The organism is bacterium (assembly GCA_022763185.1).
In the GTDB taxonomy this organism is placed as follows: Bacteria; Bdellovibrionota_G; JALEGL01; order JALEGL01; family JALEGL01; genus JALEGL01.
This window is the reverse complement of record JALEGL010000004.1, coordinates 1-57,671: the sequence shown is the minus strand read 5'-3', so window position 1 is coordinate 57,671 and position 57,671 is coordinate 1. Positions and strand designations below refer to the sequence as shown.

At 38.8% G+C, this 57,671-nt stretch carries 48 protein-coding genes and 2 tRNA genes (1 of these 50 running past the window's edge); 20 read left to right on the top strand and 30 right to left on the bottom strand.

From position 1 onward, the window contains the following. On the bottom strand, positions 1–1,016 hold the 5' portion of the coding sequence (locus MRY82_01490) for a rod shape-determining protein (protein ID MCI5071600.1). 31 nt of this gene lie to the left of the window's left edge; only the first 1,016 of its 1,047 coding nucleotides appear in the window; the start codon lies at positions 1,014–1,016; the stop codon falls past the left edge of the window. A 173-nt stretch (positions 1,017–1,189) separates the two neighbouring features. Here MRY82_01490 and MRY82_01485 point away from each other — a divergent pair, with 173 nt between their 5' ends. Both MRY82_01485 and MRY82_01480 read left to right on the top strand, forming a co-directional pair. After that, entirely contained in the window at positions 1,190–2,110 is a 921-nt protein-coding gene (locus tag MRY82_01485; GenBank protein MCI5071599.1) for a hypothetical protein, read from the top strand. Positions 2,111–2,214: 104 nt separating this feature from the next. Continuing rightward, on the top strand, positions 2,215–2,385 hold the full coding sequence (locus MRY82_01480; protein ID MCI5071598.1) for a hypothetical protein: 171 nt from the start codon (positions 2,215–2,217) through the stop codon (positions 2,383–2,385). Between the two features lie 242 nt (positions 2,386–2,627). On the opposite strand, the gene MRY82_01475 is transcribed toward MRY82_01480, so the two are convergent. Then, positions 2,628–5,372 (bottom strand): S41 family peptidase, encoded by a 2,745-nt coding sequence (locus tag MRY82_01475; GenBank protein ID MCI5071597.1) that lies wholly within the window; start codon positions 5,370–5,372, stop codon positions 2,628–2,630. A gap of 121 nt (positions 5,373–5,493) precedes the next feature. On the opposite strand from MRY82_01475, the gene MRY82_01470 reads away from it, so the two are divergent. Continuing rightward, positions 5,494–5,568: transfer RNA gene (locus tag MRY82_01470), tRNA-Gly, on the top strand. 102 nt (positions 5,569–5,670) lie between these two features. Here the strand turns inward: MRY82_01470 and MRY82_01465 are convergent. Both MRY82_01465 and MRY82_01460 read right to left on the bottom strand, forming a co-directional pair. Beyond that, positions 5,671–6,132 carry a hypothetical protein gene (locus tag MRY82_01465; protein ID MCI5071596.1) on the bottom strand — a complete coding sequence of 154 codons (462 nt, stop codon included), beginning with the start codon at positions 6,130–6,132 and terminating at the stop codon, positions 5,671–5,673. A gap of 130 nt (positions 6,133–6,262) precedes the next feature. Further along, the gene (locus MRY82_01460; protein MCI5071595.1) at positions 6,263–7,231 is read right to left on the bottom strand and encodes a calcium/sodium antiporter; all 969 of its coding nucleotides are present in this window, start codon (positions 7,229–7,231) and stop codon (positions 6,263–6,265) included. An 82-nt stretch (positions 7,232–7,313) separates the two neighbouring features. Here MRY82_01460 and MRY82_01455 point away from each other — a divergent pair. The 4 genes from MRY82_01455 (at position 7,314) to MRY82_01440 (ending at position 9,625) form a co-directional block, all read left to right on the top strand. Further along, a tRNA-Cys gene (locus MRY82_01455) sits at positions 7,314–7,388 on the top strand. 420 nt (positions 7,389–7,808) lie between these two features. Continuing rightward, positions 7,809–8,672, top strand: coding sequence for a pirin family protein (locus tag MRY82_01450; protein ID MCI5071594.1), 864 nt, complete (start codon positions 7,809–7,811; stop codon positions 8,670–8,672). Between the two features lie 110 nt (positions 8,673–8,782). Next, positions 8,783–9,172, top strand: coding sequence for a hypothetical protein (locus MRY82_01445; GenBank protein MCI5071593.1), 390 nt, complete (start codon positions 8,783–8,785; stop codon positions 9,170–9,172). Positions 9,173–9,259: 87 nt separating this feature from the next. Then, positions 9,260–9,625, top strand: coding sequence for a hypothetical protein (locus MRY82_01440; protein ID MCI5071592.1), 366 nt, complete (start codon positions 9,260–9,262; stop codon positions 9,623–9,625). Between the two features lie 15 nt (positions 9,626–9,640). Here MRY82_01440 and MRY82_01435 read toward each other — a convergent pair whose 3' ends face one another. Beyond that, positions 9,641–11,113, bottom strand: a complete 1,473-nt coding sequence (locus tag MRY82_01435; GenBank protein MCI5071591.1) for a tetratricopeptide repeat protein — start codon at positions 11,111–11,113, stop codon at positions 9,641–9,643. Between the two features lie 185 nt (positions 11,114–11,298). Here MRY82_01435 and MRY82_01430 point away from each other — a divergent pair, with 185 nt between their 5' ends. Beyond that, entirely contained in the window at positions 11,299–12,915 is a 1,617-nt protein-coding gene (locus tag MRY82_01430) for an OmpA family protein (GenBank protein MCI5071590.1), read from the top strand. Positions 12,916–12,947: 32 nt separating this feature from the next. Here the strand turns inward: MRY82_01430 and MRY82_01425 are convergent, their stop codons facing one another. From MRY82_01425 to MRY82_01355, 15 genes are all read right to left on the bottom strand, one after another. Continuing rightward, positions 12,948–13,790, bottom strand: coding sequence for a fibronectin type III domain-containing protein (locus tag MRY82_01425; GenBank protein MCI5071589.1), 843 nt, complete (start codon positions 13,788–13,790; stop codon positions 12,948–12,950). Between the two features lie 142 nt (positions 13,791–13,932). After that, positions 13,933–15,633 carry a TIGR02266 family protein gene (locus MRY82_01420; protein MCI5071588.1) on the bottom strand — a complete coding sequence of 567 codons (1,701 nt, stop codon included), beginning with the start codon at positions 15,631–15,633 and terminating at the stop codon, positions 13,933–13,935. An 82-nt stretch (positions 15,634–15,715) separates the two neighbouring features. After that, positions 15,716–16,498 carry a hypothetical protein gene (locus MRY82_01415; protein MCI5071587.1) on the bottom strand — a complete coding sequence of 261 codons (783 nt, stop codon included), beginning with the start codon at positions 16,496–16,498 and terminating at the stop codon, positions 15,716–15,718. A gap of 76 nt (positions 16,499–16,574) precedes the next feature. Continuing rightward, complete coding sequence (gene gspN / locus MRY82_01410; protein MCI5071586.1) at positions 16,575–17,501, bottom strand: type II secretion system protein GspN; 927 nt, start codon at positions 17,499–17,501, stop codon at positions 16,575–16,577. After that, positions 17,498–18,094, bottom strand: coding sequence for a type II secretion system protein GspM (gene gspM / locus MRY82_01405; protein MCI5071585.1), 597 nt, complete (start codon positions 18,092–18,094; stop codon positions 17,498–17,500). The genes gspN and gspM overlap by 4 nt, the downstream gene beginning before the upstream one ends. Next, positions 18,091–19,770 (bottom strand): pilus assembly protein PilM, encoded by a 1,680-nt coding sequence (gene pilM / locus MRY82_01400; protein MCI5071584.1) that lies wholly within the window; start codon positions 19,768–19,770, stop codon positions 18,091–18,093. Before pilM ends, gspM begins: the two co-directional genes overlap by 4 nt. A gap of 4 nt (positions 19,771–19,774) precedes the next feature. Then, positions 19,775–21,160 carry a general secretion pathway protein GspK gene (locus tag MRY82_01395; GenBank protein ID MCI5071583.1) on the bottom strand — a complete coding sequence of 462 codons (1,386 nt, stop codon included), beginning with the start codon at positions 21,158–21,160 and terminating at the stop codon, positions 19,775–19,777. After that, a complete protein-coding gene (locus tag MRY82_01390; GenBank protein ID MCI5071582.1) occupies positions 21,061–21,810 on the bottom strand; it encodes a hypothetical protein in 750 nt (249 codons plus the stop codon). Before MRY82_01390 ends, MRY82_01395 begins: the two co-directional genes overlap by 100 nt. Then, positions 21,807–22,544 carry a type II secretion system GspH family protein gene (locus MRY82_01385; GenBank protein MCI5071581.1) on the bottom strand — a complete coding sequence of 246 codons (738 nt, stop codon included), beginning with the start codon at positions 22,542–22,544 and terminating at the stop codon, positions 21,807–21,809. Before MRY82_01385 ends, MRY82_01390 begins: the two co-directional genes overlap by 4 nt. A gap of 43 nt (positions 22,545–22,587) precedes the next feature. Continuing rightward, complete coding sequence (locus MRY82_01380) at positions 22,588–23,241, bottom strand: hypothetical protein (protein MCI5071580.1); 654 nt, start codon at positions 23,239–23,241, stop codon at positions 22,588–22,590. Positions 23,242–23,301: 60 nt separating this feature from the next. Next, entirely contained in the window at positions 23,302–23,751 is a 450-nt protein-coding gene (locus MRY82_01375; protein ID MCI5071579.1) for a type II secretion system protein GspG, read from the bottom strand. Positions 23,752–23,787: 36 nt separating this feature from the next. Continuing rightward, positions 23,788–25,017, bottom strand: a complete 1,230-nt coding sequence (gene gspF, locus MRY82_01370; GenBank protein MCI5071578.1) for a type II secretion system inner membrane protein GspF — start codon at positions 25,015–25,017, stop codon at positions 23,788–23,790. Further along, positions 25,017–26,873 (bottom strand): type II secretion system ATPase GspE, encoded by a 1,857-nt coding sequence (gene gspE / locus MRY82_01365; GenBank protein MCI5071577.1) that lies wholly within the window; start codon positions 26,871–26,873, stop codon positions 25,017–25,019. Before gspE ends, gspF begins: the two co-directional genes overlap by 1 nt. Continuing rightward, entirely contained in the window at positions 26,870–29,233 is a 2,364-nt protein-coding gene (gspD, locus tag MRY82_01360; GenBank protein MCI5071576.1) for a type II secretion system secretin GspD, read from the bottom strand. The genes gspE and gspD overlap by 4 nt, the downstream gene beginning before the upstream one ends. Before the next feature lie 25 nt (positions 29,234–29,258). Next, a complete protein-coding gene (locus MRY82_01355; protein ID MCI5071575.1) occupies positions 29,259–30,176 on the bottom strand; it encodes a PDZ domain-containing protein in 918 nt (305 codons plus the stop codon). 265 nt (positions 30,177–30,441) lie between these two features. Between MRY82_01355 and MRY82_01350 the strand changes: the two genes are divergently transcribed. Then, positions 30,442–31,323: a hypothetical protein gene (locus tag MRY82_01350; protein ID MCI5071574.1), complete on the top strand. Its 882-nt coding sequence runs from the start codon at positions 30,442–30,444 to the stop codon at positions 31,321–31,323. Between the two features lie 81 nt (positions 31,324–31,404). On the opposite strand, the gene MRY82_01345 is transcribed toward MRY82_01350, so the two are convergent. Beyond that, positions 31,405–32,004 (bottom strand): response regulator, encoded by a 600-nt coding sequence (locus MRY82_01345; protein MCI5071573.1) that lies wholly within the window; start codon positions 32,002–32,004, stop codon positions 31,405–31,407. Between the two features lie 87 nt (positions 32,005–32,091). Here MRY82_01345 and MRY82_01340 point away from each other — a divergent pair, with 87 nt between their 5' ends. Continuing rightward, positions 32,092–32,970, top strand: coding sequence for a DMT family transporter (locus MRY82_01340; GenBank protein MCI5071572.1), 879 nt, complete (start codon positions 32,092–32,094; stop codon positions 32,968–32,970). A 291-nt stretch (positions 32,971–33,261) separates the two neighbouring features. Here MRY82_01340 and glpK read toward each other — a convergent pair whose 3' ends face one another. Further along, the gene (gene glpK, locus MRY82_01335; protein MCI5071571.1) at positions 33,262–34,752 is read right to left on the bottom strand and encodes a glycerol kinase GlpK; all 1,491 of its coding nucleotides are present in this window, start codon (positions 34,750–34,752) and stop codon (positions 33,262–33,264) included. Positions 34,753–34,917: 165 nt separating this feature from the next. Between glpK and MRY82_01330 the strand changes: the two genes are divergently transcribed. The 3 genes from MRY82_01330 to MRY82_01320 all read left to right on the top strand — a co-directional run bounded on the left by MRY82_01330 (position 34,918) and on the right by MRY82_01320 (position 38,822). After that, complete coding sequence (locus tag MRY82_01330; protein ID MCI5071570.1) at positions 34,918–35,835, top strand: DMT family transporter; 918 nt, start codon at positions 34,918–34,920, stop codon at positions 35,833–35,835. Further along, positions 35,819–37,672: an APC family permease gene (locus MRY82_01325; GenBank protein MCI5071569.1), complete on the top strand. Its 1,854-nt coding sequence runs from the start codon at positions 35,819–35,821 to the stop codon at positions 37,670–37,672. Before MRY82_01330 ends, MRY82_01325 begins: the two co-directional genes overlap by 17 nt. A 133-nt stretch (positions 37,673–37,805) precedes the next feature. Beyond that, positions 37,806–38,822 (top strand): potassium channel protein, encoded by a 1,017-nt coding sequence (locus MRY82_01320; GenBank protein ID MCI5071568.1) that lies wholly within the window; start codon positions 37,806–37,808, stop codon positions 38,820–38,822. Here MRY82_01320 and rsgA read toward each other — a convergent pair. The 6 genes from rsgA to MRY82_01290 all read right to left on the bottom strand — a co-directional run bounded on the left by rsgA (position 38,819) and on the right by MRY82_01290 (position 45,858). Next, positions 38,819–39,883, bottom strand: a complete 1,065-nt coding sequence (rsgA, locus tag MRY82_01315; protein ID MCI5071567.1) for a ribosome small subunit-dependent GTPase A — start codon at positions 39,881–39,883, stop codon at positions 38,819–38,821. The genes MRY82_01320 and rsgA overlap by 4 nt on opposite strands. A gap of 244 nt (positions 39,884–40,127) precedes the next feature. Continuing rightward, entirely contained in the window at positions 40,128–40,964 is an 837-nt protein-coding gene (locus MRY82_01310) for a S1-like domain-containing RNA-binding protein (GenBank protein ID MCI5071566.1), read from the bottom strand. A 5-nt stretch (positions 40,965–40,969) separates the two neighbouring features. Next, a complete protein-coding gene (locus tag MRY82_01305; protein MCI5071565.1) occupies positions 40,970–41,644 on the bottom strand; it encodes a PilZ domain-containing protein in 675 nt (224 codons plus the stop codon). Positions 41,645–41,777: 133 nt separating this feature from the next. Next, positions 41,778–42,872, bottom strand: coding sequence for a redox-regulated ATPase YchF (ychF, locus tag MRY82_01300; GenBank protein ID MCI5071564.1), 1,095 nt, complete (start codon positions 42,870–42,872; stop codon positions 41,778–41,780). 62 nt (positions 42,873–42,934) lie between these two features. After that, positions 42,935–43,609, bottom strand: a complete 675-nt coding sequence (locus tag MRY82_01295; GenBank protein ID MCI5071563.1) for a hypothetical protein — start codon at positions 43,607–43,609, stop codon at positions 42,935–42,937. Next, positions 43,606–45,858 carry a UvrD-helicase domain-containing protein gene (locus MRY82_01290; protein ID MCI5071562.1) on the bottom strand — a complete coding sequence of 751 codons (2,253 nt, stop codon included), beginning with the start codon at positions 45,856–45,858 and terminating at the stop codon, positions 43,606–43,608. The genes MRY82_01295 and MRY82_01290 overlap by 4 nt, the downstream gene beginning before the upstream one ends. Before the next feature lie 383 nt (positions 45,859–46,241). On the opposite strand from MRY82_01290, the gene cysS reads away from it, so the two are divergent. Further along, positions 46,242–47,612, top strand: a complete 1,371-nt coding sequence (cysS, locus tag MRY82_01285) for a cysteine--tRNA ligase (GenBank protein ID MCI5071561.1) — start codon at positions 46,242–46,244, stop codon at positions 47,610–47,612. A 163-nt stretch (positions 47,613–47,775) separates the two neighbouring features. Here the strand turns inward: cysS and MRY82_01280 are convergent, their stop codons facing one another. Continuing rightward, on the bottom strand, positions 47,776–48,993 hold the full coding sequence (locus tag MRY82_01280) for a hypothetical protein (protein MCI5071560.1): 1,218 nt from the start codon (positions 48,991–48,993) through the stop codon (positions 47,776–47,778). Between the two features lie 19 nt (positions 48,994–49,012). Then, positions 49,013–49,771, bottom strand: a complete 759-nt coding sequence (locus tag MRY82_01275) for a hypothetical protein (protein MCI5071559.1) — start codon at positions 49,769–49,771, stop codon at positions 49,013–49,015. A gap of 186 nt (positions 49,772–49,957) precedes the next feature. On the opposite strand from MRY82_01275, the gene MRY82_01270 reads away from it, so the two are divergent. The 6 genes from MRY82_01270 (at position 49,958) to rplC (ending at position 57,620) form a co-directional block, all read left to right on the top strand. Beyond that, a complete protein-coding gene (locus MRY82_01270; GenBank protein MCI5071558.1) occupies positions 49,958–51,364 on the top strand; it encodes a hypothetical protein in 1,407 nt (468 codons plus the stop codon). 73 nt (positions 51,365–51,437) lie between these two features. Then, the gene (gene uvrB, locus MRY82_01265; GenBank protein ID MCI5071557.1) at positions 51,438–53,426 is read left to right on the top strand and encodes an excinuclease ABC subunit UvrB; all 1,989 of its coding nucleotides are present in this window, start codon (positions 51,438–51,440) and stop codon (positions 53,424–53,426) included. A 193-nt stretch (positions 53,427–53,619) separates the two neighbouring features. Next, on the top strand, positions 53,620–54,879 hold the full coding sequence (locus tag MRY82_01260; protein ID MCI5071556.1) for a hypothetical protein: 1,260 nt from the start codon (positions 53,620–53,622) through the stop codon (positions 54,877–54,879). A gap of 177 nt (positions 54,880–55,056) precedes the next feature. After that, positions 55,057–56,061 carry a hypothetical protein gene (locus MRY82_01255; protein MCI5071555.1) on the top strand — a complete coding sequence of 335 codons (1,005 nt, stop codon included), beginning with the start codon at positions 55,057–55,059 and terminating at the stop codon, positions 56,059–56,061. Between the two features lie 226 nt (positions 56,062–56,287). Then, the gene (locus MRY82_01250; protein MCI5071554.1) at positions 56,288–56,623 is read left to right on the top strand and encodes a hypothetical protein; all 336 of its coding nucleotides are present in this window, start codon (positions 56,288–56,290) and stop codon (positions 56,621–56,623) included. 217 nt (positions 56,624–56,840) lie between these two features. After that, positions 56,841–57,620, top strand: a complete 780-nt coding sequence (gene rplC, locus MRY82_01245; protein MCI5071553.1) for a 50S ribosomal protein L3 — start codon at positions 56,841–56,843, stop codon at positions 57,618–57,620. Positions 57,621–57,671: the final 51 nt, after the last annotated feature.

Below are 57,671 nucleotides of genomic sequence, written 5' to 3'. Positions count from 1 at the left end.
TCTTTGAGTTCATCAAAGCGTTCTAAAACTTTACCGCTGCCTAGAACTACACAAGACAAAGGATCTTGCGCAATTTTAGCAGGTAAGCCAGTCTCTTGCTCTATCAGAACATCAATGTTTTTAATCAGGGCGCCGCCGCCGGTTAAGACAATGCCTTTGTCATGAATATCAGAGGCCAGCTCAGGCGGTGTTTTTTCTAGAGCAATTTTGATGGCGTCAATGATGGAACGCACCGGCTCTTGCAAAGTTTCACGAATTTCAGTTGAAGAGAATTTTATGACTCTTGGAACACCGCGCACCAAATCACGGCCTTTGATTTCCATGTAATGTTCTTCTTCAGAAGGGGCCAATTCACCCAATTCCATTTTAATACGTTCAGCCGTACGGTCACCAATCAGCACAGAATATTTTCTTTTGGTGTAGTTGATGATGGCTTCATCCATTTTATCACCGGCAATACGTACGGATTTGGCAAATACAATTCCACTTAAAGAAATTACTGCCACTTCAGTTGTTCCACCACCAATATCCACCACCATGTTACCGGACGCTTCTTTGATGGGCATGTCTGAACCAATGGCTGCGGCAACTGGTTCTTCAATAAGATATACTTCTCTTGCTCCAGCAGAAAGGGCAGACTCTTCTACAGCTCTGCGTTCTACATCGGTCACACCAGAAGGAATGCAAATAATAATTCTGGGTCTAACCAGGCTCTTACGTTGATGGGCTTTTTCTATAAAATATTTGAGCATGGCTTCGGTGGTAGCAAAGTCAGCAATAACCCCATCTTTGATGGGCCGAATGGTTTCTATGTATTGTGGGGTTCTTCCCACCATTTCTTTGGCCTCTTGACCAACCGCAATGACCTCTTTTTGATCGGTATCGTTGTTTTTAACGGCAACAACCGAAGGTTCATTGATGATAATGCCACGGCCAGGTTGATAAACCAAAATATTGGCGGTTCCTAAATCAATGGCCAAGTCAGAAGAAAATAAACCAGCTAAACTTTTAAACACGTACACATTCCTCAATAAAGTTCATTATTTGCCTAAGCTATCACGTATTTCATTTACTGTAAAAAACAAGGCTAGACAAACTAATGCTGGTTTTTGTGCGATTATAAAATGTTTGTTTGGAGATAGATTTTTGTATTTGACACTGATGACGCTTTACATTAGTGGTTCTTTGTATGCACATATTGGGGAAATGGTGTTTGGTTTTTACTTTCATATTATCTTTGGCTAAGGCAAAGGATAATGCAGAGCTTGCAGGATATATTGGAGAAGCCACCTGTGGGATAAAAGTAGATAGGCTGTTAAATCCAGACTTGATTCCTTTCAATCAACTGCAAGAGTTGTTTGATAACAACATGAAAATAACCAATCGTCTTAGAATGATGAAGCCAAAGCCGTCATATGCTCAATGCATAGCAGCCTTACAAAGACAATGTGTGGATCTAAAAACATCACTGTACTATGTTTCTTTTAGTAGCGGTCTAATGTTAGGGGAAGCTAAGATTTTTGATTATTTTTGTTTTGAAGATGATCCTAATAATCTAGCCCCATCATTGGATCCAAGCCCATCGTATGATCCAAAGTATGATTTTGATGATTTTTACAATCCAAACTTCAGTGATGTTCCATGGACTGATCCAGTTTATACACCAAGCTATCCACGAATAAAAGTACCAGAATTAGACTGGACCATGAATTATATTAAGGAACACTGGCAAGAGTTTACCTTGGGCTTGGTTTTGGCCATTCTGGCAGCAGTGACGGTCTATTTTGGCGGCAATGCCTTTTTAGCATTTATTACCGGAGGAGCCAGTCTACCCAGTTTAGGAGCTACAGCGCCTATTTTAGCAGCTGTTTTGGTGGCGATTTTGATGAAACATGGGCATTTAAAAAACCTACCCAGTGATGTTCCTACTGCATCAGTAGACGGTTTGATATTTGAATTGGATGAAAAAAACAATCAATTGTGTTTTAGTGGCAGTGTCAATCAGCAGCAAATCAAAGCCAGTTGTGTTAATATGAATGACTTACACACACTTTATTTTGAAATTTCACAATACATGGATTTCAAACAAAATAGTATAGTGGGTGACTAGCTATTGAGAAACAGTAGCAATTGCAAAGTCTGTTCATATAAGTTGAAAAAGTTTTATGTATTTTAGGTGAGATGCAACAGCTATAAGATATCTTATGGAAACTTTTGCTTGTTTCTGTTGTAGCTGCGGTGGTATTGATGTTAACTCCGGCAAGTGCTTTGGCCGGCTTAGTGCAGTTAGCAGCAGTAGCACTATTGATTATTTCAGTGGCCGGAGCAAGCGGAATCAATTTTGATCAAAACAAATTAAATCCAAGCTTCAAAGATGGCCCATAAGCCTTTTTAGGTTTTGACTATGATGTTGATAATCAACTGATTAAAAACAATAAAGAGTAAGTTTTGGGTACAGTCAGTATAAAGTGTCAATTATAAGGTAATGGTACAGCAGTAGATCGTTATGAAATCTTTTTTAAGGCTGAGAAACAGCAAGTTATATTTAAGTTTTATAAAAACAAGAAAGCAGTAATCAGTAAGTGCTGGGCTATAAAAAGCCCAGCCAGTTAAAAAGGTATAAAGATTTATAAGGCTTCTTTACGTTGAACCAATAGTTTTTTTACGGTTTGGATATCTTGATTGTCACGGGTAACAATGCTGACATAGTTGTTACCAGGATCAAGCGGTACACTGGTTGAAAAACGGTGTTCTTTACCTGGTTTTTCAAAGCTGTCATAATGCACTTTTTTAGCATTGACCAAAATATAATAATCTTTAATGCTTTGGTCATCGTGCATTTTGCCCGATAAACTTAAAAATTTACCTTGTTTTTCTTGGTGAAACTGTTCTAGGTTGTCCAAAGTTATTGTGGGTGGAACATAAGAAGTTTTACCTTTTTTAATTTTTTGCGCATTGAAAACTACACGATCACTTCTAAAAATATTGTTTTCAAAATCATTGATGTTTAGACTCAGTTTAATTTCTTTTGCATTAAACGGTTTTTTGGCTTGAATACCTAAAGATAAGGTTTGGTTTTGTTTACCATGAAGCTGTTTAATAGAGCTATGGCCTTTATTGACTTTTAGGTCTGAGCCATCAGCAGCTTGAATGGATATAGAACTTTGCTCTGAATTTTTTTCACCCAAATTTTTTATTTTGATAAAGATATTGGCTTTTTCCTGAGCTTCCATTTTATTGTTTTTATTTTGATCAACCATCCATAACTCATAAGCAAACTTAGGAGCCGTTGGCTTTTCATTAATTTTGACAAAAAATGTCTGATCAAACAAATGTTTGTTGTCATCCAGGTTGAAAGATAAGTTAACTTTTGCAAGGCCCATAAACATGGCTTTTGGAATCTCAAGCTCAATGGTTTTGGAGACTTCTTGTCCAGCAGATATTTTACCAAACAATATTTCTTGGGCATCAAAGAAAAACTGTTCTGACTCAGTTTCTACCCAAGCACGGTGATAATCGCATTTTGATGGGTTTTTAAGGGTGACGTGTAATTTTGCTTTTTCTCCAGCATGAATAGTATTGTCTTTGGCATTAAGATAAGCATTGATTATGGGTGCGGCTTTACAGTTTTTGCTTGAACCGTTCCAATTGATATTGTTTTTAGCCAACTTGTTTTCTATCAATTGATTTTGTTTTTGATTGGCTTCTTCGGCAACATCTTTGGCCGTGTTGAGCATGGGTTTTAAGTTGCCGGAGGATGTTTTCTCAATGATTTTACGAGCCAGACTGACTTGAAAGTCTTGTAAGACTTTTTCTCTACGTTTGCTTTTACTGTCTCCCAGTGTTTGACGAGTCGCCAAGAAACCATCTTCATCTAAGCTTTCTAAATAGCGCACGTTGTACTTGGCCAAAGTCTTGTTTTTGTCACGTTTTTCAACGGAATTGGGATTGTCTAAGTGACCATCTAGGCTTGCTTCACCATAATCTTTTTGACTAGGGTAGATATTGGTAACGTCCTTGGTTAAAAAGACGCTGTGTAAGGCCACATGGGGGGTGATTCCAAGACCTTGAATTGATACTTCTCCAGGGGTTAAATACTGAGCAATGGTTAATTTTAAAGCAGAGTCTTGGGGTAAATCAAACAAACGCTGAACACTGCCTTTTCCAAAAGTTGTGTCACCAATGATTAGGGCTCTGTCTTTTAAAGCCCCTGCCACAATCTCTGAAGCGCTAGCGCTGCCCTCATCAACCAAAATAACCATAGGATAATTGTTTTCGGTATGGCGTGCTTGGGCGCGTTCTTTTTGATTAACGGTGTTGTTTAAACCAACGGTAGAAACAATAACACCAGACTTTAAAAACATGTCAGAAATTTTAACGGCTTGATCAAAAATACCGCCAGGGTTGCCGCGCAGATCCAAGATTAAACCTTTAAACTCTCCAGCTTCTTTGTGCATGGCTTTGAGTTGCTTTTTTGCACTGCTGGCAGTATCTTGTTGAAAACTTTTAATGCGCATGTAAGCCACATTGTTGGGCAGTAGATCAGACTCAACTGCTACAATAGCAATAGTATCACGTTTAAGCGTAAACTCCTTTTCCTTTTCCCATGTACTGCGAGCTACGGCAATTTTGACTTTTGTGCCTTTGGGGCCGCGCATGCGCTTGACAGCTTCATTAAGAATCATGTTCTTTGTGCTTTCATTGCCTATTTTAGTGATGTGATCGCCTGATTTTAAGCCGGCTTTACTGGCGGGACTGCCTTCAACCGGGCTGATGATGGTTAGTTTTCTGTCTCTGATGCCAATCACAATGCCTAAGCCACCAAATTCGCCAGATGTGCCTACCAACATTTCTTGATAAATATCTTTAGAAAGATACAAGCTGTGTGGATCAAGTGTGCTTAAACAAGCATTAAGAGCGATGGCTTCCAGCTGATTGGCAGTGACCGCTGTTTTCATGTTTTCATGAATAAATACGAGCACTTTAGACAGCGTTTGATGTAAAGCGTGAAAATGTTTAACTTTGGTACTGATGGTTTGGCGTTTTTTGCTGACGATCAATTCTGCTTTGTTGCTTTGCGGGAATAAAACTTGAACTTCTGGAATATTGGCACTTAAGTCTTTTAAGGCTTCTTCTAACATTTTTTGTTGTGAAACGCGTTTGGGGTCAACGTAAGCGGTATCAATATAGAAAAATGTCTTGGCGGTTTTATCCAAACTGACCAAAGGGTTGGATTGGCTAAGATGGTTAGAAATAGAGTAGCTGGCCGGAACAAATTGAATGATCCAATGTTTAAAATCCTGACTTTTTTGAATATAAATACCCAGGGCTAAAATACAGGCTGAAGCTAAAATAAGCTTGTTTTTGTGCATATAAACTTTCCTTAAAATTTTTTTGAACATATTTAGACTCTAAATTTGAGTATACCATGATATTTTAAAGAAGGAATGCTTGACAGCAATTTAACAAAAATATATGACATCAAAACCACATGCGGGAGTAGCTCAGTGGTAGAGCATCACGTTGCCAACGTGAGGGTCGAGGGTTCAAATCCCTTCTCCCGCTCCAAATTTTATGTTTATCCCGAAGGGATAAAAGTAAAATTTGTTTCAGCATAAAGAATATTGGACATAATCTCTGGTTGCTAGAATAAAAAAAGGATTGCTTTTTTTATTCTGATGCTTGTAGTTTCGCCGAGGAGGCGAAACGGAAAGTGCAAATCCCTTCTCCCGCTCCATTGTCTTTTGTCTTTACAGGAGCAAAACGCTTTACCCCTCTTGACAAAGACGCGGTCTTTGTCAATTCATAAAGCTGTACTTGTGAAGAGCAAGGTTTTACCTTGCGATGATCTAGTACTAACTTATGCTGCATCCATTGCGGCACCCATTTGCGGTCAACATCGATATAAAATCTAGTTTCCATGGCAAAAAACGAAACTTGACCCAGCAAGTTTTCTGAAGAAGCAAAGTGAGTCGCACAAATTCCTTGTTTGTTCCGCACTGCTATTTTTTTGCAGTGGGGCTCACGCCCCCCCCTCAAAAACAAAAAGCGTGGTTTTTTAGATATTCTTGTGAGGAATGAACTAGAATATCTTATGCAAAGCTGTTTTCTCACCTCCGTGCCTTCAGGCATACATCATTAAACTTAAAACTATTTGTAAAAGTTTGTCCCGTCGGGAGAAAAGAGTAAGGCTTGTTTCAAGATTAAGAAATAGTAGACATAATCTCCGGGTAAAGGTGAAGTTATCTTTAATACAACGTTTTTAGTGCAAGACACTTTTAAGCAAGTAAGAGGTGTAAAGTATATAGCAGCTTAGCAACACGAAACCTTTTGTCCGCCCAATTTTTCCATGTTTTTTAAAACCATAGCCGAATAAAAATAGGGATAAGGTTAAAGCCATCATGACACTAGCGTCACGATAAACTACAGCACTGTCTAAGTTAAAGGGATGAATGCTGCCGGCAATACCAACAACCGCCAAAGTATTAAACAAATTAGATCCCAACACGTTACCCAATACCATGTCTGGCTCGCCCTTTTTTGCAGCGGCGACCGATGCTGCCAATTCTGGTAAGGATGTCCCCATGGCCACCACAGTTAAACCAATAATGACATCGGAGACTTCAAAAAACTTAGCAATGCCTACAGCTCCCCAAACCAAAGCCCGTGAACTTAAGAGTAAAACAACAATCCCTAAAATTAAGCTTAAAACAGTTGATGATAACGGTTTATTTAAAGAGCTTAAATCGTCTTGTACGTTTTGAGCAAAGGTATCCTCTTTTGTATTTAAGCCTTGGTATAGGGTCCAGGTCATGAGAGAGGCAAAGGCTATTAAAATAATAAGGGCATCTTGACGATCAAGTGAAAAATCAGACAAAAGAAAAACCACCATAAAACTGAGCACGCTTAATATGGGCAGTTCTTTTTTTAAAATTTTGGAGTCGACCACAATAGGAGAGCAAATAGCCGTAAAGCCAATGATCAAAGCTATATTGGTAATGTTTGAGCCAAAGGCATTGCCAATGGCCAAGCCAGGATTGCCTTCTAAAGACGAGATGGCAGAAACCACCATTTCTGGAGCAGAGGTGCCAAAGCCTATGATAAGCATGCCAATCAATAAGGGTGACATACCCAGATGTTTTGAAATAAGGGATGCATCATCCACAAAGCGATCTGCGCTCCAAATGAGCAGAACCAAACCCAAAACAAGAATGGCAATATACATTGTCATGTGGGCATTCATACCGTATCAGTGTGGATTAGGGTAAATTAAATTGATTTTTTGAGCAATAAAGGTATATCAGCATGTCTGAGGCGACGTACCCAAGTGGTAAGGGACTGGTTTGCAAAACCATTATTCATCGGTTCGAATCCGATCGTCGCCTCCAAAAAAACCTTTATCCCGTCAGGGGTAAAGGTTTTTTTGTTATGTGAGAGCCGGGATTTGGACATAAGATCCGGTTAGGAGGAACAAAAAGCACTGCTTTTTGTGACGGAATGCTGGGAGCTTCGCCGAAGAGGCGAAGCGAGACAGTGCGAATCCGATCGTCCCTCCATCCTTTTGTGGGGAAAAACGCTTTTCCCCAAAGAAAATAAAAAGCGTGGTTTTTATTTTCTTTCCCCCTTTGCGCGTTTCGCTTGCATAAAGCAAGCTCACGGAATTGTCTTTTTAAATAGTAAACATTTTGTTTTATAATTAAGGGGACAACTACCTTTTTTAATTAAGGTAGCTGTCCCGGTTTTTCACAGCTATTGCTTTTATGAAAAGTGTTACTATGTTTGTTTCTTAGAAAAGGAATAATAGAGAAATGAACACAAAAAAAATAAAAATGGCGTACAGTGTTGAAGACAGGCATTGGGTGGGTGATGGCTTTTATGTCCATGGTTTATTGCGGCCTACGGCAGAATTAAACCCATGGATCAGTCCCTTTATTTTAATGGATTATGCTTCACCGCATGCTTTTCCTGCCAGCGAAACACCTAAAGGTGTTGGAGAGCATCCTCACAGAGGCTTTGAAACCGTCACTTTGGCTTATCAAGGTGAGGTGGAGCATCGAGATTCATCTGGGGGTGGGGGTGTTATTAAAGAAGGCGATGTGCAGTGGATGACAGCGGGCTCCGGTGTTGTGCATGATGAGTTTCATTCCAAAGTATTTTCAAAAAAAGGTGGCATTTTTGAAATGGTGCAACTTTGGGTGAACCTTCCCAAAAAACATAAACTGACACCGGCCAAATATCAAAACATTGTGAGTCAAAATATTCCTAGCGTGGATTTAGGAAAAGCCACGCAAGCAAGAGTAATTGCCGGTGAACTTCAAGGAAAACAAGGTCCAGCACAGACCTTTACCCCCATTCAAATGTATGACCTTAAAAGTAAAAAGGCAGAAAACATTACAATTGAGCTGGCAGATAAAACAAATACGGTTCTATTGGTGATGGATGGGCATGTAGAGTTTGATAACAAACGTTATAGCAAGCAAAATATTATTATTTTTGAACAAGAAGGTCAGGCTCTAAATTTTACGACATCAGACAACTTTAAAGGTTTATTACTTAATGGTCAGCCTATTGATGAACCTGTGGTTGCGCATGGGCCTTTTGTGATGAATACAAAAGAAGAAATTTACCAAGCAATAGAAGACTATCAAAACGGAAAAATGGGGCAACTTTAATTTTTTTACAAGACTCAAGCATAAACTTGCCTGTGTAACTAGGGGCTTACAATGGTCAAAACATCGTTTGCTAATTGACAGACAAATTTTTATTAAATACAATAGTAGACATGATGGCTAAAAAAAATACATTTAACTTGCTTTTATCAATACTTATAATGTTAACTCTTGTTTACTGTGGAGGAAGTGATGATTCAGGCGGAGGTAGCTTTGGAAAGCCAGCGCAACCGGTTTTGAACCCATCTGGAGGTCAATTTTCAAACCCCATAGATGATAATGACCGCCTTTTTGTGACCATTACCAGTCAAAACGATGTTAGATATACGTCTTCTTTAAGTGGAGTACCTGAAGATCCAGAATGTGGTTCGGTAGGTATTGAATATGCAGGGCCTTTTCAGATTGGTGGGCCCAATGAAACAGTTCGTATTAAAGCAATTGCCTGTGAACAAGACAATTCCTCAGTTGTAACTTCTTCTGAGGAGTATGTTTTTGGTCCTTAAATATAAATTTTAGCTTGCAGAAAAAAATTGATTGGTGATAGTGAAAAATTCACGGTTGATTTGAAATAATATAAGGGGGAAAACATTATGTATAAAAGTAAGAATATAAAGAATTATGGTTTTTTAGCCGTATTGTTATTGGCTATGGTTTCATGTGGAGAAGGTGAGCCTGTTGCGGATCCTATTTTACATCCAAGGAGCATGGCACAAAACCCTTTTGTAGAAAGTCTGAACTTTAGAATTGTCAGTGGCTACAGCAAGGTGTTTTATACCTTTTCCATGGATGGACCAGCAGAAGAACCCAACTGTACAGACAGTGGTTTTGATTACGAGGGACCGTTTTTAATTGGCGGCCCAAATGAAACGGTCAGTATTAGAGCGATTGCCTGTGATGGAGATGACTCTTCTGAAGTTGTTGACCGGACCTATATTTTTGGTGAGCGTGATCAGTAATAATCTTTTTTTAAGCTAAGGCTTTAAATGAAACGAATGGCTTCTGTTGTTATAGGCAGAAGCCTTTTTTTTTGCTCTTTGGGTATGTTTTCTGTTCAAGGCAGGGTGTTGCATTTCTCTGAAACACGCGGCCATATTTAACTCATAGGCAAAATTTTTAGGATCTAGCTCGATCGCTTTTTTAAAGTAAGCTAAGGCTTGTTTATAATCACTCTGGCGTGCGTGCCATACGCCAATATTATTGTAAGCATCGCTGGAGTAGGGGTATTTTTTTGTGACTTGTTGCCAGGTAAAGATAGGATTGCGATAGATCTTATTTTGTTGATAGATGCTTAAGAACTGTGCGGTGGCATAAACAATAAGGACTGTATACAATAAAATGTGTTTAAGATTTTTGGGTTGTGAAAAACGACTTATTTTGGAATACATAAAATCTAAGCCGTATCCCCATAAAAGAGACAGAAAAATTAAGCTGGGATAAAGTCGCCACTCTCGGATTACTTCATTTTTTGGAATAATACTATTGGTAGGAAGAATCATTAGGATGAAACAAAACAATAACCAACCCAATAAAGACGAGCGTTTTTGGATGATCAAGAACAGCCAAAGAATTAAAAGGAAAATACCAAGCATGACTTGAGGATAGAAAGCTGAAGCATAAAAATAAAGGTCATGCACTAAGGCTGTTTGAAAAGGTAAAATATAAAATTTGATTAGAGTGTTAACATTGCCTAGTTGAGACAGTGCATAAACTTTTGGACCAACAACGGCTTTGGAAATATTGGGAATAATGTCCAAATAAAAAATGCCAACTAAAAAACATGTACAAAAAACAATCAGCGGCACAAAAAGGTAGAGTTTTTTATTAGAGGAGCTGTTGTAAAGATGAAACATAATGAGTACTGGAAAAACAATAAAGCTTTGTTTGCTTAAAAACATACACACAAACAAAACAAGAATACTCCAATAAACAAGGGTTGGCCGTATTGGATGTGTTTTTGTTCGACTCTGATAGGCATTGAAGAAATAGAGATTTAAAGCCAAAAGCATAAAAAGACTCCCCAAGGCATAAGGTCTACCATGAATTTGACTGACACATGCCGTGCTTAGAGGATGTAATGCAAAAAAAAGAGCGCTCCAAATAAAGTGTTTGATTCGAAGTTGTTGGGCCAGTAAAAACAGCAAAACAACATTGCAGGCATGGATAAAAAAATTACTCCAATGAAAACAAAAAGATGAGGGCCCACATAACATATGATTAAAATGGTAAGTGAGAAGGCTTAAAGGTTTGTAAAAAAGACTTTTAAAATTAAAATAAGACTGCCAAAAAAGAGAGGGATGAATTAGTTTAGGATTTTGTTCGATACTTGCGGGCTCATAGTATAAAAAAGGAATTTCACCGACCAAGATATAGGCTAAAAAACTTATTGCAATGATAAGAAAAAGATAGACCGTGTTTTTGCATATGTACTTCAACAGCCAAATCATGCCACTTTTTATCGTTTTGGAAAACTTTTAGTCGCTTTAAAAACAGATCTTATTGATTTCTAATAATCCTTGATGTTCACTTGCCAGATAGTACCTTGCTTAGTATAGTTCTCATCGGCATTGAGTCATAGAGCAATATATTTTATGTTAGAGCAGGCAATCCGTTTTTTAGTAAGGAACATTGTATGAGATTAGTTAAAAACATTTTATTGATCGTAAGTTTTACTTGGGGTTCTTTGGCGTTTGCATTGAATACACATCTCTTAAGACCAACTGGTGATCAGTATGGAGCTTTTTCTCTACATGGAACCCAAACCCCTAAGGCAGGAACCTTTGAAGTAGGCAGTGTTTATCAATATGTTAGCAATCCCATTGATTTTGAACGATTTAATATTACCAACCAGGATGCAGTAAAAAACTTTGGCGTCATTGATAGTTATTTTAATTTAGGTTTCTTTGATTGGTTATCCTTTGGTGTTGTCTTGCCCATTAATGTTGCAGGTGAAGTGAATGATTTTAATAATCTTAGTAAAGATACTGGACCATCTTTGGGGGATTTGTATCTGCATGCAACGCTTCGTTTTTTAGAAAAACAAAATGGGGTAGGTCTTGCGCTGGTTCCTTTTCTTACCTTACCCCTGGATGTCAATCGTTTAGATCAGTTTAATGATGCTGCACCCACCTTGGGAGCTTACCTAGCAGTAGATAAAGAAATTCAGGATCGACATTACCTTGGTCTTAATTTGGGTGGACAGTATCGTTTTGATGATGAATCTATTTTAGGCAGTTCTCTGACTGTCAGTCATGCATTGTTGTACGCTTTGGCTTATACCTATCATCTAGATCAAGCAAAAAGTATGGATATTTTTGTTGAAGCAAGGGGCGCGAGCAATATGAATGAACTTTTTTCTCAACAAGAAATCATGCCTTTAGAAGCCTTGACAGGACTGCGTATTCGTTTGTTTAAGCAAAAACTCTCTTTGGTTTTTGGCGGCGGCAAAGGCCTAAGTCAAGCATATGCAAGCCCAGATTACAGGGCCTTTGCAGGCATTTCTTATTTGGGTGATCGCGAAGTGCAGCAAAAACAACCCAAGCTTGAAACCCCCTCGCCCCAAAAGCCAGTTGAACCTACACCGGTGCCAAAAAAACCAAAGCTTAAGGCGCCTGAACAAATTTCACAACTGTATGTTGTGGTTAGAGATCAAGATAAAAAATTAGCCATGGTTGATATGGACTTGGTGAATGAACAAGGTGAAGTGGTTCAAAAATATTCAGGAACAAGTTGGAGAAAAAATACTGCTCCAGGCTTTTATACCTTAAGGGTGTATAAAAAAGGTTATGAACCCATAGAAAAAAAGCTGCAATTAAAATTACGCAAGCGGCACAGTCATACCTTAACCCTAAAAAAAGAAAACGATACTCCGCCACCGATGCTGGGCAATAAGATTGATTTTCTGGGCAGGATACAATTCAATTCCGGTAAGGCAACCATCAGGCCCATCTCTTATAAGGCCTTGAATGAAGTTGCAGGAATCATGAAAAAGTATCCACAAATTAGGCTTTTACGTATAGAAGCTCATACCGATAGCGTGGGCTCAGACGCTTTAAACTTAAAACTTTCTCAGCAACGGGCCATGAGTGTTCAATCTTTTTTGCTGGCTGCCGGTATTGAAGCCAGCCGTCTTACCGCCATTGGTTTAGGAGAAACCCAGCCGATAGAAACCAATACAACAGCTGAAGGAAGAGCAAAGAACAGACGTGTAGAGTTTACCGTGGTTAAATCTGATCCAGCTAAAGATTAAAAGAAGTAACCACAGTATGAATAAACTATTGCTTATTGGCAAGAGCCATTTTCAACTCTTAATGTAGGACTGGTATCGGAGCATCCGTCACTGTTGCAAGCTGCAATTTCCATGGTAATGATGTTGCTGATATCTTCATTAACAACAAGCGGAATGTTTCCAATAAATGTGTATGATCGCCAGCCTGTACTTGTCATTTCTTGTGCATTGGTTTGATAGGTTTCCCAGATCTCATCGCTGTAATTGATAGCGCTCATGGTTAAAACAGAACCAAACAATGCAAAAGCGAGCTCATCATCAGAGTTATCGTACCAGTGAAAACGTGGGTAACATTCATCACCAACATAAATAAAATCAACAGATAGATTGCTTGGGGTTTGAGGTGTAAACAGTAAATCGCCACTGTTGCTAACCTCAAATTCTACACGGTTTGAAAGTCTGAAATTACCTTCACGATGCACTTCAATTCTATAGGTATAGCTTTGCCCTGGAACAAGGTTATAATCGGTAAATTCATGGGTCTGACCATCAAACTCTCCAACCACAGCATAACTGTTGTCATTGATTTTACGTTTTAAAATGTAGCTCACATTAGAATTATTATTTGTCCAAGTTAAAAGAATGGATTGAAGGCTAGACTGTTCTTCAACGATGCTGAGCAATGGATCACTTAATTCAGCTGCAGGTGTGCAGGCATCTCCCAAGCCATCGTAATTGGAGTCTACTTGGTTGGGATTGTATACGGTGGGACAATTGTCTTCTAGGTCAGCAATGTTATCCAAATCAAGGTCAGCACCATTTTGGCTGTGTATATCAAAAGGCGTACCTGAATAAGTCAACTCTCGCCCACAACTTTGAACAAGTAAAAGTCCCATGATGCTCATGCCAGATAATAGAAAAAACGAAATATTTATTTTTGTTTTTAACATACCAATATATATAACAAAAAGCATGCCAAAAAAAACAAGCATAAGCTATTGAAAATAAAGTATAAAGTAGCTATTCTGGGCTGCCGTTTTATGGCTCAGTGGGGACACCAAAGAATATTTTAACAATATTGCCCAATGCTTGGGTTTTTTTCATCTTGATTTCAGGATTAAGAATATCAATAACAATATGCAGTTGGGCAGGGTCTTTATCTGCATGGTACCCCGTTCTAATCCGATAAACACCGGTTTGTTCAACCGGTATAGTACGATTAGAAAAACTTTTTTGCATACCTTTTAAAATAATCAATTCTCTAGCAGGCCCATTTCTCAGTGAGCTATGAACAATGTTGCTTTTGTCCATATTTTTATCCGTTTCAACAACCAGAACCCAGTCGTCTTTATCAACCGTCCAAGTTAAATTTTTTACTTTAAGCAAGTTTGAATCAAGGTTTGATTGTTTTGCTTGAGCGGAAGCTAAAGAAGATGATGCAGAGGTTGTTTTTTGGCTTTCTGAAGAGAGGGTTGTTTCTGATTGAGAAAGTTTAGTAGCGCTTGTTTTTTGCCTAGTTGGCGTTGTTTGCTTAGGAGTATTGTTCATCGGTGAATTTTTTGCCTGTTTGGTCTCATCGATCTGATTTTTTTCAGTGTTTGCCTCAGCTTGTTTAGAGTCACCTTCTTGACTGGATGCATTTGACTGACTGACAGCCGTTGAATTGTCACTGGGATTGATTTCTTCAACCGGGGTTTCATTTTTGGTAAGGGCTTGAATTTTTTCTTCTACAGAAGGTGTCTGTACAGAAATAGGGGTTTTTGATTCAGGCGCAGGCAAAAATTGGGCAATAAAAGGAACGTTTTGTAAAGTGGGTAAATACAAGTCTTTGAGCAAATAAGCACTGGCCAGCAGTGAAACAAAAATTAAACTCAAAAAAACTTTAACACCAAAGCTAGAAGAATTTTTTTCAGATTTAGATGGCTTGGCCGTGTTATCAGCGTTATCTAGATCTGGGTCATTCATTTCTTCATCCAAAGAAAGCTCAAAGCTGTCGCTGAGTCCTGAGCCGCTATCAGACAAAACAGAGTCTTGCATACTTGCAAAGGTATGTTCATCGTCAGGACTGGTTAAAGGATCTTCTTCTAAATCATTTAGGTTTAAATTTTGATCTTGGCTATCAAACAATGCGGTATGTGTTGCTTGTGATGGGTCAAGCTCATTATTATTGGTATTCAAGTGTGGGTTGGACACGGTATTATCAATAAGGTGTGCATCTAAATTATCAATTGCATTGCGGGTATTGTTGGGTTGAGCTTGTGTTGTATCACTTGAAGAGGGTACTGAACTTAAAGCATCTTTTAAAGGTTCTGAACCATAGACTTCTTTGGCATCTTGTGCAGAGATTGTTGATGTAACGGCATCGGGTTGATCGTCAATGTCAAAGGGTTTATCGCCCTGACTCTTAGTCTGGGTAACAATAGCCTTAATTAAATCACGGCTGCGATCGGAAATTTCTCTAAAGCGTACACCCATGCCTGCAGGTTCATCAGGAGAAATCATATTGGAACGAATCCAAGTCACTTCACCCAAGCCTTGAATCAGTTGAAAAGAATCTTTCAGTTTAAATTCAAAGCTGACAATGCTTCCTATAGGAAGGGGGTTGGGGGTTTTGATAAACATTCCTCCAGGAGAAATATTGTGTGAAAACTCAGAAACAAATCCACTAAACTTTTCAAACTCCAAGTGAACTTTGGTATTTAAAGGAACTCTATTGGAAGATCTTTTATCAGCACTCATACGGCCATTAGCATAAGATAAAACCAAAAAAAGCGCAATATTATAAAGGACTTGTCTGTATTAATTAAAAAAAATTAAGAAGTTATGCTCGGGGACCTAAAACACATCGATAGTTTTCATATTGTGGATCAATCCATTTTGCCATGATTCCAAGGTAAAAAGGCCTATCATCTGGAGCTACACTCTCATGCGCACCATATTTATTGCTGATATTTTTATTGTTTGAAAGGCTAGTGAACTTACCCCCTGCTTTTTGGCATATATTCTCGTAGGTGCTGTAGAGGTTATCCAAAGTATTAATCAATAAATTAAGATTTTGATCATGCTTCTTACACCGCGGGATAAGATTTTTTGATAGTTCAAATAAAACTGTATTTTCAAGAGTGATAAGATCCTCTGTGGGGGTTATTTTTTTTAAAGTTCCCAATTCATATTTTCCAAATCTATTTAAGGTATAACATGGAGGCAAGGGCGTTTTATTGAATAAAAATGTCGTGTTGGGTAACCTGTAATCAGAATAATCAGAAGAGATATAAGCCTCAAAGGAAGAGAACGTTATTGAAAAAGGTTTGACCCCAGATTTAAGTGCCTGATGCGCAGGAAGGAAAATGAATGGTGATGGTTTCAATTTTTTCAGATTGGAAAATTCAAAAGCTGAATCTGAATAAAAAATTTCGGTAAATGCTTGTCTTACTAAGGAATACTTTTCTATAGAAATTTCACTGGGGACTTTACATGAAAAGGATGCTGCGACAACATCGGTACAGTAGAATTCAGTGATTAAGCGCTCTTGAGCTTTTGCAACGCTATAAATGCATAGAAATACAATAAAAAAACGGGTAAAAATAAATCTTTTTTTAAACATTAGGCTATAAAACAGCAAAAATAATGCCAATATTATTTTTGTAGTGATGCAGACGTCGATAGAGGCCAAAAATCATTCAATAACTTTTAACAATGATAGCATTGAGGGGCCCATTAATTTTAAAAGCCCCTTTGCCAGAAGCATCAAACTTTATGCCAGCAATTTGTAACATGCTTTTTAAAGATTGACCTTCCTTACCAATTTGTATTTTTCCATCAAGGTTGGTGATGCTGCGGTCTATAACTGGCCGTAAGTCAACATAACCATTGATAGATCCTGATATCATGGGGCCATCCATTTTTATAGATTTTATGACGGCTTTTGATTTTTCAGTAGCAGTATCCAATTTCACTTGATCAAATTTAATAGGACTCATCAAGGGGGGACTGATGGTGGCTTGTTTAAGGGTAGTTTTAAGTGTTCCTTCTAAAGATGAGAAATCATTTTTTTGGAGGGCGGCAATATTACTTAAAAAGTTAAACTCTGTTGCAAGTTGGCCTTGGATGGCCATTTTTGCACCGGCACTGGGGATAAATAAATCATGATCCATTTGTAAGCCTCTGGCACTGCCTTTGGCTTTAACAATATCTTTGTTTGCACTCAACTTGGTTTTAAAAGACATTCTTTTTTGTTTGCCATAAACACTGACTGAGCCAGATTTTTTTAAAGGGTATGTTATGAGGCTTAAAGGAGAGATTTTAATAGAAAGTGTTTCAAGTTTAACCCCAGTTTGTGCAAGTGCAGGCACTGGGATATTGGTCACATGCACATTTTTTGCTTTTACACCAATAGGAAAAGCCAAACTTAAGTCATCCGCTTGAATAGAGACACCGGTTTGTTTTTCTACAGTTTTAATGAGATTGTTAAGAATCCCTTGTGCTGGGAAATGCCAGATGAAACCAATACAAAAAACAATTAAACCCAATACCAGATATTGACGATTTTGCCTTAGCGCTTCCTTGCTGGGAAAAACAGAAAGCAATTGTGTTAAAAAGTTTTTCATGATGAAGCCTTAAGTTTAAAGGTTGATACCACAAAGCTTACATTAAGTTGCGAAGGTTCCTTAAAGTTGGGTTTGATTTGTAAAGAAGAGATACGGATCAATTTATTGCCATGTTCAATATCGTATAAAAAATGGATCAATGTTTTTAAATCAATGCTGCTAACTTTAATGGTAGATTGAATTTCATTGTACAAGTCATTGGGTTGTCCAGGACGATCACTGAGAGTATCAATATTAACGCCATACTTTCCAGCTATGCGTTCAAGTTCAGTGGCCAATTGAAAACCAACTTCAGTTCTTCTGATTCTTTGCTCAATATCATCAACAGCAGTTTTGGAACTCTGTAAGCGGGTTCTAAGTTCTTCTATTTGTACCAAGTTTTTTTTGTTGAGATCAATTTTACTTTGAACAGATGACACAGTGCTGGCAACCAGCATGTAAAACAAAAATAAAAATAAAATGTAACCTACCATAGCCGAGCCAAGAACAATATAACGTTCACGATCGGAAAGGCGATGATAGTAAGATTTTAAAGTTTCTATTTGTTCAATAATTTGAGAAAAAGATTCTTTAGAAAAGTTAAGCTTACTCATCTGCGTCTCCTTCGGTTAGATTTCTTGCGTTCCGAATCTGCTTTTTCTTCTTCACTTTCAATGGTTATGGTTAATGTGAAGTTGACCTTACCCGCACTGTCTTCTTTTCTGTCGCCAAGATCAATAGTGCTAAATGTTTTATGCTCTTTAAGACTGCTAACAATTTTATCCACATTCTCAAAGCTGGTTGTTAAGGCATTGAGAGTGACTTTATTGTTATCGATGGAGAGTTCTTTGACGTCAATACTAATATCAGGAGAGATAACATCTGATATGGTTTTTAAAACACTTAAAGCTGTTTCTTCTCCTAAACCAGCAGTAAGAATTTTTTGTTTTTCCTCATAGCGCTTAACTTCTTTTTTTAAGGTTCTTAGTGCAGTCTGAGAGTTATTGGGTTTACGTTTTACTTTGGGTAAAATACTCGAGAATTTTTTGAGAACAACTTTTTCTGATTGAGCGTATTGTGTTCGCAGTTGAACAAAACGTACAGACTGAAACAGCAAAGCAACCACGAAAATAACAGTAATCCATTGCCCAAAAAATAGTGCTATTTTATTGATATCCGATAAATCTTTGGCAAAAGCGAAGTCTCCTTTTCTTAAATCAATGTGAGACATTTTTTGTAACTGCTTACCTTTACCTGCCGCTCTTAGACCCAGGCCAATCGATAAGTTTAAACTTGCTTCTTTATCTTGCAGTTGATTTTTAAATGCATGGTCTTGGGGGATAGCGCCCAAAGGTTCACAGGGTAAGTTCAACTGATTAGAAAACCATGCAGGAAGGTTTTTTAATTGGCTCGTGCCACCAGTAAGATAAATTTTTTCTAGGGCTTGTTCAAATTCTGTTGATGCCCGGTAAAGACCAATGTTTTGTTTAATTTGATTAAGAGGGTTACTAAAGGCAGTGTGTAAGGTTTCAGATAGTTTTTTTAAATCCTCACTTCTTAAAGGGTTTGAAGGTAACTCAAGCACACCGTGAGAGTGTTTAACTTCAACAGCTTGTTCCAAAGTAAGATCAAGATTTTTACGAATAGCTTCTGTTAAATGGGCTCCACCAAAAAACTGACTGCGTATATGCTGAACTTTTCCGTTATAAATGAATACCAAATAACTAAAGCGATGTCCTAAATGTAAAATTCCATAATGCTCTGGTAAATTTTGCTCAGGATTAAACATAAGCGCATTGTTTAAATCACAGGCATCTGTTGTCACAATGGCTGGATCTATATTGGCTTGTTGCAGTAAATCCAAATGTTCTTGAATGTATTGATTTTTTACTGCAGTGGCCAGTATATGTGAGTTGGGTTTTTCAAACTTGATTAAATCATGATCAAAGGTCATTTCATCAATGGGAAACGGTAAAAAATTTTCCATTTCAAAAGGTAGAATTTTTTCAATTTGAGTTTTGCTTAAAGGAAGAACCATGGGTTTAAAGCTGACTTGGGTTGATGGAATAGAGCTGATAACGGTTTTAAAATCAATTTCATTATCTTTAATGAGTTGTCCTATGGCGGCCACTTGTTTTGCAACCAACTGTTCATGACTATCATGCTCACCAATATTCAGAGGGGCACTTTCGTAAACATTGATTAGTTCGCTCTGGGTAAAAGAAGATTCAAACAAAGCTGCTTTGATTGAAAATGTTCCTATATCCAAGCCTAAAATTTTTTCTGCCATACGTTTACCTTACTCTCCAATACATGATTTGTGGTTTTTTTGAATCTTTTCTTGAAACTACAGCATCAATGGTGGTGGTTATTTTACCTACAGAGGCTTGTGCTTCTATTCTGAAATAATCTGAACGAATATCTAAAATACCTTTAACAATATTGGATATGATAGGGAATTGGCCTTCTTGCTGGCTTTCTGCACCACCACATTGTGAATTAAGAAAAGCAATAAAGCCACCGTCTCCTTGGCCAATACTTCTAAACGCTTGCAGCTCTCTAGCTTGAGTAACCAGTTGAGCACACTCTAAACGGGCTTTGAGGTTGGGTAAGGCTTGTCTATTAAACAAAGCTGCAATCAGTTCTAAAGGGGCGGTATTGATATTAATTTTACCCAAAGGCGTTACTTGCTGGGTAGAGAGTTTGGGAAGTTTGGCATTAAAAGGATAAACAGTAATAAAGGGTTTTATTTCTTCAAACAACTCTTGAGTCATGGGTTTGAGCAATTTAACTTCATCGACAGTGTAAAACGGTCCATTTTTAACATGGAAATTGGGAATATTATCCAACATGTATTGGGCATCTTCTATCCCGCCAGACATATGATTGACTTTACTGTCATCGTCCACCCAGTCTTCAATAGCCCATAACAACTCTCTATGATCTTTATCTTTATTAAACCGTTTGAAACGGTGAGATAAGAGCAAATTTTCTAAAACTTCAGAGGTCCCGGACCATCTTTTCTGCGTCCCAGGGCCACCAGAGCCCACATCGTTAAGGTTAATTTTTGCGCTTTCATCATAAATGTTAGAAACAAAACTTCCACCTAGTTCTTGACTGAGTTGTTCAGGGCTTTTTTCCAACAAACTGCTTCCAATAGGCAAGGGGTAAGGTAAAGGCATTGCCCATTGCATTTCACTCAGGTCATCTTTTTTACCACCAAAGTTGGTTCCTGGTATGGCAGGGATTTGGTCCAAAGCCGTATCTAAACTTAAGCGCATAAGAGACCATCTAAACCCTGCTTTTGCTAGCTCATAAGCTTTAATATAATCACGCTTATTGACAACCAAGCTGGCGCTGACTTGTGAACGATAAGATATTTCAATGGCCAAGGTGGTGATGATTGCAATGATCATCAGAACCATGGTCAAAGCCACCGAACCTCTGGTTTTTTTAGGGGAAAAACGCTTTTCCCCAAACCAATAAAAAACGTGGTTTTTATTGGCTTTCCCCTTTGCGAAGAAAGCCTTATAAAACAGCATTCCATTTTTTAATCGCTTGATTTTATCTAAAGGAGGGATCAATCTGTGCCTCCTTGTGGTGTTGGACTTGGATTCGGATTCGGATTGTTTGGGTCGGGTGTTGGTGTAGCTTTCTTTTCCAAGCTTAAATTTTGCCACATGGGCAAGTCTACGGTGTTAAAGAAGCTGTATTGACGTTCTTTATCATCTTGCAAGACCAGTTTGATTTTAATCAACTGGGGCAGTTTGTTTCTTTGAGCAACAGCAGTGATGTCCCAAGAAGGGATGTGTTTTTCTCCATCAAAATATTCAAGACTAAATTCAACTACTTTATCTGTAACGTCAACAAAATCCGCTAGAGCTAAATCAGCATCGTCTTGAGGTGCAATAATAGGTACTTCGCGACGTTGTAAAATATTGAGTTGTGAGTTGTCTGGGTTAGGGACAATTTGATAGCTAACCAAGGCTTGATCACTTTCCTTGGCTTCATCAGAGCTGGGCATATGAACCAAGGCGGTGAAGTCTATTTTATCCAAATTACCGTTATCTTCACCCTTAAATCGTGTAATAGGCCGAGTAGCCTCAACATGAAAGGTTTGAGAAAGATCAACTTTGACTTTGTTAACAACGGCAGTGCCTAACTCTTGAATGTCGGATTTTTCATCAACCGTTTGCTGCGTTCTAAAGGTTCCCCATAGGGCTGAGTAACAAATGGTACCTATAACAGCTAAAATGATGGCTCCCATCATAAGTTCAAGAACAGTAAAAGCGCGTTGTTTAAAAAATGGATTAAGGCCGGTTTTAATCATTGAAACCCACCTTCTTCATTATTACCCCCACCCAAAGCTTGGCTCATGCCTTTGACCATGCCTGCAATATTACTGGATGCTTGTTCATCGATGAGATGGGTGACCACAGCATAATTTTTTTCTGAGTTGCCTTCTTTCCACAGAATTTCAACGCGTAATTCTAATAGAGCTTTACTCCACGCCTCAGTAACACTCTTAAGAGGACCGTCTAACAGACCAGCGCTGCCTTCACCTGTGGAGGCGCCTTCTTCTCCCATGGCTACTTTAGCCATGGCAGCAAAGTCTGGAGCTTCAACGGGCTGTGTTTGATAGCGCCATGAAAAACGTTGTAAAGCTTCATCTTCAAAAGTACCTTCACCTGAATCAGGAAATTCAGATAAGCTTCTACGGTTGGCCTCAACCGTAAGTTCAGCCATTTTTCCTTGAGCTAAAGAAGTGGCTTGGTCCAAGAGTAGAGACTTCTTTGTTAAATGCAATGAACTGGATTGATTTTCCATCAAAGCCACAAGCGCAATGGATAAAATCATCATTGCCCCCAAAACCTCAACAAGACTAAACCCAGCAGTTTTTTTTGTTAAAGGGGAATCTTTAGTAACAGTTTGGCCTCCTCTTTTTTTCAATAGTTTTGTTAACAAAGAGGAGGAAAGACCATGTGCCGAATCCGAACGCAAATGGGTGCCGTGAACGACATAAGTTGTACTAAATTCATCACAAGGCTTTGCCTTGTTCTTCATAAGTACAGCTTTATGAATCTGGCCAAAAATTACATGCGCTCTGTTAAAAAACACTGACCTCTCCTTTTTCAATGCGGCTTTGGCCGCCTATAGGAGGAATGATAATGCTATAAATATTTTCATAGTCATTTTCTAAATAAACAATAGACTGTGTTGAAAAGCCATTGGGATAAAAATCTAAATAGATGCGGCCTTCATTTTCTACATCATTGATATTGTTTTGGTCATTACCAATAGATGCTTTATAGATATGTTTAATGCGTAAGCCACTGGGGAGCTTTGACTTTTTTAAGTTTCTTTCTTTTAAGGTTTCAAAAGTAGCCTCCTGTTTTTCTGGCTCACTATCACCAATGCTGTCTTCTGCTAGCTTTTCAAAAGCTAAGATGGCATCATCAATATCCGTGGAGCTATCCAAAAGAGGCATTTTTTCAACGGGGACAAATACACTGGCCCAGTAGGTGTTGGCATCAAGATCAAAATAAATTCTAATATGTTCACTGCGCATGATGGCTCGGTCATGGGCGGCTTTAAAAAAACCAGAAAGCTTGGTTGCAGTGCTTCTTAAATTGCCGCGGGTAATTTGATTGAACTTGGGCAAAGTCAAACGAGCAAATAAAGCCAATAAGACGATAACAAACATCAATTCAATGAGTGTGAATGCTGAAAATATTTTTTTATGTGAATAGTTTAATAACATTGTTAAGAGTAAACACCATACGGTATGTTTCAACCGTATAGTGTTTAAGCAAGTTTAAGTTTAGTCTAAAGACTCACTGGCCCAGTTGGTAATATCATCAACTGTACCATCTTCTTTATCCGGTCCCATGGACCATAAATCAAAACCACTGGTGTTATTGATTCCATTTTTTTCATATTGATATTCATTTTTCCATGGATCAAGCTTGATTTCTTTTTTATTTAAGAAACCACCATCAGGAAAGCCCGGACAGCCACTGCTAGGCTTTTCAATTAAGCCTTGTAATGTGTCTGGATAGCCTCCGCATTCCATGTCATAAATATCCAAAGCTTGGCTAAAAGTAGAAATTTCACTTTGAGCCGCTTTTATTCTAGAGCTTTTTAGCATTCTTGAAACCCCAAGTCCTGCCAGTCCAGATAAGAGCGCAATGATCACCACTGCAGCCATCAATTCCACCAAAGAAAAACCAGCGTTTTTCTTGTACAGTTTAAGTTTATTGTTTTGTTTCATTATTTTTCTCCTTTGTCGTTGGTTGTTGTTAAAATTTTAGCCCATTGCCTGATTCATATTAAACATGGGTAACATCACAGCTAGCACAATAAAGCCAATGCCCAGCATTAAGACCAGCATCATCAGAGGTTCTATCAATGAGGTGATGGTTGAAACTGCGCGATCGACTTGCATTTCATAGGTTTGGGATATTTTTGCTAGCATCCCCTCTAGTTCCCCGGTTTTCTCTCCCACAGAAATCATATGCGTCACCATGGGTGGAAACTCACCAGAGTTTTTTAAGGGAACCGATATTGAATCTCCTTCCCTTAAGTTGTTGCGTACTTTATCAATCACTTCAGTCAGCACTAAATTATTAATCACATTTTTAACAATGTCCATGGCGGTTAAAATAGGAACACCACTAGAAAGTAGAGTTGATAAGGTGCTGGCAAACCTAGAAATAGAAACCATTCTAAACAGCTTGCCAAAAAGTGGCATATTTAAAAGAAAACGATGGTAGTTGTAACGGCCTTTGTAGGTTGAAAGGTATTTTCGGATACCAAAAACAGTGACAACAATCACACCCAGGGCAATATACCAATACGAGGTAAAAATATTACTCAAGGCAATCAAGATTTGAGTGGGCAAAGGAAGTGCTTGTTCTAGGTCATTGAACAGCGTAATCAATTTTGGAATAATAAAAGTGAATATGACAATGACGGCTAAAAAAGCAATACACACCATGGCAATAGGGTAAGCCAAGGCTGAACTGACTTTACCTTTAAGTTTGTCCTGGTTTTCTGTGTAATCAGCCAAACGATTCAAGACAAGATCAAAAGCACCTGAGACTTCACCGGCACCAATCATGTTGACATAAAGTTTATCAAATGTGTTAGGCACATGCGGTTGCATGGCATCCGCCATACTGCTTCCTTCATTAACTTTTTCTTTAATGTCACTGAGGGCTTTTTTTAAATTTAAATTTTCTACTTGTTCAGACAAAGCTTGAATAGATTCAACCAAAGGAATACCTGAAGAAATCAAAGTGGAGAGTTGACGGGTCATCAGGGCAATATCCCCAGTTTTGGGTTTACCTCCACCCAACTTGATTTTAACATTACCGGGAACACTTTTTTCATCTTTGGCTTTGGATTCTTTGGCATCTGATAAAAACATGCCATCACGACGCAGTTTTTCACGCAAGTCATTACGATTATTGGCTTGTAAATAGCCATTGATAGTTTTGCCTTGGGCATTGATGGCTTGGTATTCAAACAAAGGCATCAGTCATCAAATCCTATTTCATCTTGAGTTACACGTAAGATTTCATCAATGCTGCTGGTGCCATCCAAGACTTTTAAAGCACCATCTTCACGTAAAGTTAGCATTCCATGTTCTATGGCTGTTCTTTTAATGGTGGCACCGTCAGCACCACTTAAAATTAAAGGTTGAATATGATCATCAATGGGTAAAATTTCATGAATACCGGTACGCCCCTTGTAGCCGGTTTGACTGCACTTAGCACAGCCTTTGGCTTGGTAAATGGTTTTGCCCTCAAGTTTATCTCTGGTAACATTAAGTTGCCTTAACTCTATGTCTGTAGGGGTATAGGGCTCTCTACATTCTTTACACAGTTTCCTTGCCAAACGTTGAGCCATAACGGCTTCAAGGGCATCGGCTATTTTAAATGTATCAACACCCATATCTTTTAAACGGGTAACGGTGGTGCTGGCATCGTTGGTGTGTAAGGTTGAAAACACCATGTGACCAGTCATCGATGCTTTAATGGCAATTTCCGCCGTCTCTTTATCCCGAATCTCCCCGATCATCACCACATCCGGATCCTGACGCAAGATAGAACGTAAACCAGCAGCAAAAGTTAAATCTACTTTTTCATTCACTTGAATTTGACTGATTCCTGCCAATTGAATCTCTACAGGATCTTCAACGGTAATAATATTTCGTCCCGGTGTATTGATACGAGATAAACAAGAATACAAGGTTGTACTTTTACCAGAACCTGTAGGACCGGTAACCAAAAAGATACCATGACTTAAATGAACCACTCGATTAATAATTTCTAGCTGCTGTTTGGTAAATCCCAGATCTTCTATATTCAATAAAACATTAGAGGTATCTAACAAACGCATAACTATACGTTCACCAAAGGATGTGGGTAAAGTAGAAACACGAATATCCACATCTCTACCACCAATTTTAATTTTAATCCTTCCATCTTGTGGAATACGGCGTTCAGCAATATCAAGGTCTGCCATAATTTTAACCCTTGAGCTGATGGCATTGTGAGCCTTGCGGGGTGGACGCATGATTTCATTGAGTACACCATCTATTCTAAAGCGCACAGAGACATCTCTTTCACCGGGTTCTATGTGAATATCACTGGCACCATCTTTCACCCCTTGGAACAGTAAAGCATTGACTAAGCGGATGATTGGCGCATCGTCTTCACTGTCTAAAAGGTCTTCAGTTTCGCTCAAATTCATTTGTGCCAAATTTTGACCTTCAATATCATCAATCAAGTCTTGGTTAATGTTATTATCGGCTCGGGTGGCCTGGTTGTAAATTGAGTTGATGGCACTGACAATATCATCTTTCCAAGCCAATACCGGATTGATATCTGCTTGTAAAAGCAACTTTAGATCTTCCAAGGCTTCCATCGATTTTGGACTAAAAATAGCAATGGTGTAAGCGAAGGCAGTTTTATCAACAGGAACCAGTGTAAATTTTTTAGCAAAGTTAATGGGAATATCTGCAATTAACTGGGAGTCTAAATCTTTAAGTTTTTCTGCATCAATCAGAGGGATGTTCAATTGCAAGCTGCGAGCTTGCATCAGTTGCGTGGAGGTAATCCACTTTTTTTTAAGCAGATAATCCACCAAGGCAGCTTCATTTTGTCCTTGCGCCATGGCTTCAGCCAACTGTTCTGGGGACATGGATGTTGTTTGCGTTAAAATTTCTCCCAAGCTCATGCCCAAAAAAGACACGTCTGTGGGTGCAGTAAAGCCATTGTCAGTTAAAGATATCTTTTCTTCAGCCAACTGCGGAGCTTGCCAAATTTCCGTGGCTTCTGAGTCTGAGGCTACGGTTATTTTATTGGCTTTTGTCCGTTCGTCTTTCATGAGTTCACCTTCAGTGCGGTTGTTTTTTGTGAATCAAAAAAGTCATTGCTTGGACCTGTGATGGGTGCAGATGGCGTATTCTCTTTGTTTTTATTTTTAATACGAATGGTTTCTTCTAACTTTTTGTATTTTAAGTCAGGGTGATCATCCATACGATTGCGTTTTAAGAAACGTTTACGCTCATCATTTTTATCCATGGTAATGCGCTCAAGATCTTCAGGGTAGCGAACAATATGTGGCGTTATAAATAAAACCAAGCTGGTTTTGTTGCGTGACTTGGTTCTGTTTTTAAATAACCAGCCAATGATAGGAATATCACCCAAAACCGGAACCTTGCTTTCTGAGTCACTGATTTTATCACTGATTAAACCACCAATGGTCACAGTTTGCCCATCTTTAACCAAAACAGTGGTTTGGGTTGAGCGTTTGGATGTGGTTGGACCAAAAGTTTCAACATTTGCACCTGCAACCAAGTCTTGGCTTTCTTGAAAAATTTCTAAGGTCAACTCATCAGATGAGTTAATTTGTGGTGTAATTCTTAAGGTTGTTGCAACATCTTCACGTTGTACTTGGTTGATGGGCTGATTGTTAACATCTCTACCTTGTGCGGTGATAAACGGAACAACTCTACCCACAACAATTTCGGCTTCAGTATTATCTTGGGTTAAAATATTGGGAGTGGATAAGACATTGATGGTTCCATTGCTTTGCAGCATCTTGAACAAACCACCATAAGCGGGTAATGTTAGTATATCACCGCCGGCCAAGGGTAAGTCAAAAGTAGGACCTTGCAATAAAGCGGTAAAACCTTGTAAAGCAGTTGGGTCAGTGGATGGGAATGCTGAACTGTTACTACCAAATGTGGTTGCACCAAAGATTTTTGCGCCGCCGCCCAAGTCACCACCACCATGACCAGTTAAACCAAACTCAGAAGCTTTATCCAGGTTGACTTCTAATATCATGGCTTCTACAAATGCTTGAGGTCTACGAATATCAAGCTTATTGATAACAGGAATTAAACTTTCATAGTCTGTTGGTGAAGCGGTAATGACCAAGGCGTTGGTGTAAGGATCAGCAGTAACCTGAACTTCATCGCTAAGAACAGGAGAACCAGAAGTATTATCATTTGTATTTCTATTGATATTGGGGTTGCGATAAGCCTGACTAGAGAGAATCGTGTTACGACGCCGTAAACGCGAGTTTCTATTGTCATCATTATTAGCACTGTTGCTCGATACGCCAGAAAGAATTTCAGCCATTTCCGTGGCATCAGCATACTGCAAGTAATGAACATGAACACGACCTTTGCCAGCAAGGTCTTGCATGGCTTGATCCAATTGCACAATAACATCTTTAATACGCTTAATGCCTTCTTTGTTGGCAACCACAATCAGTGAGTTTGTGCGTTCATCAGGAATAATTTTTGAAATAAAATGACTGCCTTCAGCACCAGAAAAATCGTTGCTTGGAGTGTTGGCGTTATTTGGCGTGCTGGGTCTATTGGGTGTATTGGAGGGACCCTTTTTACTGCCCTGAATATCAAAAAGCTTTTCTATTTTTTCAGCTACATCTTGAGCGGCGGCATATTCTAAAGGTATGAATTGAATACTTTCTTGAAAACCTTCTTGATCAAGACGGTTAATGATTTTTAGCATCCGTTGAATGTTGGCAACATTATCAGTTAAAATAAGCATGTTGGTTGGGGCATATGCAATCAGGTCACCATTTTTTGAAACCAGGCCGCGTAGAGATTTTACCAGTTCTTGAGCATTGCTGTGTTGTATGGGTACAAGACGAGTAATGAACTCATCATAGTTACCATAAGGTTTGCGTGAACTTGTGCGTAGAGGTTGAGTTTTCATGTCTCTGATGGGAACAATTTTATACAACTTTCCAACTTTAACCACAGTGAAGTTCTTAACCTCTAAAGCAGAAATAAAAGCTTGGTAGGCTTCATCTATTGAAACCGGACTTGGAGACACCAAGGTTATTTTTCCGCGGACTTTTTCATCAAACACAAAATTACGTTCAGTGAGTTCGCTTATTGATTTTGCTATTTCAGCAATCTCTGCATCAACAAAATCTAAATTGACTTTGCCTTTATCCGTAACTTTAAAAACGCCGGTGTCTTTTTTTTGAGCTACGGGTTTTTTTGTAGGGGTAACTTTTGGACGGGCGGAATCAGTTTCTTTATTTTGCGGTTTTGCTGCTGGTTGAGCTTGAGGTATTTGTTTGACAGAAGATTTCTGTGTACTATTTTGTACTTGAGTTAAGGGCGGTAAAGGAGACTGGGCAAAAACAGTAACACTTAAAAATGTTAAAGAAAAAAGGGTTGATAAGTGAGGTCGTCTTTGTTTCATTGTGAGTATTATCCTTTTTAACGCATTACTGAATTGTTATATCCAAAGTTTTTTTACTGCCCCTGCGCACCATGTCTATATCAACATTGCTTTCGGTTTTAACCATTTGCAACATGGGCAAAGCTTTTTCCAAACTATCCACCTGCGTACCGTTGATGCGTTGGATTTCATCGCCGTTTTTTAAACCCAGCTGGTCAAAGATACTGCCACGACGAATAGCAAAAATTTTAAAACCGGTAACTTTGCCGTTGTTATAGCTTGGAACCATGCGTGCATCTTGTAAAATTTTATTCAAGTCATTGAGGGTGGATTCAACTTTAGACCGTGACAAAGTGATTTTATCCCCATCACGTTTAATGCCAGCGCTAGAAGGACTGCTTGGCCTTGAACTTCTTGCCGGACCACGAGAAAACTGTGGAAGCTTTGCTACTTCGATGTATTCTCTTTTGCCTTTACGGTTAAAAAACACTTTATTGCGCTGGATTTCATAAATGGTTGCTTCACCGGCAAAAGTTTGTCCCACTTTATAGGTTTTTGATTTACTTTCACCGTTAACGGTAATGCTGGCATAAGAACTGGACCCAGTTAAAACCATGGTTCCTAAAAGCTGAGCATTGATATCACTTTTGACTGGAGCGGCATTGGGATTAAACTGAGGCTCATTGACAGCAACTTCCTCTGTACATGCCGTACGCTTGGCAGAGTCAAAAATATTACGTTCACAAATTTGCATAAAACGATCCACAGTTTCTCGCTGTGCAAATATAGAAGGTGTAAGTGCTTGTTTTTTGGGTGCAGATGACGACACAATGGCTGTGGTCGTTGGAATAAACATCGCAACCACTTGTGCCAATAATGCAGAAAGCAACCATGCAACAAGGGCTGTTCCAAAATAATTGGTCAAGGTACGGTAATGTTCTATGATAAATACGCCGGCTTTCATTTTTCTCTCTATTTATATTGTATAAAGTCTTAAAGCAGAGGTCATGGTATTTAAGTGCCTTTAAGGTGTTGAAAAGTAAAGACTTTTTTAAAGCTAAGGAAGATTTGACCTGTCAAAATCATAGGCTTTTGCCAAAATGACAATAGCGTATTGCGTTAATTGTTTGTATATGCTATGAGCTTCTCATATATTTGCCAGCTCAATATTAAACATTGAGCTTAGCTTAACCGGTCATCTATACTTAACTTATTATCAGGGGGAAACAATGATAAGAACACAGGTACAATCTTTTTTTTTAATACTATTTTTTTCGTTGCTCAGTGTTGAAGCAAAAAACATTATACTTTATCCCGAGACACACGGATCTAATAGATGTGATTTGCAATTTAAAAAAATACTTGGTGAGTCAAAGCAAAGCAATGCACTTGTTGCTCGAGAAGGTAGGATAAAGTCCGTTTTTCCAAATCAAGTTGTCATTGAACAAAGTCCCTGGATTTTCGAAGTCAGTATTATTGCGGAATATTTAAACTTTATGAGAAACAAAAATATCAATAATGTAACGGCGGCTGTCCAAAGCATGGGCAGAGCAGCCACCCAACTTTCTTATCTGCAAAAATATACTGAAATGAACAATAAGGCAACGTCAGTGGTGACGATTAATCGTGGTAAAGTAACAGCAAATAAAGATGCTCAGCAAATGTACAATTTTTTTGTGCCGGCATATCAAAGCTATCAACGTACTGGTCAGATTGATTTGAATAGCTATGAGAGAATTTTTGAGCGTGTTGCTTTGAAAGTCGAAGATTATGTTAATAATCAGTTTGGAAACTTAGAAACAGTTGTTTCTGAATATGAAGACTTTTTTGAAAAAAATTGCTTAGAGTCTTTTTTAGATTACTATGACCCAAGCATATATACACAATTATCCAAGGACCTTAATGCTTATGGTAAGCATCAAGATTGGTTTTTTAAGTATGTGATTGCCTTTAAAAATCAACTATGGCTTGATAGCATCAACCAAATCTTTAAGAATAAGGGTGACGACTCCGTTATGTCTGTGCAAGTGGGCCTATTGCATGTTGATCTTTTAGCTGAGATGTTAGCAAATCAGGGCTATGACGTTAAGATAGAACCTTTGTGTCGATAAAACACAGCAGAGCTTTCCGGGCCCAAGATGCCTTTTTAAACCCCATCTTGGGCTTTTTTAATCAAGAAGGATTGTTTATTTTTATTGATTGGCATAATCTTCAAGTTTTCTGTAAATGGTTCGTTCGCCGACGCCTAAAAGTTTGGCGGTGAGTTTTTTATCACCGTCTGTTTTTTTAAGCGTGTGTTCAATAACGGTGCGTTCAATGTTACTCAGTGGTGTTCCAATGGGAATGTTGATGTAATCTTTTTCCAGGCTTTCTTGTTTATGTTTGTAGCTTGCAAGGGTCTTTTTTAAGTTTTGATTCTCTTCCAATAAGGCTTGCCGTTCAAAACACTTTTCTATACTGCGCAAAAGAGATGCTTTTCTAAACGGTTTACTGATAAAGTCACTCGCGCCCTTTTTAATGGCATCCACGGCCAACTCAATACTGCCATGCGCAGTCATTAAAATGATTTCTATGCTGGGATTGATGGTTTTTAAGGCGCGCAATAAATCCATACCATCCATTTTAGGCATTTTAATATCACTTAAAACCAGATCAATTTTATGTTGGTTCATGATATCCAAAGCTTCCAAGCCTTGAGTAGCACTAAAAACAGTGTATTCTTTGGATAAAATTTGATTCAATAAAGCATTGTTGGCGGCATCGTCTTCAACCAACAAAATATTTTTTTTCATTGTACAAAAGTTAGCGTCATATTTATAGAAGTTCAATAAATAAATGGATCGTCAGGTTTATTGGCAAAAATGTGTTATAGAGACAAAGTGAAAAAGATAACGCAAGCTCATCTGGCCCTGATTCTGGTTACGATTTTTTGGGGCTTAACCTTTCCTTTAATCAGACAAGCCTTGGTCAACTTGGACTCTACTTGGTTTGTGTTTTTACGTTTTGTTTTGGCCAGTATTTTATTTACACTTTTGTTGTCGCTGCAAAAAAAATTTTATTGGCATAAGCAGCTCTTGTTGTGGGGCTTGGCTGTGGGAGCATTAAACAGTTTAAGTTACAGTCTACAAACCTTGGGATTAGAAACGGTTGCTTCAGGACGAGCCGCATTCATTACCGGCTTGAATGTTGTGATGGTCCCTTTATTGGCGGTAGCATTTAAAGTAGCAAAATCCAAGGGGCTGGATTATCTTTGTGCAGCTTTGGCCTGCTTGGGTATTTTTATTCTATGCAACCCTAGGCATAGCGCAGTGACGTTTGGTGATGTTATGGTGTTTATCAGTGCCATATTTTATTCTTTATTTGTTTTAAGTTTACAAAGGGTGGCTAAAAAATTTCCCAAACATTTAAGCATCTTGGCCTGTTATCAAGTTTTTGGTGTTTTACTGGCAAGCGTTTTTTTTCTACCCTTTGCCAAAGAAGTCCCCAGCAGTTTGAGTGGCCAGGCATGGGTGGCCATTATTTTTTGTGCAAGTTTTGCAACGGTCGGGGTATTTTGGTTGCAGACCCATTATCAACATTACACCACCCCACAAAGAACAGCTTTAATCTTTTCTCTTGAGCCAGTATTTGCCGCTTTATTTGGCTATTGGTTGATTGCAGAGAAACTGGGATTCAATGAAATTATGGGTGGAGCTGTGATTTTGCTTGCGTGTTTATTGCCTGAGCTTGTTAAAGCAAAGTCAAAGTCGATAAAGTGAATGTTGTATTGTCTTAAGGTGTTCATTGAAAAAAATGAGTTTACGTTTATGCATTATGAATAAGAGAGCTTGAGTACGGTTGATGCGTGAGGAGGCAGCTGAGCTTGTCGTTTTATTTGTCAATGGATTGGAATAGATAAAAACAGGCTATAGTGCTTTAAGCTCAGATCCTCATGACTTAAGAGGGAAAGAAGATTTTTTGCAGCGAGATTTGCTTGGTAGAGTCAAGCAATGGTTTGAGTGGGTAGGAAATTTTTCTCTCTTGTTATCCCTTCTACTAAAAACAAGGCATCAAAAAGTACAGGGCTGGCACATTTGCTTGATCTGATCTTGCCAAGCTTTCCTTTTGTGGGCTCTTTTTTCTGCAGTGATTGAGTTTTTAAACAAGGTTTGTTGTTGCAAGTTTTGCTGGAGATAGTCTTGGTTGGGATAAAAATTAACCGCTAAGCCAGCCAACATCCCGGCACCTATAGCCGTTGTTTCTAAGTTAGCAGGTCTATGCAAGGAAAAACCTAGAAGGTCACTTTGGATTTGCATCAGCAAGTTGTTTTGGCAAGCTCCACCATCAACCTTGAGATAATCAAAATCACAGGCGGTGGTGTTTTTAAAGGCTTCAATTAAGTCAGACACTTGTTGGGCAATGCCTTCTAAACAGGCATAGGCAAGATGGCCTTTATGGCTAGAACGGGTTAATCCGGTAATCACGCCTCTGGCTTTTGGTTGCCAAAACGGTGCTCCCAAACCACTTAAGCAAGGAATAAACATCACGCCATCACTGTCATCAACGGTATTGGCCAAGTCTTCAATCTCTGAGCTGTGTTGAATAATGCCCAGTTGATCTCTCAACCAACTGACAGCTGCGCCAGCAATAAAAACAGACCCTTCCAAAGCATAATGTGTTTCTCCATTGATGCGCCAAGCCACGGTTGTTATTAAACCTTGGTCAGAAATAGGGGCTTTGCAACCGAGATTTTGCAATAAAAAGGCACCGGTGCCATAAGTGCATTTGGCTTGTCCCTCTTTAAAGCAAGTTTGACCAAACAGTGCGGCTTGCTGATCCCCTGCAATGCCAGCAATAGGAATGCCATCGGGCAAAATCTTTAAACCTTTGGTATGACCAACAACGTCACTCGAGTCAGAAATCTCTGGCAAGATGGATTGGGGAATTTGAAAAAGATCCAATAGTTCATCATCCCAATCCATGCTGTGGATGTTCATGAGCAAAGTACGCGAGGCATTGCTCACATCCGTACAATGAACTTTACCTTGAGTCAGTTTATGGACCAAAAAACTATCCATGGTACCAAAAGCCAATGCATTATTTTCAGCCAAAGTTCTGGCCTGTGGATTGTGATCTAACAGCCAACGAATTTTGCTGGCTGAAAAATAAGGGTCTATGAAAAGCCCTGTCTTTTGGTGAACCATGGATGCATGCGGTTTAAGTGTTTGGCAAATATCTTGACTGCGCTTGCATTGCCAGACAATGGCAGGTGCAATAGGCTCACCCGTTTTTTTATCCCACAAAACCGTGGTTTCTCGCTGATTGGTGATACCAATAGCAGCAATTTGTTTGGCATCAATGTGTGACTGAGTCAAAACAGTTTCAATGGCGTTTTGCATGCTTTGCCAAATTTTCTGACAATCATGTTCCACCCATGAAGCTTTAGGATAGTGTTGGGTAAACTCAACATTGTGTTGAGCTTTTGTATGAAGATTTTTATCGAGTAAAAGAGCGGTATTACCCGTGGTTCCTTGATCAAGGCACAAGATGAATTGTTCCATAGAGGCCAGTGTAATGTTTTTTTTTATAAAGAGCCAGATTTCAAATTTAGTCGTGCAAGTGGTCAAAAACAAAGGCTTGTGCTAATCAAAGCGCTAGGAAATACAATAAACCTATTCATTTGTATAAAAGTGAAAGAGTAAAAAGAATTCAAGGATGATGTATTCATGCGTAAAACGCTACAAGCCATAGAAGCCAAAAGCATGCAACAGGGTGTTGCCTTTGTTTTTATCAGTGCTTTGTTTTGGAGTTTTGGGGGGCTTTGGATTAAACTCATTGCTTGGCCAGCTTTTACCATTGCGGGGATGCGTGCTTTGATTGCTTGTGTTGCCTTGTTTTTTATTTTTAGGCCTAAACGCTTTGAGCTTTCTTTGATGAAACTTTTAACCATGTTGGTTTTTGCTGCCAATGTCATTAGTTTTGTTGTAGCCACCAAACTTACAACAGCGGCCAATGCAGTGATTTTGCAGTTTACAGCACCTTTGTACATTACCCTGTTCAGTCCCATTTTCCTTAAAGAGAAAGTACGGCCAACTGATGTGATAATTCTTAGCATTGGGGCCTATGGTTTAAGTTTATTTTTTAAAGATAACGGTATCGATTTAACTCAGGGTATGGGGATTTATGTTGGATTATTAGCTGGCTTTACCTCAGCTTGGCTTACCATGTGTTTACGCAAACTGAAGCAGTTTTCAGGCATAGAGTTGGTTTTGTGGGGGAATGCTTTAACCGCCTTATTGTGTTCGCCAAGCTTTATTCATTTGGATATGCAATTGAGCAACTGGTTGTATGTAGCCTTATTGGGTCTTGTGCAAGTGGCTTTGGCCTATGTTTTTTATACGCAAGCCTTAAAGGTACTGACGGCATTGCAAGGCATGCTCTTTCAATTGTTTGAGCCTCTGCTTAATCCTGTTTGGGTATTGTTGTTTTTTGGTGAAACGCCCAGCTATTATACATTGGTTGGGGGGAGTATTATTTTAGCAACGGTTATTCTAAAGTATATGTTTGATCGACATTTAAATGTCAGACGGCAAAATACGACAAAATTCATAAACAGTGTTAAAGGGAATGTTGAGACAAATTGAAGGATGGATCATGGTAAGTACAACACGTAAAATTAGTATCAAAACCGAACCCAGAGCAAAAAGTAGCAAGTCCCATAAAAAGCTATCTAAAAAAGGCTTGAAACGAAAGGTTGAACACAAGTTGGGAGAGTGGCAAGCCACCGGTATTTGCGGCAATGATATTACATCCAGTTGTTTGTACGTGGCGGCCATTGCTACCATTTATGCAGGAGCGTTGTCCCCCTTAGTTTTATTAATGGTGGGAGGCTTGCTGTTTTTGTATAAGTCAATTTACGCAGAGGTTGGCGATGCTTTGCCGCTCAATGGTGGAGCTTACAATTGCTTACTCAATACCACCACAAAATTTAAAGCTTCAATAGCGGCGTGCATGACCATCTTATCTTATTTAGCCACAGCCGTGATTAGTGCTAAAACTGCAGCTGAGTACATGTCTTCTTTAATCCCAAGCATGCCCGTGGTTGTAGCAACAATTGGAATTTTAAGCGTTTTTGCAGTGCTTACCATTATTGGTATAACGGAGTCAGCCAAAGTCGCTTTGGGTATTTTTATATTTAATATTGTCACTTTGATTTCTTTGATTTTCTTAGGTGCGTACTCCTTAATAACGCATCCTGAAATCTTTTTAAGCAATTGGCATTTGCCCAATGAAGATGGTGTGCTCAAAGCCTTATTTTTTGGTTTTTCTGCAGGCTTATTGGGCGTGAGCGGCTTTGAAAGTTCGGCTAATTTTATTGAAGAGCAGGCAGATGGCGTATTTCCAAAAACCTTACGCAATATGTGGGTGGCCGTTACGGTTTTAAACCCCCTGATTGCTTTAACGGCTTTAGCCATTTTACCCATTGATAGTATTGTCCACGCTCAAAAAAGTTTATTGGCAGAAGTGGCCATGGTGGGAGGTGGAAATATTTTAAGCACCATAGTGGTCATCAACGCCATTACCGTTCTTTCTGGTGCAGTGTTGACCAGCTTTGTTGGTTCTTCAGGTTTGATTGGACGCATGACTTTGGATCGATGTTTACCGCAGTTTTTATTGGCCACCAATAAACGTGGAACCCATCACTGGATTATTTTATCGTTTTTATTTTTAAGCAGTTCTATTTTAATCATGACCGGGGGGGATTTGTTGGTCTTAGCCGGAGTGTACACCATTTCTTTCTTAGGAGTGATGTGTTTGTTTGCCATTGGTAATGGTCTGCTCAAAGTAAGACGCGATCAGCTACCCAGACGGTATCGTGCCAGTTGGTTGGCGATTTTTCTAGCGCTAATAGCAACCATTGCCGGGATAGCCGGTAATATAATGTTGAAGCCAGAAAATTTGAAATACTTTTTGTATTATTTTTTACCGACCATGGCTTTGGTGGGTTTAATGTTGGCCAGACATCAAATTCTGCAATTTATTTTATTGCTCATCAATGAAATTTCAAAAACAGTTCAGAGTTTTAATGATAAACTTAAGTACAACGTTGAGCGTAACTTAGACGACTTAAACAGTCATGATATTATCTTTTTTACCAAAGGTGAGAGCAAGGCTACACTCAATGAAGCCATGCTTTACGTGCAAAAAAATGAAATTACCAAGCACATTACGGTGATTCATGTTTACCAAGATAAAAATACAATTCCTAAAAACTTAGAAGAAGACTTGCATCTTTTGGATGAAATTTATCCAGAAGTGCAAATTGATTTTGTTTTAATTAAAGGTCAATTTGGTCCAGAAATGATTGATGAACTATCTAAAAAATACCACATCCCCAAAAACTACATGTTCATCGGCGCGCCATCCAAGCGTTTTCCTCATAGGTTAGCAGATCTGGGCGGGGTGAGATTGATCATATAATAGTCTACAGTGGTTGATAACAAAATCAATGAGCCTTGTTTTTTATTTGAGATCATGTGCTGGGTTTAATTACGATGAATAATTTCAAAGTAATCCGTCTTTTAAATTGCATTGTTGTGTTGTTCTTTTTACAATGCAAAGCGTGAAAAGCCCTCCTTTATATCCAGGTAAACGTCTGTTGTTTATCTTGGCCTTATACTGCTGTATTATTATGGCTGGGGTAGGAGGCTATATGATTCTTGAGTCCTGGCCTTTGGTGGATGCCATATACATGACCATTATTACCATCAGCACCGTTGGCTTTTCTGAAGTTTATCCGCTCTCACAAGAAGGCAAAATGTTTACCGCCGGTTTAATAATATTAGGTGTGGGTGGGTTTACATATACCTTCACTATTTTGACCGACTACATAGTAAAAGGACAAATCCAAAGTTTTTTAAGAGAAAGGCGCAAAAATATGGAAATTAAATCATTAAGAAATCATTATGTGGTCTGTGGTTTTGGTCGCGTGGGTCAAATGGTCTGCAAAGAACTTAAAAAAACCGGAAAAAAAATATTGGTTTTAGAAAAAGAATCTGAGGTTTGTGAAGAAGCCAAAGCCATGGGCTTTTTGGTGGAGCAAGGTACAGCCAATGAAGAAGATAATTTAATGAAAGTGGGGATTGGTCACGCCAAAGGCTTGATTGCCACCTTAAATACAGATGAAGCCAATTTAATGCTGGTCTTAACTGCCAGAAGCATGAATCAAAAATTAAACATTGTTGCCCGATCTAACTTTGAAGTAAATGAAAAAAAACTGCTTACCGCCGGCGCGGATCGCGTTATTTCGCCCTATAGTATTGGCGGAAGAAGAATGGCGCAACTGGTTACTCAACCCAATGTCATAGAATTTTTAGATACACTGATGCATAATGAAGAAGTCTCCATGTGGATGGAAGATTTAGAAGTATCTAAATCTTCAACCTTGTTAGGGATGAGCATTGGAGAAGCCAAGATCAGAGAAAAAACCGGTGTGAACATTGTTGGGATTCGCAACCAAAAAGGTCAATACCATGTGTCACCTAAGCCGGATGTTAAACTGAATGAAGGCGATTTGGTGGTGGCTTTGGGAACCAAAGAACAACTCAAAGCTTTTCACAAAATGAGTTAATTCTTTTGTTTATTTTTTAAGCGTTGGTGTTGCTTGTAATTTTGTTTGATGCGCTTCCAGTGTTTTTTATGTTCGGTGGCTGTTTGCTTATCCATTTTTCTTTTTGAAAAGGCTGCTTCACGCTTTAATTTTAAATAATTTTCATAGGTATCTGCATCCAAATGACCTTGCTCTAGTGCTTGTAAAACTGCGCAACCAGGCTCTGTTTCATGTTGGCAGTTGTTGAACTGACATTTTTTAATCAATTCTGCAACTGTAGAAAAAGTATCTTCAACGCTGGTATCATCAGCAAACACAGCAACTTCTCGTAAGCCAGGAGTATCAATGATCATCCCACCGGATTTAAGAAAAAACAAAGAGCCGCTGCTTGTGGTGTGTCTGCCTTTTTGATCATCTTCCCGCACATCATAAACCTTTTGCACAGTCTTGTTTAAAAGTGCGTTAACCAGAGATGATTTTCCCACACCAGAAGAGCCAATGAATACAGCAGTTTTTCCAAGTTTTAAATACGATTCAATTGAATTGATGCCACGATTATCCATAGTACTGCTAGCAATAACAGAGACCGAAGGAAGCTTTTCATTTAATTGAGATAAGTAAGGTTGAATGTGATCAAGCAAATCTATTTTAGATAAAACAACAATTGGGGTCACTTTTCCTTGCTTAGCCAAAAGAACATAACGATGAATACGATTGATGTTAAAGTCTTTCACAACAGAGCAGACAATAAAAGCGTAATCAATATTTGCCGCCAAAACTTGTTGATCACTGCTTTGACCAGAAGTAATGCGAGATAGATAACTCAAACGTTCACATAAATTTTGAATCAAAACCGTAGGTTTTTGTTGCTCTCCTTCAAAAATTGGACTGCAGACACAAAAATCACCAACACTGGGGTAATTTGAACTTTGCTGAACAGAAAATTCAAAGTTTCCTGATAGCAATGCAGTTAAAACGGTGCCGTCATGATTGATGGCTTGATAAACCCCTTTATGGCGATGCGTAATGCGTACAATATTATTTTGTGGTGGATGCGGCCATCCTAAGTCATGTAAGTTCAAGGGCAACTCCTTTACATCCTTAGCTATTAAAAAATAGGTGAGGAAAAAAACAAAAAATAATTAAATGAAAAAAGGGTGTTTGTTTTAAGAGCAAACCCAAAAAGAGGTCACTTTAAAACAAGAATGTAATGCAATCATAAGACCTCCTAATTAGGATTAGGGTTAACAAGTGATATCTTTATCCCACAATAAAAATAAAGTTTCAACAATAAATACAAAGTCTGCAATACCTTAGGAGGGATGTTTATTTGACAACAAGCTCTGTGTAGTTGGGGTTTAGCTTAACTTTTTTTTCTTTATAGAGCATACCTAGAGCATTTTTAAAGGTCTTTTTACTCATGCCTAATCTTGCACGAATCAACTCAGAGGAACTTTTATCTGTTAGATCAGATTTTCCTTCATTATGCTTGAGGTGGTTAAGAATAATGGTTTTAGCTTGAAGCACATTTGAAAACCCTTGTTTTTGTAAAGCGGCATCAATTAAACCATCTTCACGAATTTTTTTGATTACGCCTTGATAAGTTTCTGAACACTGAATATCGGTAAAAATTTCATTGTGGTAAATCATCCCCAAATATTTTTGATTGATGATCACTTTATAGCCCAGTTCGGTTCTTTCAACAGGGACAAGGCTAACAAAATGTTTTTCTTCAATGTCAGAATAAGGGAAATTTTTTAAATGTGCTTTTTGATCGGTACTGCCATACAAAAAGCCTGTTGCAGGGTCAATGCAAACCCTAATGATATAGATATCATTGACTTCAAGATGATAATGTTGTTCATGATGCGGAACCAAAAGATCTTCATCTAAACCCAAATCAAAATAAGCACCTTTTTGACTTTGCCCCACCATTTCTAAAAAGCCATATTCATCAACATATGCATAAGGAAGATCTAAACTGGCAATCACTTGAGACTCTTTGTTTTTATAGACAAAAACGTCAACCATAGAATTTTCTTCAAGGCTGTGTTGGGTTTGATTGATAGTGAGTATTTCTGAGCTTTTAGGCTCTTTCAAAACACAGGATTTATCAAGTACTTGTTCAACAAGCATGCGATTAATATGGCCAAGTTTTAGCATGGTGCTTATTCTGTAGAGCTTTGCAAAAGTGTCATCATCCAATGCTCAATTTGCTTACTGATATGTTTAGGAATATTTTCAAATTGAACACCCACTTTATACTGTTCTCCGGCCACAATCTCTTTGACATGAATAACTTTACCGCTACAACTGAGCAAGTCATTTTCATGATTTAGTGGCAACTGAATATCAATCGGGTCGTTGACGCTTAAATAATGTGAACACACAATAGACAAGCCACCCATGGAAATATTTTCCAAAATAGCCAAGGCTTTATTTTTTGGCAAAGCTTGCATGGCAATTCTTGTGGTAATGCGAGGTTGTTCTCTACGCTTTCCACCATCTTGCGATAAGGTTTGGTAAACATAATCGGTAAGGGCTTGCTTTTGTTGAGGAGTGATATCTTTAAACTGAATGCCCAATTTATTACTACTTTGATCAAAAGAAAAGGCATGCAAAATAACCGCACTAACGGTGAACAAGGCTTTGTCCATGCCATCAAAAAGCGTTAATTTTATGTCTTGATTAAGAGGAATGGCAAGTTGTTTACTGACCAAGCAGCCGGCACCATGCTGTGATATGTCAATCAAAGTCACATCATAGCTTAATTGAGGGGTTTGAATTAAAGCTTTGCCACGGGTTTCTATGCGAGCAGATTTTCTTCTTTCAATAATAGTCATTTACTTGGCCTTATATACACTTTCGTTTGATGAATAGCAAAGTCTCAAAACCAAGGCCGTACCTTTTTATTTTTCAGAGATATGAAGACAAGAGGGTCGTGAAACCCTCTGTTAAAAAAAGAGCAAAGCGAAATCAGACATTAAATCTAAAATGGCACACATCACCATCTTTCATGACATAGTCTTTTCCTTCAAGACGGACCAATCCTTTGGCTTTTAGATTGGCTTCTGATTTGAGTTCAAACATATCATTGCAATGGTAGATTTCTGCCCGAATAAAGCCTTTTTCAAAATCAGTGTGAATGACACCCGCCGCTTGCGGTGCTTTGGTTCCTTGAGGAATTGTCCAAGCCCGGCACTCTTTTTCTCCAGCTGTAAAGTAAGTGATAAGATTTAGTAGGCTGTAAGCTTCTTGAATCATCCTATGCAAACCCGGTTTTTCTAAGCCCAAGGCTTCCAAGAATTCTTTTTTGTCGGTTTCATCCAACTCCATCATCTCTTCTTCAACTTTAGCACAAATAAAAATACATTGAGCTTTGCGTTCTTGGGCATAGGCTTGCACTTTTTCGGTATAAATATTTCCAGTGTTTAAATCTGTTTCAGGAACATTGCAGACAAACAGCATGGGTTTGTTGGTTAACAAATGAAACTCTTTTAAAATCAAACTTTCTTTATCATCACGCTCTAAACTGTGAATGGGTTTTCCGATTTCAAGATGGGCAATGGCTTTGCTTAATAACTCTTTTCTAAACAAGGCGTCTTTATCTTGGCTTTTGGCCAGTTTTTGTACTTTTTCTAAAGCCTTGCTAAGGCTTTCTAAATCAGCCAAACACAATTCGGTTTCTATGGTTTCAATATCTGAAACGGGGTTGATGTTGCCATCAACGTGCACAATATTATCATCATCAAAGCAGCGCACCACATGGGCAATGGCATGCACTTGCCGGATATGTCCCAAAAACTGATTGCCCAGACCTTCTCCTTGGCTGGCACCTTTAACCAAGCCTGCAATATCAACAAATTCAAATGTTGTAGGGATGGTTTTTTGGGTTTTCACTAAGTCGGACAGTTTGTCCAAGCGTTCATCGGGAACAATCACAGTTCCTACATTGGGTTCAATGGTGCAAAAAGGATAGTTTGATGCTTCAATGCCAGCAGAGGTTAAAGCATTAAATAAGGTTGATTTTCCAACATTGGGCAAGCCCACAATTCCACAGCTTAAAGACATAGGCTGCTACTACATGGATGTGAGTTCAATGACAAGCGTAAAAATACTTGGTCATTAAAATTTTATTTTGCAAGGGTGTTGAGTTTTTCAGCCAAAGCTTCATCTTCTTCCAACTCAGCCGCTTTTTTAATTAGGATGTTGGCTTTGCGTTTTTCACCTTTGGTGTACAGCTCAATAATATCCACCATCAGTTCTTTAGAGGCCGAGGTTTTGGCGGGGGGAGTCACTTTAGAAAAGCGCAACAGCGTCCAAGCATAAAACACTACACAAGCTAAGATGACCAGACCAAACTGCTTAAAGAGGCTGTTTTTATGTTCTTCTCCAGCATAACCTTGGTAGGCGGTGATGATTTTTTTGGGAATAGAAGCAAAACCTTGGGCAAATTCAGCAGAAAAATTTTTTCCTTTTTCAACCGCTTGATTGAAAGGGTTTTTATTCTTTAAATCACTATAATCATCAATGTTTTGTAAGCGTGTTGGCCCATCTAAGCCAGGCATAGGGTTTTGGTGGTTGCCAGAGTTGTAAGTGTCTGGTTGTTTGATGGGATTTTGCCCAGCAGAAGGTGACGGAGAATTTTTTTCTGGAGGCTTTGGCTGGGGTTTGTTGATGGTTTTGTTTTGTGTGATTTCATGCTCTGAGGAGGTTAGGTTCTCAGAGTTTTGCTTGCTATCATTTTTGGACAAGGTACGGTCCAGTTGATGATCTTTGTTGTTGGTTTTGTTTTTTGGTTCAGTCATTGTTCTATCAGTTCCAGATTACAATAGTTTAACAGAATTTTCTTAGAACCGCGACTTGGAAAGTAAATTGTTAATTTTAAATTGTCAGGCTTGCCTTCAATGTTTTTAATGGTGCCATTGCCAAATTTAGGGTGGAGCACTTTACTGCCAACAGTGTAGGGGGATTGATAGCTGGAGTCTACTTGATAACTGGGAACATCCTCATAAGATAGAGCAGGTACGCTTGCGTGTGTATTGTAAGAAGGAGCGTAGTGTTTGGATTTATTGTTGTAGCTTGTATAACCATCATCCAAGTTATAGCTAGAGTTGCTTTTGTAGGCAGTGGCTTGATCATTGGTGTGCAGTAAATATTGACTGGGAATTTCGTCAATGAAACGGGCCACTGGATTATGCTGTAAGTTTTTATAGAGATGCCTACGGCTGCTAGAACTTAAAAACAAACGCTTTCTTGCTCGGGTCATGGCAACATAGCACAAACGTCGCTCTTCTTCTATTTCATCTGGATTGCCATCTTCTAAAGCCCGTTTATGCGGAAACACGCCTTCTTCCATGCCCACAATAAAAACAGCATCATATTCTAAACCTTTGGAGTTATGGATGGTCATCATGGTGATGGCATCTTGTTCTTGGTCATAACGATCCATATCGGTGACCAAACTGATTTGTGCCAAATAATCACTGAGGCTGTGTTCAGGGTTAGCTTGGGCATACTCTTGCATGGAACGCAAAAGCTCTTCTATGTTTTCAATCCGAGCTTGCGCTTCAATGGTTTGCTCACGTTCAAGACTGGCCAGGTAAGTACTTTTGTCCAACACCGTTTCTGCAACATCCAAGATGTCCATCTGTTCACACTCAATGCGTAAAGCTTCAAACCAGAAATGAAATTCACGCATGGCTTTATGGGCTTTTCTGTTGCCTTCCATCACCGGAATGGCTTGATACAAAGAAGAACGCGTAAATTCTGCAGCGTCATTGAGTTGGGCAATGGCGGTTTTACCAATGCCGCGCGAGGGGGTGTTGATGACCCGTAAAAAAGAAATGTCATCGTTAGGGTTGACCAACAAGCGTAAGTAACACAAGGTATCCTTGATTTCTTTACGGTCATAGAATTTTGTGCCGCCCAATACGGCATAAGCCTGATTGCGGCGTCGGCACTCTTCTTCCAACAGTCTGGATTGAACATGCGTGCGATAAAAGATGGCAATTTCACTGGCCGCAATGTGTTCTTGCTCAAGTAGCTCATCTACTTTGTCTAAAACAAAGGCAGCTTCTTGATAATCGGTATCGGCATGAAAATGTTCCACCAAGGAACCTTCATCTTGATCCGTCCACAGCTTCTTTTTTCTTCGACCCAAGTTATGGCTGATAACCTTGTTGGCCACTTCCAAAATAGGTTTGCTGGAGCGGTAGTTCTGCTCCAGCTTAACAACTTTCGCTCCAGGAAAATCTGAGGGAAAGTTGAGCATGTTTTCTACTCTGGCACCACGCCAACCATAAATAGACTGATCTTCATCCCCCACAGCACAAACAATATTTTGGTCACCGGCCAAGTGCTGAATCAGGGCCTTTTGAATGGTGTTGGTGTCTTGGTACTCATCAATCAAGATGCGCTGCCATTTGTGTTGTAAGCTTTGCCTAACCGATTCATGCTCTTGCAGCAGAAGAAGTGTTTTTCCCAAAAGCCCACCAAAATCCAGGGCCTGATTTTTGATCAGTAAAGCTTCATAGGCTTCAATAATGCCAATGATTTGTTCCCCCAGTTCAAAACTGTTTTGAATGTAGGACACCACCTTTGTGCTTTCATTTTTGGCTTGATCCAAATGGTAGGCAATGAGTTTGGGGGAAATGGCTTTAGGGTCAATGTTGTGTTCAGCCATAATACTTTTGATGGCCGCCAACTGATCAGAAGTATCATACACAGAAAAATTACTGTCCAAGCCCATATGATGCCCGTGTTCACGTAAAACACGCAAACAAATAGAGTGAAAAGTTCCAATCCAATACGGCTGTTGGTAGGGGGTGAGCAGCTGCCCTATGCGCTCTTTCATCTCGTTGGCTGCTTTGTTGGAAAAAGTCATGGCCAAAATTTGACTGGGCATGGCCAAGCCTTGTTCAATCAAGTAGGCTATTTTACGGGTTAAAACCCGAGTTTTGCCTGAACCAGCGCCGGCAACCACAAGTAAGTGGGCATCATTCAGTACAACGGCCTCTTTTTGTTGTGGGTTAAGTTGATGTAAAATAGCTGACATAAGTCTATCCTTTTAACATCAAGCAGCCCAAGGCAAAAGCAAAAATATATCTTAACAGGAAGGTCTTAGCCTAGGGCATACATAAGGAAAGTTAACACGCCTGGTACCCAAAGGTAGCCGGTACCTTTGGGTACCTGTACCTTTTGATTTATGCTTATTTCTGCTATGAAATGATTGTGATACAGCCTTTTCCCACAAGTTTATGTCATGCTTGTCGTTTTTCTGACTTGGTTCAGGGACGCAACACTATTTTTTTAAAGTGCAACAAATTAAGCAAAAAATACATTCCGCAGCCGGTGAAACAATGCAGTGAGTATGCTGCAAAAACCAAGACAAGTGAAAAACTACAGGACAGCCTCTAAGACATATGTTAAAAAATATGCATGCGTTTGTATGACAGCATGAGCGGTGAGCTCAGAAAATTTATTCCTCACTCTGATTTTGAAGTTAAAATGTATGTCTGTGGTCCTACGGTTTATGATCATTCTCATATTGGCCATGCTAGAGCTTATATTGCCTATGATGTGGTCTATCGCTATCTTAACTTTAAGGGTTATCATGTGAAGTATGTGAGAAATCTAACGGATATTGACGATAAAATTATCAAGAAAGCGCAAGATGAAGCGGTAGACTTTTCAACGATTGCACAAAAATATACGCAATCCTTTCACGCTGATATGCAAGCTTTGGGTTTATTAAGTCCAGACGATGAGCCTAAGGCCAGTGAGGTCATCAATGAAATTATTTCTATGATTGAAACCTTGATCAAAAAAGAAAAAGCCTATGTGGCCAGCAATGGCGATGTTTATTTTTCTGTAAATAGCCAAAAAGATTACGGCAAGTTATCCAAACGTAAGTTGGACCAACTTCAAGCTGGTGCACGTATTGCTCCAGGGGAGGAGAAACAAAATCCACTTGATTTTGCTTTATGGAAACACTCCAAGCCGGGTGAGCCCAAGTGGGAAAGTCCGTGGGGAGAGGGTCGTCCGGGCTGGCATATTGAATGTTCTGCCATGAACAAAGCCATTTTTGGTGAACAAATTGATATTCATGCCGGTGGCAGAGATTTGATTTTTCCACATCATGAAAATGAAATTGCGCAAACAGAAGCCTGCACTGAAAAGCCATTTGCCAAATATTGGTTGCACAATGGTTTTGTCACCACAAAAAATGAAAAAATGTCCAAATCATTGGGCAACATCACCACCATTAAGAATTTGATCAAGCAAGTGCATCCAGAAGCTTTAAAATTGTATTTTATGTCCACACATTACCGGCATCCCATTGAGTTTTCTTTAGACGGTGTGAGTGAAGCGGCCAGAAATTTAAACCGCATGTATAAAGCCTTAGACTTTGTAAAGGGTAAGCGAATCAACCACGAATATCTTAATGAATTTCAACAAGCCATGGATGAAGACTTCAATACACCCAAAGCCATGGCCACTTTACACGCTGTGACCAAGGCCGTGTATAAAGCAGAAGATGAGCGTGATCAGCAAGAGCTGGCCAATACCTTGCAGATGTTGGCCAATGTTTTGGGACTTTTACAGTTAAGCAAAGAAGAATATCAAAGCTGGTATGAAAAAAACTATGCTATTGATGCCACATGGGTAGAACAACAAATTGCCCTAAGAGCACAAGCCAGAGCAAATAAAGATTTTAAAACCTCAGACAGCATCCGTGATCAACTAGACGCCAAAGGCATCCAAATAGAGGATTCACCAGAAGGAACAAGCTGGAGTGTAAAGCTTTAAGCGGTTAATTTCGTTATTTTATTCGCAGGGGGTGAAGCAGCAAATATCAAAAGCTAGGCCCTACCTTTTGATACCTTTTAATAAAAAACTAGGGGCTGGCGCCTTCAAGGTCTTCATATTTCATAAAAAATGCTTGATGAAACTATAAAACCAATGAGGATAACTAAAAATAAAGTTGTTCTATAATATTACGCGTATACACCGTTTGATTAATCAGCACTTGGCTGATGACCGGTTGCATGGCAACATAGCTGAACAAATGTAAGGAAGACAATTCTTTTTCTGGCAGGTTGCTTTCTTCATAAGGTTTTAAATACGGTGCGTAGTCTTCTAGGTACCTACTTTCAGGGGCCTTTTGTGCACTTAAAACATGCCTTAGGCCTAAGTTTAAAGGAGCGCCAGCATGACAGGATAAACAACTGAAACGTTCGGCACTGCCCTGTGAAGGATCTTCTAAAGTCGTTAAGTTATGATTCAAAGTTTTAATTCTTTTGACCAGGTCAGAGTTTTCCCAGTCTGTTTTGTAAAACATGGGTAAAAGCAGATCAGAATCACCCAAGCCATTAAACATGGATTCTATGCCAACAGGATCAAAGAAGACATTGTTTTTTGCATCCAGCGTTTCAAATTCTTGTCCATGAGCAACGATAAACGGTAATTTTTTGCTGATGATGTTGTTTTCTACCGCATAAGCGCCTAAAAACCACTTTAGATGGGTGGTGACTTGATAGCCTTTTTTGTATTCTGATTCATCCGTTCTAAGAAAAGTCAATTTGTACAAATTTCCATGCTCGTCAAGGGTTTGTTTAAGCAAAGTATTTAAACGCATTAAATAATCTAAGTTAAACGGCACTGTATTAAAGTTGTCCATTTGCGCTAAGTTTTGGTCCGCAACAATGGTCATTGCCTTATCATGTTTGATTGTTCTAAGTTGTGCATGATCTAATAAGAGTTGTTTAAATATTTTTGGACTAAGACTGTAAAATAAGTGAATGGCTTGATCTTCAGATTTAAAGCTTTTAGAGCGTGTGTCTTCTGAGAAAGCTTGTAAAATAAGACGCAGCTCAGGTTGCATGCAATCGGGGCTGGTTTTGGTTTCTTTACAGGTAAAACGATAGGCTATCAATTTGGTGCTGTTTAAGTCTAAGTTTAAAGGTTTGATTTGTTGAAGAATACGCTGGGGTAAAATATCTTTAGCAAACAAGTAACTGTTGGCAATGTCATGTTGAGCTTGCGTATGACTTTTGTAAGGATGCGGTAAAATATTAGAAAAGTCGTTGAGGGTAAATTGCTGCGCAAAGCTGATGGAGCTGTACAAGAGACAAAATAAACTCAGCTTGCTTGTTAAAAGCAAATTCAATATTTTTGTATTTAACTTCATAAAAGCAAAGGTCTAATCTTTATGGACGGACATTTTTGCAAGATACCGCATGAATTTCTGAGCTCATATCTGCAGAGGCTCTACATACATCGGACTGACCATTGATGCTGACCATTATGGGAAAATCGTTATTGGGAAAGTATTGTATTTCAATGGCATCAATGTACTGACGATCTCTAGAGTTGTAATAGTTAACAATATCAAGCATCAAGTTATCATTCGCATCCGTCATGTATACGTTGCCAACCAAACTATCTAATTGATTGTTAATACCTAGGGAATCTGAATTTTCATTTAGAAAGGGTGTTTGAGGTAGATAGGCACTATTGTAAATGCTTTCAAGAATTCCAAGTGATGCGTTGATCAAATCCGGATGAGACTCAGTATAAGCGCGTTGATCTAAATCGTTAAAATTTACACAATCAACATGAAATACATCTTTGTGCAGTGCATTTGTGCCGCAACCCATAACACTCGGTATACGTACTGGGTAGTAGGTGCATTTTTTTTGCTCTGAGGGCAGATAAAAGGTGTACTTCATGTCATTTTCAAGCATGACTTTATCATCTGAGAGTTGAATCTTGGCAACATCCTGCGCAGTGGTCAGCTGAATAACAATTTTTGAAGCTGCTATCTTATCAAATTTACCAGAATCAATTCCTGCGTGTATAGAATTGATGGAAAGTTGTAATAATCGGTACAAGGGTATAATGCCTGCCTGAGCTTGCTGTATTTGAACAGTAAAGGCGACAAGAATACTAAAAATGATTTTTTTCATGGTTGCTGTCCTTAAGTTAATTAAATTAACAATTACTTGATATACAGGGTTTAGTATCTTTTTTACGCTATATGTCAATTTGTTTTTTCTTGTTTTATAGGCTCTAGATATGTTACAACGCTGTGCGTAATGATGATTAAGGCCTATAGATTATTTCACATGTCAGGTGTTCTATTATTGTGTTGTATGTTGAGTTATTGTGCGAGCAAACCTAAAGTACCCGGTAGTGGCAATACCAAGAAAAAAACCAATAACGATCAAGTGACAGAAGGGTCAGATACCTCAAACAAATCTAAAACAATGGCTTTAGAAAAAACGGAAACAGTCAACAGTGACCATGTTGAAGTTAGCTTTAGTTTAAAGAATACAGATAGTTCAGAAAGCTATACAATTTTTTATAAATGGAACAAAGAAGCTTTGTTAGAAGCCGATGCCGATATTGCAAGTTTGGATTGGGAAGATGCAGAACAAGGCAAGTCAGGCATGAAGCTTAAGTTAATGCGTGACAGTGAAGAAGCACATAAGGCCTATGTTTATGTAAAAGTACAAGATAAACAAGAAAAAATTGTTATTAAAGAAAGCTTTGTGATTGATGTGCCGGCTCTTGAAGAAGAAATAATAGATGAAGAAGATGCACTGGCCACGAATGCTATACCGGCATTAGAAGGCGACAAGGTTTTATGTGCTGGGCAGCGTGATGATGTGGCTGTGGTTTTGAGTTATGACTCAACCAGCAATCAAGGAAGTGTAAATATCAGTCGTGATAATCTAAAAACCTGGTCGGTATTGGCTACCTTAGAGGTTGATCTTGAACACATGATGAATTGCCATATAGGCATGCATGAAAACCATATGTTTATTGTCAGCGACAGCATGTTAAGTGCAGGTAACTCCTTTTCAAACCAATATGTTAAGTTGAATTTTAATAGTGATAGTGGCGCAATCAAAGGAGATCTACTTTCAAGCGAGGAGTTTTTATTAATCGCAGATCAGTTTAACATTAAAGATATTGCAGTTGTTGGCGATAGAGCGTACATTGCTTTAAGCAATACAGAGCAAAATAAACTGATTTCACTGTATATTCAGCCAACAGCAAATGCGATGTTTGACGGCGATAAAACACGCGTAGCAACCTTATCTGGAATTTCACCCATTGAAAGCATTTTCCCAGAGGAAGAAAACATTGATGATTTTTATGATTTTATTTTTTTAACTCAAGATAATCGGTCTTATTTGGGTAACAGTCAGACGGGAATTGATTGGACTGTCTCTAATGATGATAAGGTTGATTTGATGGTAAGTAACAATGCGAGCTACTCGAGATACTTTGTTCAATACAAAGCAGCCAACAAAAAAAACACTTACTATGATATGGTGACGACGTTTGATCCAGTAACTAAGGAAGAAAGTTATTCATGGAATGCACAAGAGGGTGAGCTGACTATACCCCTTACTGTTGAAACCATCACCAAAGGTGCAGACAACCAACTTATTTTACACAATGAAAGCCAAGTCTTTTTTCTGCAAATAGATGAGGACGCTAGAAAAGAGACAGGTACCTTGCTTGGGCTTAAATCAGCGCAAAACAGTTAGGGGATAAGTCAGTTTTTTATAAGGCAGTTGTCTGTGTACGCTGCCACATAAACATGATATAGCTAACCCGTTTATGAGCTTATTTCAACTCGATACATCATTTCAACCGCAAGGGGATCAACCGCAAGCCATTGAAAAGCTTACCCAGAGTATTCAATCAGGAGAAGATCACCAAATTCTTTTAGGGGTGACTGGTTCGGGGAAGACCTTTACCATGGCCAATGTTATTGCTCAATTGGAACGGCCCACCTTGATCATTGCCCACAATAAAACCTTGGCGGCACAATTGTACAGTGAGTTTAAAGGCTTTTTCCCCAACAACGCTGTGGAATACTTTGTCAGTTATTATGATTATTATCAGCCAGAGGCTTATATTCCATCATCAGATACCTTCATAGAAAAAGATGCACGAATTAATGAAGAGATAGATAAATTAAGACACTCCGCCACGCGTTCTATTTTAACCCGTAGAGATACTATCGTTGTGGCATCGGTTTCTTGTATTTATAACCTGGGTACACCAGAAGAGTATCAAGCGCAGCTTATACCGGTACACCAAGGACAGGAGTTGGATAGAGATGATTTTTTAAGAAACTTGATTGATATTCAGTATGAGCGCAATGACATTGATTTTTGGCGTGGCTGTTTTAGAGTGCGTGGAGATAATGTCGAAGTCTTTCCAGCGCACGAAGAAAAGAAAGCCATTCGCTTTTCTTTTTTTGGCGATGAAGTTGAAAGTATTGTTGAAGTTGATCCGGTCACCGGCCATGTTTTGGGTGAATTGCCTGCAATTTCTATTTATCCAGGAAGTCACTTTGCTACACCCAAAGAAACTATTAATAGAGCTATAGGCACCATTAAAGTAGAGTTAAGAGAGCGTTTGCAACAGCTTAAAGAACTGAATAAATTGGTAGAAGCGCAGCGCTTAGAACAAAGAACCTATTATGACATTGAAATGATGGAAGAAATGGGTTTTTGTCAGGGCATAGAAAATTACACCCGCCATATTACCGGAGCCAATCCCGGTCAACGTCCACCAACCTTATTGGATTATTTTCCAAAAGATATGCTGTGCGTGATTGATGAAAGTCATGTCAGCATGCCACAAATTGGTGCTATGTTCAAAGGCGATAGAAGCCGTAAAACCACCTTGGTTGAACATGGGTTTAGGCTACCTTCTGCCTTAGATAACCGGCCGATGACCGGGGAAGAGTTTGAAGCCTTTAAAAAACAGGTGGTGTATGTTTCTGCTACACCGGGTAAGTACGAGTTGGAAAAAACCCAAGGTGAAGTAGTAGAACAAATTATACGGCCAACCGGCTTGGTAGACCCTGAGATTGAAATTAGACCGGTTGCAACGCAAGTGGATGATTTATTGGAAGAAGTGCGTATAAGGGCTGAAAAAAATGAGCGCGTCTTGGTCACCACCTTAACCAAGCGCATGGCAGAAGAGTTAACCGATTATTATGCTGAAATAGGTGTGCGGGTAAAATATCTGCACTCCGATATCAAAACCATTGAACGGGTAGAAATTTTAACCGATTTGCGTAAAGGTAAGTTTGATGTACTGGTAGGGATCAATCTTTTGCGTGAAGGTTTGGATTTGCCGGAAGTGTCCCTGGTGGCCATTTTGGATGCAGATAAAGAAGGTTTTTTGCGTTCAGAAACCAGCTTGATTCAGACCTTTGGTCGTGCGGCCAGAAATGTTGAAGGCAGAGTGATCATGTATGCAGATCATGTTACCGGTTCCATGCAAAAAGCCATGGATGAAACCTACAGAAGACGCAAGATTCAGTTGGAGTATAATAAAGAGCACGGCATTACCCCCAAAACCATCTTAAAAAATATTGACTCACCCTTGGGGCACTTGTTTGCTGCGGATTATGTAGAACTGGATAGGCTGCACGAGAAAAAAGCACAGTACAAAAGTGATGCTGAAATTGATAAAAGCATTCAATCCTTAAAAAAACAGATGTTACAAGCAGCAGAAAATTTAGAATTTGAAAAAGCCGCCAAGTTGCGTGATGAAATCAATGATTTAAGTAAGAGTAAGTTGTTGTGAGAAGTGCAAATTTTTTTCTATAGAGCATAAAAGCATACAAAAACAGGCCATAGTTAGATGTCCCAGAGTTCATGTATATCGATATGTGAAATTTATTTTAGATAAACTGCGGCATAAATTTTACTTTTGGAATATAAGCTATACCATCAGCAAATTGATATTAATAACACTTTAATTATGAGGGTTTAGCAGAATGAAAAAATATTTAGGCGTCATCTTAGGACTGTTTCTGGCATCGTGTGCTGGGTTTCAGGTCACCAATTTTAATCCTCCAGCCAGTGAAAGCTGTGCTTCTGAAGATCAACTGGCGTATACCAGTTATAGTGCAGAAGGATCTGGAACTATGGGTGATCCGTACCTTATTTATACCCCTGCACAATTATTGTCGATGCAGGCATCTGGAGCCGAAGTTGACTGGGACAAGCACTATCAGCAAATGTGTGATTTGGATATGGAAGATGGTTTTATGGTACCCATTGGCAACAACATGACTCAGTTTACAGGCAGTTACGATGGTCAAAACCATAGCATTGAAAATTTTAACTTTGTGCCATCAGACCCGTATTATGGTGTGTTTGGTTATATCAGTGGTGCAAGCATTGAGAATGTTCATTTGAAAAATGTTGATATTGCCAACTTTGGTTATGGTATTGGTGATACAGGAGCTTTGGTGGGTGCGTGTGAGTCAAGTGGTAGCATTGAGCACGTCAGTGTTGAAGATGTTACCTTAAATGATGATGATTTCAATTCAGCTTTAGGTGGTATGATTGGTTCTATGGATTCATGCACCTTAAACTATGCTGTAGGAATTAATATTGATTTAACCACATCCTATGAAGCTATTGGTGGTTTGGTTGGTGTGGCGTTTGACTCAGATATTCGTTATGCTGCGGTTAAAGGTTTAATGATAAACTCAACAGATGGTGATTTTTATGGTGGTATCGTGGGTGTTTTATTTGCTGGAGATCTTCTTGATAGCTATGTACAAGATGCTACCATCAATGTTGCCGATGCGGGCGTAGGTGGTTTGGTTGGAATTAGTGGTGACTCGAGTATCAATCGTTCTTATATCAGTACATCAAGTGTTCAGGCAAATGATCATGTAGGTGGCGTTGTTGCAGGTTCTGGTATTAAAGCATCCATGAGTGTTAGTAATGTGTTTGCTTCTTCAGATGTTGCCGTGACTGCTACTGACGGAGGTGAAATTGTGGGTGACCTTTTGGGTGTAACTATCAATAACAGTATTTATGATACAACAACAACCTGCAGCATGTGTGATGAGACCCAAACTGGTGCCACTGGGGTTGCAGGCATCAGCACTTTAATTGATGGAACATCAGCAGCTTTGGCAAGTTGGGACTTTGCAAGTGTGTGGTGTTTGGTTTCTGGTGCTGAGCCTGAGTTAAGAGGTATTCCAGGTTCTTTATGTGGTGATTCCGGCACAGCCATGTAAAAGAAGGTCTATTTCATTTAAAAAAAGGGTTTGGTGTAGTCACCAAGCCCTTTTTTTTATTGTATTATCAATGTGAACAACTCTAAATAATCATAATCAGTGCGATCAATGCCCAAGTCTCAAGGTTTTAAAAAAGTCAGTTTGACTTTTTGCGTTATTTAAGGGTAGGTAGGGCATATGAAAAAAGCATATTCTAAATGGATGTGTCCATGTTTATTTTTAGCCTTAGGAATGTTGTCTACCTCTCTATATGCTAAATCTTATTGTATTGCACACCGTGGTTTTCATTCTGAAGATGTTCCAGAAAATTCATTATCAGCAATTGATCAAGTGATCCGTGAAACGATGGATGGTTTGGAAATTGATATACGGTTTACCAAAGACAAAATGCCTATTATCTTCCATGACAGTCGTTTGGGTCAAACCATTGCCCAAACCTGCGCGGTAGAAGCGGATACCAAAATAGCAGAACAAAATTGGAAAGATGGTATGAATCTGTGTCAATTGGCCAATGGTGAATACATTCCTACTTTACCACAAGTTGTAGATTTACTGATTGAAGGCACTTACTCAGGAAAGATATTTTTAGAGTTTAAGGATTTACCAGCAAACATAACTCATGATTTAGAAAAGCTTAAAGCTTTGATTCAGAGAATGCCCACAGACCAAGTGGTCATCAGCTCATTTGATGAAAAAATTTTGGAACAGTTTAGAGGTTTAGGGGTAGCTTTGCACCACCTTGCCGTTCAAAACATGCAAAAGAAGACTCTGGTACCTTTTGGTTACAAAAATGATTTTGATGGTATTGATTTCTTTTTTCCTGATCCAAACATAGAAAACTCGCGTCAACAAGTGACAGATTTTTATCAAAGTGTGGGCCATGTGACTGATGACATTGCTAAATTTGGTGATGAGCAGCTTGCCGATGCACCTAAAATATTCAAAGATGTGTGGAATTTTGGTAAAGATGTGGTTGAACAAGGCGGTAACATCGTAGAAGATAATCTTTTGGAAGCTGCAATCTCTATAGATAATGTGAAAAAGCGTTTGGCCAACGGTGAACAGGTGGGTGTGTGGACCATCAACGATGTTCAGCAATTGCAGAGTTTTCAAAGTATAGCTCAAGATTATCCTCAAGGAGACTTGTATTTGATCACGGATATACCGGGTCAATGCGAATAAAAGATTTTGAGCCCACGTAATAATAATATCGCTTTACAATTAACACGGCATTAAAAACAATAAGTTTTAGGTTCATTTTAAGTTCATGTTTTCTTGCTAAATTGATTTCTGTAACGAAATGAATTTTTCAAAGGAGAATGAAATGAAAATTAAAGTATTATGTTTGATATTAATGGCAGGGTTTATGGTTTCTTGTGCAGATACAGAGGGGCTAAAATATAGAAAAATGAATTCAGAAGATATCAGCCCAAGTTATTTGGCCAGCTTAGAAAGCAATGGCAAAACACTACTCACTGTAGATAATGCAACATCTAATAGTGTGAGGTTAATCATGACAACAGAGGCCTCTCAGTACATAAGCATTGTTTGTGATCCAGGTGAAACGTGTTATTTTGAATATACAAGAGATGTTGCAACAGTAACAAACTATCTAAGTGTTGATAATGGGGAATATAACGCCTACAATTGGAACGGGTCATGTATTGTTGAAACTATAAACCAGCTTGAGCAATGTAACGTTAGTGAGGGGACATTGCTTCACGTAGCAGTGTCTGAATTCTAATACAAAAACACAACAGAATTGTTTAAAAAGAGCGCTTTTATCGTATTAAAAGCGCTCTTTTTATGTGTGTAATCACCATGATATTCGATAGGGTATGCGAACCTGATTTTTATTATCACAAGCACGATGTTCCATAAAATAATGCTCTGGAAACTAATTGAGAGCAAAAAAAGCGCTAAAAAATTAAAAATCTTAGTAATAATTAGACCTTGCATTCATGAGTGCTTTGTACTATATACGTCCACAAATCTGGGGCGCTGGGCATTTGTGTTCGCAAATGGATTATTCCCCTAAGACAGGAGCAGAAAAAATGAGCAAAGAAGTAAAAAGAATTAAGCCTTTAGGCTTGTTGGGCCGTCGTATTGGCATGACACAAGTTAACGATGAAAAATCTGAAAAACGCGTGCCGGTGAGTATTATTGAAACTGGTCCATGTGTGGTCTTACAGAAAAAAACCATGGATAAGGATGGCTATAATGCTGTTAAATTAGGCTTTTTGGAGAAAAAAGACAAGCATAGCAATAAAGCAGACATTGCCAATTTTAAAAAAGCAGGAACCACACCTAAAAAGTTTGTTCGTGAGTTCCGCGTTGATGAAGAAGAATTGGCCAAATATGAAGAAGGTCAAACCGTCAACATTGCGGATGTGTTTGAAGAAGGTCAAAAAATTGACGTTTCTGGTTTAACCAAAGGGCGAGGTTTTACAGGGGTATTCAAGCGCTGGAACATGGGTGGACAAAGCCGCACTCACGGTACCCATGAAATGTTCAGACACGGGGGTTCCATTGGTAACTCAACTTCTCCAGGCTTGGTTTATAAAAACAAAAAAATGCCTGGTCACTATGGTGTGGAACGCGTCACCGTACAAAACTTAAAAATTGTTCGCATTCTAGAGGACAAAAACTGCATATTGGTATCAGGCTCAGTCCCCGGCTCTAATAACAACTTATTAGAGATCAGAGACTCAGTTCGTTATCCAAAACACAAGAAAAAATAGTGATAACACTTGGTCATTTTATATGACCAAAGTGCACGGGAGTGAAAAAAT

Excerpts from the sequence above, each read along its gene's own strand:
- MRY82_01485 (MCI5071599.1), top strand. The coding sequence starts at position 1,190 with ATGCACATATTGGGGAAATGGTGTTTGGTTTTTACTTTCATATTATCT.
- MRY82_01475 (MCI5071597.1), bottom strand. The coding sequence starts at position 5,372 with ATGCACAAAAACAAGCTTATTTTAGCTTCAGCCTGTATTTTAGCCCTG.
- MRY82_01465 (MCI5071596.1), bottom strand. The coding sequence starts at position 6,132 with ATGCCTGAAGGCACGGAGGTGAGAAAACAGCTTTGCATAAGATATTCT.
- MRY82_01460 (MCI5071595.1), bottom strand. The coding sequence starts at position 7,231 with ATGACAATGTATATTGCCATTCTTGTTTTGGGTTTGGTTCTGCTCATT.
- MRY82_01450 (MCI5071594.1), top strand. The coding sequence starts at position 7,809 with ATGAACACAAAAAAAATAAAAATGGCGTACAGTGTTGAAGACAGGCAT.
- MRY82_01445 (MCI5071593.1), top strand. The coding sequence starts at position 8,783 with ATGATGGCTAAAAAAAATACATTTAACTTGCTTTTATCAATACTTATA.
- MRY82_01440 (MCI5071592.1), top strand. The coding sequence starts at position 9,260 with ATGTATAAAAGTAAGAATATAAAGAATTATGGTTTTTTAGCCGTATTG.
- MRY82_01435 (MCI5071591.1), bottom strand. The coding sequence starts at position 11,113 with ATGATTTGGCTGTTGAAGTACATATGCAAAAACACGGTCTATCTTTTT.
- MRY82_01430 (MCI5071590.1), top strand. The coding sequence starts at position 11,299 with ATGAGATTAGTTAAAAACATTTTATTGATCGTAAGTTTTACTTGGGGT.
- MRY82_01425 (MCI5071589.1), bottom strand. The coding sequence starts at position 13,790 with ATGGGACTTTTACTTGTTCAAAGTTGTGGGCGAGAGTTGACTTATTCA.
- MRY82_01420 (MCI5071588.1), bottom strand. The coding sequence starts at position 15,633 with ATGAGTGCTGATAAAAGATCTTCCAATAGAGTTCCTTTAAATACCAAA.
- MRY82_01415 (MCI5071587.1), bottom strand. The coding sequence starts at position 16,498 with ATGTTTAAAAAAAGATTTATTTTTACCCGTTTTTTTATTGTATTTCTA.
- gspN (MCI5071586.1), bottom strand. The coding sequence starts at position 17,501 with ATGAAAAACTTTTTAACACAATTGCTTTCTGTTTTTCCCAGCAAGGAA.
- gspM (MCI5071585.1), bottom strand. The coding sequence starts at position 18,094 with ATGAGTAAGCTTAACTTTTCTAAAGAATCTTTTTCTCAAATTATTGAA.
- pilM (MCI5071584.1), bottom strand. The coding sequence starts at position 19,770 with ATGGCAGAAAAAATTTTAGGCTTGGATATAGGAACATTTTCAATCAAA.
- MRY82_01390 (MCI5071582.1), bottom strand. The coding sequence starts at position 21,810 with ATGATTAAAACCGGCCTTAATCCATTTTTTAAACAACGCGCTTTTACT.
- MRY82_01385 (MCI5071581.1), bottom strand. The coding sequence starts at position 22,544 with ATGAAGAACAAGGCAAAGCCTTGTGATGAATTTAGTACAACTTATGTC.
- MRY82_01380 (MCI5071580.1), bottom strand. The coding sequence starts at position 23,241 with ATGTTATTAAACTATTCACATAAAAAAATATTTTCAGCATTCACACTC.
- MRY82_01375 (MCI5071579.1), bottom strand. The coding sequence starts at position 23,751 with ATGAAACAAAACAATAAACTTAAACTGTACAAGAAAAACGCTGGTTTT.
- gspF (MCI5071578.1), bottom strand. The coding sequence starts at position 25,017 with ATGCCTTTGTTTGAATACCAAGCCATCAATGCCCAAGGCAAAACTATC.
- gspE (MCI5071577.1), bottom strand. The coding sequence starts at position 26,873 with ATGAAAGACGAACGGACAAAAGCCAATAAAATAACCGTAGCCTCAGAC.
- gspD (MCI5071576.1), bottom strand. The coding sequence starts at position 29,233 with ATGAAACAAAGACGACCTCACTTATCAACCCTTTTTTCTTTAACATTT.
- MRY82_01355 (MCI5071575.1), bottom strand. The coding sequence starts at position 30,176 with ATGAAAGCCGGCGTATTTATCATAGAACATTACCGTACCTTGACCAAT.
- MRY82_01350 (MCI5071574.1), top strand. The coding sequence starts at position 30,442 with ATGATAAGAACACAGGTACAATCTTTTTTTTTAATACTATTTTTTTCG.
- MRY82_01345 (MCI5071573.1), bottom strand. The coding sequence starts at position 32,004 with ATGAAAAAAAATATTTTGTTGGTTGAAGACGATGCCGCCAACAATGCT.
- glpK (MCI5071571.1), bottom strand. The coding sequence starts at position 34,752 with ATGGAACAATTCATCTTGTGCCTTGATCAAGGAACCACGGGTAATACC.
- MRY82_01330 (MCI5071570.1), top strand. The coding sequence starts at position 34,918 with ATGCGTAAAACGCTACAAGCCATAGAAGCCAAAAGCATGCAACAGGGT.
- MRY82_01325 (MCI5071569.1), top strand. The coding sequence starts at position 35,819 with ATGTTGAGACAAATTGAAGGATGGATCATGGTAAGTACAACACGTAAA.
- MRY82_01320 (MCI5071568.1), top strand. The coding sequence starts at position 37,806 with ATGCAAAGCGTGAAAAGCCCTCCTTTATATCCAGGTAAACGTCTGTTG.
- MRY82_01310 (MCI5071566.1), bottom strand. The coding sequence starts at position 40,964 with ATGCTAAAACTTGGCCATATTAATCGCATGCTTGTTGAACAAGTACTT.
- MRY82_01305 (MCI5071565.1), bottom strand. The coding sequence starts at position 41,644 with ATGACTATTATTGAAAGAAGAAAATCTGCTCGCATAGAAACCCGTGGC.
- ychF (MCI5071564.1), bottom strand. The coding sequence starts at position 42,872 with ATGTCTTTAAGCTGTGGAATTGTGGGCTTGCCCAATGTTGGAAAATCA.
- MRY82_01295 (MCI5071563.1), bottom strand. The coding sequence starts at position 43,609 with ATGACTGAACCAAAAAACAAAACCAACAACAAAGATCATCAACTGGAC.
- MRY82_01290 (MCI5071562.1), bottom strand. The coding sequence starts at position 45,858 with ATGTCAGCTATTTTACATCAACTTAACCCACAACAAAAAGAGGCCGTT.
- cysS (MCI5071561.1), top strand. The coding sequence starts at position 46,242 with ATGCGTTTGTATGACAGCATGAGCGGTGAGCTCAGAAAATTTATTCCT.
- MRY82_01280 (MCI5071560.1), bottom strand. The coding sequence starts at position 48,993 with ATGAAGTTAAATACAAAAATATTGAATTTGCTTTTAACAAGCAAGCTG.
- MRY82_01275 (MCI5071559.1), bottom strand. The coding sequence starts at position 49,771 with ATGAAAAAAATCATTTTTAGTATTCTTGTCGCCTTTACTGTTCAAATA.
- MRY82_01270 (MCI5071558.1), top strand. The coding sequence starts at position 49,958 with ATGTTGAGTTATTGTGCGAGCAAACCTAAAGTACCCGGTAGTGGCAAT.
- uvrB (MCI5071557.1), top strand. The coding sequence starts at position 51,438 with ATGAGCTTATTTCAACTCGATACATCATTTCAACCGCAAGGGGATCAA.
- MRY82_01260 (MCI5071556.1), top strand. The coding sequence starts at position 53,620 with ATGAAAAAATATTTAGGCGTCATCTTAGGACTGTTTCTGGCATCGTGT.
- MRY82_01255 (MCI5071555.1), top strand. The coding sequence starts at position 55,057 with ATGAAAAAAGCATATTCTAAATGGATGTGTCCATGTTTATTTTTAGCC.
- MRY82_01250 (MCI5071554.1), top strand. The coding sequence starts at position 56,288 with ATGAATTCAGAAGATATCAGCCCAAGTTATTTGGCCAGCTTAGAAAGC.
- rplC (MCI5071553.1), top strand. The coding sequence starts at position 56,841 with ATGAGTGCTTTGTACTATATACGTCCACAAATCTGGGGCGCTGGGCAT.